Source organism: Exiguobacterium sp. B2(2022), from assembly GCF_028823655.1.
GTDB classification, from domain to species: Bacteria; Bacillota; Bacilli; order Exiguobacteriales; family Exiguobacteriaceae; genus Exiguobacterium; species Exiguobacterium aestuarii_A.
In genome coordinates this window covers 1-48,457 of sequence record NZ_JAPEHX010000013.1, presented here as the reverse complement: position 1 = coordinate 48,457, position 48,457 = coordinate 1, and the positions used below count along the sequence as shown (strand labels likewise).

The following is a 48,457-nucleotide window of genomic DNA, read 5'->3' as shown; positions in this document are numbered from 1 at the left end:
TGAAATTCCGTTAATTGAAGCTACAAGGTTACCTGATCTGTCAGCAACTTGCTCAGAGAAATTCACAACCACATAACCAGCTTGGCTAGATGAAATAGTAGAAACTGTAGGTGCAATTTCATCTACCACTTTTTTCTCAACTGTCACAGTCACAGGGTTTGGTGTGATGAGGTTTCCAGCGAAATCTTTCACTCCAGCGATTGTCAATTGGTATGCTTTGTTAGTTGCAAACGTAGAACCATTAAGATCTAACGTAAATGATTTTTTATCAGCAGCCAATGCTACTACAGGCGTGAATGTAGCACCAGAAGTATCTTTAAGCGTCAAAGCATTTGCTAATGCTGTGTTATCCGCAAGATCAACAGGCTCAGAGAAACTGATTGTAGCTACATTGTTAGTTTTATAAACCGGAGCTGAAACTGTAGGACGTACTGAATCTTCGAATGAAACTACAGATTCAAATTTAGCTACACCAGCACCAGCTACTGTTTTGATATCAGTAGTAGTAGCTACTGCATAACTTCCATCGAAAGCGCCAGCTGCAAGAATTGTTAATTCCATACCATCAGCAGAAAGTTTACCAGTTAAAGTCGATGGTGCCAAAGCTGTACCAACTTGAGTAAACGTGATGTTTTGAACTGCATCACCCGCTCCAAGGACTGTATCTTTCTTGACAGCTTTATTAAACTTAACAATAACTTCTTTAGCGTTAATTGCCTTGACTTCTTTAACCATAGGCGCTTCAATCGTGAATTCTTGAATTTCTGACTTCACTTCGCCAGAAACGAGTTGGAACGAGTGAGTTCCCGCTGGAAGTTTCTTAGAAACAGTCAATTTACCATCTTTAACTGTAGCCGTTTCAGTGATTGCTTGAGCTGACATGTCTTTACCTGGGTAAACAACAAGTTCAACTTTTTCGCCTTCTTTGAGATTCTTCACGTCAGCTGTGACAGAAAGAACTTCTGCAGCTTGATCAACTGAAGACATCACTTTATCGAACTCAACTTCTCCAGCAACAACTGTGTAAGTCAAGAATGAAGTGATACGGTTCCCGTTGTGGTTGTAAGAGATGAGAACTTTTTGCTCGCCTTCATCTTTCGTGTTGTAAGTTGAGCTCATTGTGAAGCGCTCAGGAGCTTGTGTGTAAACTTTTCCGTCACGGTACATAACGCGGATTGATGGCTTCTCGAGTTCAGAACCAGCTTCTACTTCGCCAAGATCTTGGTCGAGGATGTAGAGTGGGTAGTTACGAGCGTAAAGTTTCTTGATGTAAGTCTTTCCATCAGAACCTTGACCTTTAACTGTTTGCCATTTGTTGATTGCAGTAACGAGGTATTTACCCCATTTGATTTCAACACCAGCTGGTGTGTTGAGTGCGAGTGCTTCTTTGAACTTCCCGCCGAGTACAACCTCTGCTTTGAGTTCAACTGTTGAAGTTGATGCTTCTGCTGCCATTACTGGTGTAAGGGCTGCTGCCGTCACAGCAAGAGCTGCTGACGCTTTGACTAGCTTGAATGATTTCTTAGCCATCTTGTGTAAATCCTCCCTTTGGGTATTATACGTGTTTGTCTCTACTCGTCTACGTCGACGCTCCCCCCGCTAAAGATCCCATATGTATACGCCGCTCATACGAATGACTTATGCAACTTGATCGTTTAGGTCTTGAGCTTCACCGAAACGGGTAGGTATTCTTTCAAGAGGTGACCCTTGAACAATTTACCAAGTATGAACTTGGAAAACCTTACATCCATAATATACATAACGCTTCCAGCTAGCACAAGCGTTTTTTTTCGCAAAAATGGGAATGATTTTGAATTTCTCGTTATTGGAGATTATTCAATATTAAATTCACCTATTTTATAAATGTCGAAACACGTCGAAAAAGGGCGAATTCAAGCCATTTATCATTCATAAATTCATTTATATACATTATTTGTATATTTAAATGAATAATATGGATTTATGTATAATTTCCATGTCTATTTTTTGATTTGAGCATTTTCCGACTTTATTTAATCCTAAATTTTACATTGACCAAACTTTTAAAACCATTTAGAGGAAAACCCTGCTCACCATCCCTCCTCCATTAGTCCTATCCACGAAACCCCAAAAAAGCCGCAGGTGAATGATTCACCTACGGCTAGTAACATATTTCTTCTTATTAATATCCTGCGTATTGAAGCGACTGGATGAAGGCACGCTTCTCGCCAGCGATCAATGCCCACTCCACATCATAGTCGTATCCTTCGATTGTGATGACGATCCGGTTCTCTGGACGAACGTGTTGTTTGATGAAAGCGATCATCTTCGCGCTCGGGATAAACCAGTATGATTCTTCTACTGATCCGTCTTCGTACTCATAGTAATCGACATCCCACTCATCGATTGCTTCTGTATATGTCGCATTCCCTACACGGATGCGAAGCTTATTGAATCCAACCACATCTCCATCTTCTGTGTAGTTGCTCAGTAAGAACAACATATTCGATTTCGACGGACGGTCGATGAAGAATGGCGCAAATGTCTCGTTGTAACGTGTCGATCCGTCCCATGTGAATACTTCTTTATGGAAGACTGCGCGGAACTCTTCTTCCGTCACACGATAGAAGTTGTTGAAGAGTGCGTGTTGAACCGTCAACGTCTCAGAAGCACTATAGTTACCAGCACCATCACGTACCGCGAGGGTCATCTTCTTACCGAGTGGTTGTTTTGGAATCGGAAGAACGAACTTCCCAGTCGACATGACCGGTGCCGAGTATGCTTTTCCGTCAATTGTTACGACTACTGTCGCGAGCGGTTCTGCCGTTCCCGCGATTCCGTTCGATGTCGTCGTCACGGCTTGTGTCAAACGAGCTTTCGCAGGTGCAACCTTGTCAGCGACGACCGTTGTTTGAACGAGTTCACTGAGTGCCCCACTCTTCGCTTTCGCTTGTGCTGATAAAGGCGTTCCTACTTTTTGAAGCGCAATCACGCGACGGTATTGACCGTTCGCATCAAATGATCCGTTGAACGTGCTTCCTCCGACTGTCACCGTTACACCTACTCCAGGTGTTCCTGTGACAACGATCGCACGTGCCGAGTTATCGACCGTGTTGATGACCGGTGCTTCCGGGCGTTGTTCTGGGTCTTCTGCGACCACGACACGTGTTTCTTCACTTACATTCCCGCTCGCATCGACGAGACGGACTGTGATCACGCGACCGACAGGCTGTGGTGACATCGTGAAGATCGCTTCCCCAGTTGAACGTACGACACGCTCATATGTTTTGTTTGCGACTAGAATCTCCGCTTTCGTCCCGACTTCTCCTGTGATCTTCAATGAAGTCGACGTATGAAGCGGTGTTTCTACGACTGGTGCTTCAGGTGCCGTCGTGTCGACGACCGTTTCATTCGTCTCTGCTGCAACGAACGTTGGAGCGAAGCCGCCGAGAACGAGTGTCCCCGCTAAGAATAAAGATAAGTACTTTGGTTGTTTCATGGCGACCCCGCCGAGAACGAGTGTCCCCGCTAAGAATAAAGATAAGTACTTTGGTTGTTTCATGAAAAGATGTTCCTCCTAAATAATGTTTTCTTCAGACAACATCTTTATTTTAATGGATTATTTTAAAAATAGGTACATAATTTTCTATTTTTAATCATATTTTTTAAAAACACAAAAGGACTCCTTATAGAAAAGGAATCCCATTGTGTCGCACTGTATGCATACTCGATTACATATTAAAAAATCGCGTATGATTTTTCAGTAATTTCCTATTTTTATCGAACTGTGATCGTTGTGACCGGACTGACCTTCTTCGTCACGTCCTCAACATGAACCATCAGGCGCTCGCCTTTCTTCAACACTCGTGTCTTCACGACATATGTGCCATTCAACGTCACTTTTGACTTTCCGATGACTTGTTTCTTCTGGTCGCGAATGACGACCGTCATCCCAGCCTGAGCTTTACCTGTCACTTGTTTTGTCTTCGCACGCACAGCGTTCACCTGTGCCGTTTTCGGACGAAGTCCTTTCATGACAATGAGGCGCTCGTTCGTACTGAATTTACCATTTGTGTAGAGAGCCGTCAGTACAGCCCCTTCTTGTTGAGGTGCGATCGACATTGTGACTGTACCATTTTTTGAAACGCCAGAACCGATACGCTTCGTCCCGTTATAGAGCGTGACGCGCGTCCCAGATTTGACTTTAGCCGAGAAAACTGGCGCATTGTCATAGATCCGATTCGGTTTCGGTGCGAGTTGAAGCATGGATTCAGCGCGATAGACGTCTACTTTCCCGTATCCGCTCACGACATCATAATACGGAAGAAGTGGACGATCTAATTCATCGAGCACATACTGTAACCCATCTTCCATTCGTGGGTCCCTTGATGCGTCGCCACCCGAGAATGCGAGAGGTTGTGCCGTACGACGGAGGATCGAACGTGCCCCTTCGACCGTCATGTTCGGGTGTTGTGATTTCAAGAGAGCGACAGCAGCCGCGACGTGTGGTGTCGCCATGCTCGTCCCGTCCATATAGACAACGTTTCCATCTGGAACAAGGCTTGCTACTTTAGAACCTGGTGCGACGACATCGACATCAATCCCATAGTTCGAGTAATCCGAGACAATCCCGAACGAGTTCGTTGCTCCGACTGAAATCGTGTATTTCGAAGAAGCCGGATAAGACACACGTGACTGTCCGTCATTTCCCGTCGCCGCCACGATGATGACACCACGGTCATGTGCATATTTCAACATGTATCCGAGTGTACGGCTCTCATTTCCACCGAGGCTCATGTTGATGACTTTCGCCCCAGCGTCGACCGCATATTTGATGCCAAGTGCGATTTGATCCGTATCCCCATAACCACCCGCATCGAGAACTTTCACAGGTAAGATCGAGACGTTCGGAACAATCCCACGCATCGAGACACCGTTGTCTCGGATGGCACCGATGACACCGGCGACATGCGTACCGTGGCCATGGTCATCAATCGCGTCGCCTTCACCGTTCGGGTCGACAAAGTTCTTCGCGTTGGCGATGTCGACCTTCCCTTGTAAATCGAGCAGACGATGATCGACTCCTGTATCGAGAACGGCCACTTTCACGGTACGTACCGGTAATCGTAACGATTCATAGCGATCAAGACCAATTCCCGCATCCTGGAACGGTTTGAGAACCGACTTCGAATTGATAGCCCATTGGTAATCGAGACTCACATCCGTTGCGAACGATTTGTACGTCTGGACCGGTTCGATGTACTCCACGTTCTGGTCTGATTCGAGCGTCGACTTCGCTTGTGCCTGCATCTTCGTAGAAGCTTCCTCTACATCGACGAGCGCAAAGTAATCCGATGGCGAACCGATGGCGATTCGCTCAGCCGAAACGTTATTCATGGCATTCATCTTGCCAAGGGACTTACTCGGTGACGATTTGTATTTGACGATATAACGCGGTGCGTCCTGACCGTCTGTTTGAATCGTCATGCCGATTTTCCCAAAGAGGTCTGATACGGGTGTTCCTGCGAGCGAGTCCATTACGAGCGCTGTCGCGATTTCACCAATCTCACTTTGGAGAGCCGTCGGAACGCTTCCATCCACAAGTGCATGGAGACGTTTGATTGCCGCTGCATCTTGCGTCTTCAACGTGTAGTCCTTTTTGTCGACAAGCGCCGTCAACAGTGGACGGAGTGTCTTCAAATCTGTCAGTGCCACTTTTCGTTTTTCTCCGTCAAATGTGATCGCTTTGACGATGTAAGGCGAAGCACGGTAATAGAGGGCCGATAAGTCCCGACCTTCTTGTGATTTTCCGAGTACTTCTGACTGCACACGACGGATGAGTTTGAGCATCGAATCACGCTCCGGTGCCGGTTGTACGATTGATTCGACGGCACACATGTCACCACCGACTTCTTCGTATTTCACCGGAAGTTTAACCGGATTGACGACGAGCTTGATGTCTGAAGCGAACATTGAGAGATCAGGTGCTGGTGGCTCTTCCCCTTCCCCTGGTTCTCCTTCTGTCGGTTCTTCCCCTTCTGCCGGTTCTTCACCGACTGGCATGTCCTCTGTCGGAATATCCATCATCCCGTCACCGAGGTCCATCGGCATATACTCGACCTTGATGTAGTATGGACCTTCCCAAGCGAATGGGAACGGAATCTTGGCCGTCTGTTCTCCCTCTTCTTTCGTCGCACTCGCGCGATAGCGATCGAACGTTTCATCCTTTGCCGCCATCTCGGCGCTCGGATAGATGCTGATGTTCGCGAGTTTGGAAGATTCGAACGTGACTTCCATATGTGTCATCGCTGACGCGACACGTTCCATCTTGAACCAATACGTGTTGACCGGTTCGATTCCGGTCGTGAACTCGACCGCCTCTCCCGGATTGAGTAAGGTGGCCTCCTTCATGCCTTCCCCTTTGTCGGCTGATACCGGTGGGAGGAATGACAGGACGAGGACGAGGATCGTCATCATCGCCACGAACTGCTTGAATCTCGTTTTCATAGTTTCCCCTCTTTCATTTGATCTTGGAGTATATGCTCCAAATCGTTCTACGGAATATATCGGTTAATGTTTCAAAAATGTAACAAAAATGTTTCGACAATGTTTCGACAAGTAAATCTGCTCAAAAAAAGACACCTCTTTTTCAAGAAGTGTCTACACATTATTCGTTGATCATCGTCGCTTGACCGCCTTGCCATAGCCAGTCATCGCCTTCTTTTATATACAGGTGGAGCGCCCAAAAGCGTCCTTCGTATGCATTCGTTCCTAGAATAAACCGTTCTTCGAGCAAGACTTTCACGATTGCGAGGTCCGTCGTCACGGTTTCATCGAACGTCACCGTTTCTTGGGCAATCCATTGAATCGCAGTCGGGTCGACGTATTGGTCGAGGAACGTCTCTTTATCAAACTGACGTCCGCTCGAGTCGACATACCGAAACGAGTCATGCATCAAGTCACGCATCGCGTCGAGGTCACCCGCGACTTGTTTCGTCGCGCGGTCGTCAGAAAGTTGTTTCATGTTGAGTGTCTCCATCGGTGCACCTTCCTTTCACCATCCATCATAGCATAATTTATCTATTTTCAAATGTCTGTCGCGTTTTGAGTCTTGACAAGAAAGCTTCATCCCGTTAAAGTAACGATAACATTCATACGAACTCGCGATGAGAAAGAAGAGTAGCGCGAAGGGACGTCTACAGAAAGCCGGTGGTCGATGCGAACCGGTGTCGTGCCTTGCGTGAATGGGTTTTTGAGCGTTCAGACCGACATGTAGGCTCTGACGGGTCCTCCCGTTATCGGGGACAGCGAATGATGGTTCGCGATGAGTGGGAAGACAAGGCGTCTTTCAACGAAGGTGGCAACACGGGGAATCTCCTCGTCCTTCATGTCCGATCGGACATGTGGGACGGGGAGATTTTTTTAGTTTAAGGAGGAGATTTCGATGCAACAACTGATCATCAATGGCGACGAATTGACACCGGTGGCAATCTTCCACCGTCTGCAAGGTGAACGTAAGGTCCTGCTCGAGAGTCGGGCGGAAGGCAAGCACGGCCGCTATTCCATCATCGCGGCGGATCCGGTCGAGACGATCCGCGTCGATGGGAACGACGTGACAGATTCGACCGGCACCATCTATGCGGACGATCCGCTCCACGCCCTATCTGAACGCATCACACGTGAAGATATCACTGCACCGTATCCGTTCATCGGGGGTGCCGTCGGCTATATCGGCTACGACTTACTTCGCGTGTATGAACCGATTCCGAACACACCGACGGAGACGCGCGATTTACCGGACGCCCTCTTCCAGCGCTATGAGACGGTCGTCTTATACGACCATCTCGAAGAACAGGTCGTCTTGATCGATACGAGTGAGACGGATGCTACGATGCGACTCGAGTCCATCCGTGAACAGCTCGAGACACCGGAGACACACGCCCTCGAACCGGTCGTCCGGACGAGCGAACAGCTTTTGACGACAAAAGATGAGTTCATCGACCGTGTCCTCCAGGCGAAAGAGGCGATTCTTGCAGGTGAAGTCTTCCAACTCGTCTTGTCACAACGAATCGACGCGACATTCACCGGTGACCCGTTCCACTTTTACCGGACGCTCCGCAAACAAAACCCGAGCCCGTACTTGTTCTACATCGACCTTGGGGAAGCCATCGTCCTCGGCGCCTCACCTGAGAGTCTCGTCCGTGTCGAAGACGGCAAAGTGACGACGAACCCAATCGCCGGCACACGTCCACGTGGAAAGACGGTCGAGGAAGATATGCGTCACGCGGAGTCGCTTCTTCAGGACGAGAAGGAACTTGCCGAGCACCGGATGCTTCTCGATCTCGGACGGAACGACATCGGTCGGGTCGCCAAAATCGGTACAGTCACCATCCCGAAACACATCGAGCTCGAGCGGTTCAAAAATGTGATGCACCTCGTCTCCGAAGTCGAAGGTGAACTTCGTGACGAGGTGACGCCAATCGATGCGCTCCGCGCCTGTCTTCCGGCCGGTACCGTTTCGGGTGCCCCAAAGATTCGGGCGATGCAACTCATTGACGAGCTCGAGACGGTGAAGCGCGAAGTGTACGCCGGGGCGGTCGGTTATCTCGACGTCCGGGGTGGATTCGACTTTGCTCTCGCCATCCGGACGATGGTCATCCAAGGTGACACGGCCCACGTCCAAGCTGGTGCCGGAATCGTATATGATTCGGATCCTGTATCAGAATACGAAGAAACGTTGCATAAAGCCAAATCCCTTTTGGAGGTGTTCGCATGATTCTCCTCATCGACAACTATGATTCGTTCACGTATAACGTCTATCAGGACGTCGCCCGATTCAGTGACGTCTGCGTCATTCGGAATGATGAACATACTATAGAAGAAATCCGTCGCATGAACCCGAGTGGGATCATCCTTTCCCCGGGTCCCGGTGGTCCAAAAGATGCCGGTGTCTCGCTTGCGGTCGTTCGACAATTGTCTGGGTACGTCCCGATCCTTGGGGTCTGTCTCGGTCATCAGGTCATCGCCGAGGCGTTCGGCGGGGTCGTCGGACGAGCGAACGAGGTCATGCATGGGAAAGTGTCGCGCATCAATACGTCACCGGGCGTCTTATTCGAAGGCTTGTCGATGGACGTCATGCGCTATCACTCGCTCGTCGTACAAGAGACGGATTTGATTGTTACGGCAGAGACGACAGATGGTGTCATCATGGCAATCGAACATCCGACCCATCCGACGTATGGCGTCCAGTTCCATCCTGAGTCGATTGGTACACCAGATGGTCGCAGTATCTTTGAACGTTTCGTCCAGCTGTGCACGAAAAAACCGGGGCGCATGTCCCCGGTTTGAGTGTCAGCCTAAAAAGTCTTCACGCTGAAAATCGTGCTTGTCGATTTTGATGTTGTCACAAGCTACTCCGTTCGTCCGAAGTACCTGAATCGTCTCGCGTAACAGTTCGTCACTACCGACGACATAGAATAATCCATCTTGATCGGCAGCCAACGCTTCAATTCGTTCATAGTAGTCTTTCCGACTCGGCACGAACTCGGACGTGAAGCGTTCGTTTGATTCGAAGACATCACTGAACAGATACGCCTTCGACGAATCGACGTTCAATGAATAAAGATGCGGGACACCTTCCCCGTTCGCCAAGTACTCGAGGACGATTGGACGGAATGTCGCAAGTCCGACACCGGCCGACAACAGATAGACGTTCTTTCCACTCCGTTCGAGCGGAACGTTCGAATGTGTCTTGAACAAGGCGACCTTGTCCCCAGGTACCATGTCGCGAAGGATGGATTTGAATGGTGAACATTCGGACTTGATGCGGGTCGTGATGCCGATTGCCCCTTCGTGCGGCAATGTAGAGATGGACATATGGCGGACGAGACTTCGGTCCGGCTTGTCTTCGGCGTTGAATCCTTCGAGTGCAAGATGCGTATGCGCCCCTTCCTGCCACGTGAACTCAGGAGGTAACGCGAGATGGAACGTGTATGTATCGGGCGCTTCGTTTACGACTTTTGTGATGGGTGTCCAATCAATTTTCATGTGAATTCTCCCTTTCGTTAATACACCGCAATCGGCCCATACGGCCCTTCGATGATTTCGAGTTTTGTCTCAAAAATATCCGATAAAATCTTTGCGTCCATAATCTCATCGACCGTTCCGAATGCAACGATTTGCCCGTCCTTCATCGCACAGATGCGATCCGAATATTTCGCCGCGAAATTGATATCATGGAGCACCGTGACAATCGTCCGTCCAAACTCATCGGCGACGTGGCGCAAATATTCCATCATCTGCACTGAACGAGCGATATCTAAGTTATTGAGCGGCTCATCGAGGAGGACGTATTCCGTTTCCTGACAAAGTACCATCGCCACATATGCACGCTGACGCTGCCCACCTGACAGTTCGTCGAGATAGCGATTCTCGAGAGCGGTTAAGTCGAGGAAGTCGATATATTTCGAGATGATCGCCTCGTCCTCTTTCGTCAATCTCCCTTTTGAATACGGGAATCGACCGAATCCGGCGAGTTGTCGAACCGTGAGCCGCGTCACGAAATGGTTCTCTTGACGAAGAATCGTGATGATTTTCGCCAAGTCTTTCGACTTCGTGCTCGACACATCCATCCCAGCGACTTGAATCTGTCCCTCGTCTAAGTTGAGTAACCGTCCAATCATCATGAGCGTCGTCGACTTCCCTGCCCCGTTCGGTCCAATGAGTGAAGTGAACCCGGCTTTTGGGATGTCGAGCGTGAGCGGTCCGATGTGGACGTCATCTGTATACGATTTTTTGACTTGTTCGATTTGAATCATAGCGACCTCTTTCGTAAGATGACGGCCAAGAAGATGAGTCCTCCGAACAGTTCGATGATGACGGAGACGACACTTGGCGTCTGGAATATGTGATACATGAAGAAATACGCGCTCGTCAGGACGAAGAACCCTAAGGCGAACGCCATCGGGAAGACGTATTTATGGTCATACGTCGAGGCAATCTGGTAGCTGAGCGTTGCGACTAAAAATCCGAAGAACGTGAGCGGACCGATGAGCGCCGTCGACACCGACATGAGGAGTGAAATCAGAACCAGCGTATAGATGACGCTTCTCCGATGATTCACGCCGAACGTCGTCGCAACGTCCTTACCGAGTGCCACGATATTGAGTCGGTTCGAAAACAAGAACAACAATGTCCCGGCGATGACAACAATCGGAATGACAATGGGAAAGTAGGCCACGTCAGCATTCGTCACCGATCCAAATAATCGTGCCTGCAGAATATCGAACTCGGACGGTGCGAGCATGCGGCGCATGAACGACGACACCGAGTTCAGTCCCGTCCCGATGATAATCCCAACGAGCAACATGAGCTGAAGATTGGCGTACTTCCCCGATAAGAGCCATCCGTATAAGAGAAGACTCATCGTCACCATGAGCCCGACTTGCGTCAAGAAGGCGCCAGTTCCCGAGAATCCAATCAACGCCCCTGCCCCGAAGAAGAACACCATGCTCGTCTGGATCGTCGAATAAAGCGCATCGAATCCGAGAAGCGATGGTGTGATGATTCGGTTGTTCGTCACGGAATGAAATGCGACCGTCGCAAGACTTTGGCAAAGTGCCGCAATGAGCATCGTCACAATAGCGACGATTCGCCGTTCGACGACCGGCACAAATGACGGCGAATCGATGGAGACCGGATTGTTGTAAAGGAGAAGGCCGAGCGCGCACAAGAGTCCTCCGAGAATAAAGGCACTTAAGAAGAGCCAATAGCGTCTGCTCGCTCGTTTCGATTGAAACGCCGAAGCATGACGTTCTTCTGTCAATGCCCCAACTTTCACTTCGACGCCATCTCGTTCAATGACCGTACTCATCGAACCCCTCCTTTTTTGCGTTGCCGCAATAGAATCATAATAAAGACGAACGCACCGACCGTTCCGAGAATAAGCGAGACCGGGAGTTCGAACGGCATGATGATCGTCCGTGAAATCAAGTCACTGACGAGAATCGCACCCATCCCGACAAGACAGACCCACGGCAGATTGCTGCGTAAGTCATCCCCCCGAAACATCGAGACAAGGTTTGGGACGATAAGGCCAAGGAACGGTAAATTCCCGATGACCGTCGCCACGACCCCGACCGATAAGGCGATAAGTCCGGTCGCGATCATCATCAATTGGTTATAGTTCACGCCAAGACTCGTTGCGATGTCTTCCCCAAGCCCGGCGAGCGTCAAACGGTTCGCCAGTATAAAGATGAGCACCGTCACGATGATGATGACCCATAAATATTCGTAACGTCCGATTTGTACCGAAGCGAATGAACCGACGAACCAGCCTTCAATCGCCTGACTCGCGCGGAAGAACAGACCGAGGAACGTCGAGATGGCGGAGATGACCGCCCCTAGCATAAGTCCGATAATTGGGACGATGAGTGACGAGCGGAGTTTGACCGAACGTAAGAACCAGAAGAACACCATCGTTCCGATGAACGAGAAGACGATTGCTCCGGTCATGCGCATCATGAGGCTCGGTGCCGGAACGAGCAAGTACACAGTAAGTAAGCCTAGTCCTGCCCATTCGAGCGTCCCCGTCGTCGTCGGTTCGACGAGTCGGTTTTGTGTGATGAGCTGCATGACGAGTCCCGCCATCGCCATCGCCGCACCCGTCAGCATGAGCGCGACCGTACGAGGGACGCGGGTGATCCAAAACATATCGAAGCCGTCTGTCCGAGATAAGTCATATACGCCTGTAAAGAGTGACAGCACCGCCAAACCGAGGACAATGATAGCGGTGAATACGAACGACTTCGTCCACAATTTAGAAAAGGAGGGCTGAGACATCGTCTCAACCCTGGCTGTCAACCGTTTTTGCATAATCGAACCTTACTTCGTGAGTGCTTCCGCGACACTGTTGAAGAATTCCGAATAGGTTTGAATCGATTCGTTCAAGTACGTGTCTTTCGGCGCGTAAACGATTTGGTCTTCTGTCACAGCCGTCGTCTTTTGAAGTGCAGGTGCGTTATCGATGACGTCCTCTGCCGGTACCGCTCCTTCTGCGTCACCAAGTGGCGCGTCACGATCTAGGACGAACAACCAGTCCGGGTTGCTTTCTGCGATGGCTTCAACAGATACTTCATCGCCTTCATGGTCACCCGTCGTCTTCTCGACTTCAAGTGCTGGTACCCATCCGAAGATATCGTACATCGGTCCGAACACGCGTCCCGTCACCGGTGCTGAGAATCCGATGTCTCCTCCTGATACGATGACAGACATGATTGTGTCTTCTCCGTTATACGCTGCTTTTGCATCTTCGATTGACTTGTCGAGATCAGCGACAATTTGTGCTGCATCTTCGTTCTTGTCAAAGATTTGGCCGAGCGTGAGTGTCGTGTCTTTCAATCCTTTAACCAAGATTTCACCTGGTGTCCCTGCATCTTCTGGGATTTCAATGTTCAAGTCGATGACCGCTGCTTCTGGTACCAACTTTTTGATATCTTCGTAGTAATCCGCGAAACGTTGACCGACGATGACGACGTCCGGGTCCACTCCCGCAATCGCCTCTAAGTTCGGTTCAAAGTGCATACCGACGTCTGCGATGTCTTTGTCTGATGCGTATGGTGACTCCGCTGGAAGGAGTGGTGCCGCCACTAAATCGATGTCCCACGCTGCCAATGTTTCGAACGTACGGTTATCAAGGGCAACGACTTTCTCCGGATTGACCGGTACCTCGATTGTGCCGTGCGCGTCTGTAATCTCGACTGTCTCTGTTTTTGTTGCACCGTCGACGTTCTCTTCTTGCTTCGTCTCACTCGTTCCACCACATGCGGCGAGTACGAAGACGAGTAACGTCAACATGAGTGAAAGTTTAAATTTCCCCACTTCATCCATCTCCTCTGTATGTAAGTTTCAATGATTCTTCCACCAAAAAACGAGTCATGTTGGTTATGTATGTCTCTTTTTCTTTCTCGTTATCAGTGATAATGATTATCATTGTCGTTTTCATCAAGTAGCATATCAAACAAAAAAAGGATACGCAACGTCAAATTGTAAAGATTCGGATAGGAAAAATTTCCTTTCTATAGAGAGCACAAAAAAAAGAAAATGGAAAGATCCATTTTCTCAAACCAAATAATAGAGTAGACCATCAGTGAAATAGTCGAGAACGTCGAGTAACGTGAAGAAGAGCGCAGCAATCAAATAGATGATTCGTTTATCTCGTTCCAAACGTCTCCACATGAACAGCAGAATCACCAATCCAATTGGTCCAAAAATCAGACAACCAATCAAGAACGGGACTGCTTGAGCCACAAAAGGTAATTTTTTCTCGTTTTCAGTCATTCAACTCATGCCTCCGAAATCCCGTTCGCCAACAACAACAGGAAAGTTCAAATCGACAATGGGATCATCAATCCGGCTGTCGTTAAGAAAATGGGAATTCACTTTCAAAGTTACTCATTGTCATCACGATTTCGCTTTCGATCGAGAATGATGTATGTGACGAATAAGACGAACGTATACGTCGCTGAAAAGATCACGATACTCAACAATCCGTCCGGTATGAGTTTCTTGATGAAGAACAACGAAAACACGACCGAGAAAAACAAATACGGTCCTCGATCGTCAGTCGGCGTGTCTCGCCAGTAAATGATCAAGATGAGAAGCGCAAGCGGACCGCAAAGGGCATACAAGATGAAAAACGGCACTCGGCGCATCAAAAATGGGATTGTTTTAGGTTCGTCCATATGACTCATGCCTCCGAAATCCCGTTCGCCAACAGCAACAGGAAAATCCAAATCGACAATGGGATCATCAATCCGATTGTCACAAGAAGCGTGTAAATTTTTATGATTCGATCCTTCGTAAACAGTCCCCAAATCAACGTGGCGAACAAAGCGATGTCAATCGCGAGATATACCCAAATGACCGGCATCAACTCGAGGTTCGGAAACACCCGTCCGTTCAGCGTGAAGAATGTGATGACCGTCAAGATGAAGAGTCCGAGCGTCGCGTATAGCGGTGCAAATCGCTTGTTCATGTGAGTATCGCCTGCTTCCGTTTCACCATCTCCAAGCAACGGCGGACACACGTATCGACATAGCCATCAAACTGGTGCGGCAAGAACATGGTGTACGTCCCCTCTTCTGTCATCGCCGTGTCTCGCTCGATTTTTTCAATCAATTCATCGAAAGCCGGATCCCCTTTTAATCGTTCGAAATCGAACTCCCCTAGTCGTTTCGACAGGCGAGCATTATAGGCATCAAAATCTGCATAGTAGGCAGCCTGCTTTGACGGGTCTTGGGTGATGACCTCTTTCAACCAGCCTTTGTAAAACCCTTGTAGCCAGATCTCGTCCGCGACGAGATGCGCATAGTAACCGAGTCGAAACGAGCGGTCCTCTCCCTCGCTATCACGCCAGTACTGTTCGAGATCGAGACGACGCGACAAATCGTCGTGTCTTCCCGCATAGTAATGTGAATCTCCTTTTTCGGTCGTCGCGTCCGGCGCAAGACTTCCGAGTGTGAATGCAACCTCATCGAGTTCTGATAACCCGTTTACCATCTCGTTCGCGATGACGAGATGCATCAAATGTGAGCCCATACCGACACCCCCTTTCCCACATTATTCCATCAGTCATTTCGCTAGACAACCTGAATCATTATTTGGTAGGATGACTTTACTGAACGGTCAGTAAAGTAAAGGTGGTGTGTAAATCGATGAGTAAAAAACAATTGTTGTTGCAGACGGCCGCCCAGATGATTCGAGAGGACGGCATCAGTCAGTTGTCACTCGAACGATTGGCGACGAAAGCAGGGATCACGAAAGCAGGTGTCCTTTATCATTTTGATAGCAAGGCCAACTTATTGCGTCAGATGAACGAGATGGCCATCGAGACGTTCGAAACACGAATCACCGACCATTTGTCGGATGGTCCGTATCCATTTACTCGTGCTTATGCCCTCGCTACATTGGATGATGTCGACCATGGAGACACGGACCTCATCGCCGTCTTCATCTCGTCACAAGAAGATGCGGCGAGCGAGTCGATTTGGAGCAACGTCTCGACCGGTTGGAACGAACGGTTCGCAGCCGACGGTCCCGACCAAGATGCGATTTTAAAACTCCGTCTCCTCTGTGACGGTTTTTGGTTCGCCGTTTTGTATGGATATAGCGAATCGTTCAAGGATCGTGCGGCGACACTCATCCGAGAGGCGTGTGATGAGTTACTTGAAGGAGGTGGCTGACATGGGATTCATCTATTTGATTGGGGCCATCGTTTCTGAACTATTTGGATCGAGCATGTTGAAAGTGAACGCCACCTCGACGAATCGACTTCCGATTCTCGGGGTGGCTATCGGCTACGGGACGGCGTTTTATTTGTTATCACTAGCGCTCTTCACGATCCCTCTCAGCTTCGCCTATGCGTTTTGGAGCGGTGTCGGAACGGCGCTTACGGCTGTGATCGGCTTTGTCGTCTTCCACGAAAAAGTGAGTCGTCAAAAAGTTACCGGAATTGCGCTCGTGATCATCGGGCTCGTCTTTATGAAATTGTGAGGTGATTCAAGATGAAAGCTTATTTTTTACTGTTCTTTTCCATCGCATTCGAGGTACTCGGGACGTCGATGTTGAAGCTATCGGACGGATTCACGAACTTTGTGCCGAGTGTCATTCTCTTGGTCAGTTTCGCCGCCTCATTCACCCTCATGGGCATCGTCTTGAAGTCAATCCCGCTCAGTATCGCCTATAGCATCTGGGCCGGACTCGGTACGGTGGCGACGGGTCTAATCGGCGTGTTCGTATATGGAGAAGTCCTCTCCGCATTGAACGGGATTGGTTTGTTATTGATTGTCCTTGGGGTCATCGTGATGAATCAACGAGGGCAGAAGGCCGCAGCTTGAACCATATTCGTTGTACTTGAGAAGCAGTTGCTCACTAGAAGCAACTTGATTGCCGAACGTCCTCGCTATCCGCTACTCTGAAGTGGAATCTAAGCGTGACGAAAGGGGCAGTTTCACATGAATATTTTACTCGTTGGGGCAAGCGGCACGGTCGGTCAGGCCGTCGTAAACGAATTGGAGAAAACACATACAATCATCCGGGCTGGGCGTAACGGGGCGGACGTGCAAGTCGACCTCACCTCAGAAGACAGCATCCGTCAGATGTACGAGACAGTTGGTCGCGTCGATGCGGTCATCAGTACGGCGGGCAGCACACATTTCGGACCACTTTCCGAGATGACGCCGGCGGATAATCAGAAGAGTATCGACAGCAAGATCAAAGGACAGGTCAACCTCGTCCTTCTCGGACTTGATTATGTGAACGATGGTGGCAGTTTCACACTGACGAGCGGGATTTTGATGGACGATCCCATCAAAGAAGGCGCATCGGCTGCACTCGCGAACGGTGCCATCAAAGGATTTGTCACCGGTGCGGCAATCGAGATGCCACGGGGCATTCGCATCAACAACGTTAGCCCGAACGTTCTCGTCGAAGCGCTCGATGCGTATGGTCCTTATTTCCGTGGTTACGAAGCGGTGCCGGGTGAACGGGTCGCCCTCGCCTATGTGAAGAGCGTTGAAGGCGCGCAGACGGGACAAACGTATGAAGTATATTAACTGCAAAGCATCTCGTTGAGAGGTGCTTTTTTCGTACCTTGAACGTTATTTTACCTACTCATCCATATGAACTCCGCTATACTCAGGACAACTTATATGCGAGAAAGGTTGAATGTTCATGAATCACAAAACACTGCGCGATCTTTTTGACATTCCTCCACCATTCGTCCGCCACCCGTTCCCAAGTCGACTACTTCGCTTCACCAGTCGATTGAAGCGTCCGGAACAATCGTCCATTGAGGCCGTTTTTCGTGTCGGTGGCTTTGGTGTGTTTGATGTGAGTACCCTGACCTTTTTTGAAAATGGTACCGTCCTTCGTCACGTCGATCAATCCGCCCTTTCGATATCCGAGGAATTCGAAGGTGAAGAAGCAGAACAAATTCGTATGAAGTTTGAATCACTCGGAACGCATCGCTGGCCAATCGTTTTCGAAGAACCCGAAGGCGTCATCACTGTAGATGGTACGCAGTGGAACCTCAGCGTATACGCTAACGGTAAACTTGTTCACGAGCACAGCGGAAGCAACGCCTATCCAGCCCAATGGAGACAATTGACTCAGTTATTCGGTATTTCTTGAAGAACGACAAAGGGAGCATCCGCGATGGATGCTCCCTTTTGTTATAATGCTTGAATCATTTCGACTCGATTGCCGAACGGGTCCCGAAACTCGAATCGATCGAACCCAGGAATCGGGATGCCTTCGGAGTATACAATCTCGTTTTCTGTGAGGGCCGCCTTCCAATGACCTAAATCCGTCACAGCATACGCGATGTGCGCTTTCGTCTTGTTCCGCTCCACGCCGTTCTCAGTCCCGACATGAACGGATTGGTCGCCGACCTGAAGCCAAAATCCACCGCGCTCTTTCAGTGAGTCCGGCTTCTCGATTTCACTTAGACCGAGAAAATCGCAGTAGAATGCCTTCGCTTCTCGTTCCGCTCCAGTTGGAATCGTGAGCTGTACGTGATGAATCCCTGTGATCATGCTTCATTTCCCCTTCCGATAGGTCAATCCGATATACTGCATCTTCTCGTTAAACAGGCGTGGATACGCCAAGTAACCAACGAGTGTCGCCGAAATGGAGGCAGTCGTCAAAATCAAGAACAGAATCAAAAGTTGGTATAGTACCGCTTCCATCGGATCTGCCCCACCGATGATGAGACCGCTCATCATACCCGGTAGTTGGACGAGCCCCATCGTCTTTTGCGCCTCGACGGTCGGGATCATGCTCGTGCGAATCGCATTCTTCAAGCTGCGGTCGATGGCCACTTTCGGTGTCCCGCCTAGCGAGAGGATGAGTTCGATGACGTCATCACTCCGCTCGACCTCGTCTTTAAACTTGTTTAAGAAGAGGAGCGACAACACCATACTGTTCCCGATGACCATCCCACTGATTGGAATGACCTTTTCCGGTTCAAACGGGATGATGCCGAGCCCGAGCATGAGCCCCATCGTCAGCGCTTCGATCGTCACGAGCGTCAAGACGATGATCCACATGATACCCGGAATCCCGTCCCCTTTCCGTCGGATATTCTGTGTCGCGGCGACAATCATGAGTAAGATCATCAACAGCATGAAAATCGGACTGTCGCTCTCAAAGACGAACGTCAAAATATAGCCGATGATCAGCAGTTGAATGATGGAACGGACGGTCGCAATGATAATATCTCGCTCGAGCCCGAGTCGTAGGACGAGCGTCAAGGCAAGCGGGATGACGACGAAGATGAGCGCTGTCGCGAGTTCAATGTATGACATCAATCTTCCCCCCTGACGAATTGTTGGATGACAGGATCGTCCGATTCATCAATGAACGATGCGTCCCCATACGCAAGCAGTTCCCCGTCTTTCAAGAACCACATGTCGTCACTCACCCGTCGCGCCTGATCTAAGTCATGGGTGATCCAGATGACGGTCACGCCATACGATTGTTGCAGTTTTCGGATGAGTCGCTCGATTTCTTTCACCGTCCGATAATCGAGACTCGCCGTGATTTCATCGAGCAAGAGCACATCCGGTTTATTGACGAGCGTACGGGCGATGGCGACCCGACTTCGTTCCCCGCCCGACAATGATTTGACGGGTTGGTCGAGGAGCGCCTCACTCAAATCGACGCGATGAAGCAACTCGGCAGCCCGGTCGCGGTCGAGTGTCTCGTCGAAGATGGCTTTCGGAAGATTCAAGTTGTCGTATACCGTTCCTTGAATCATTGGGGCGCTTTGAAATGCCATCCCGATTTTTTTTCGTAGCTCGAGGATGTCCATCTCCGCAATATCTTCCCCTTTGAATAAAATCGTGCCTGTGTCTGGTGACAGCAATCCGTTGATATGCTTCAGACACGTCGTCTTGCCGGCGCCGCTCGGTCCGACGAACGTCGTGATTCGCCCTTCCCGAAACGTCCCGGACACATGGTGCAGGATGTCTTGATGACTCACATCTTTGAATTCAATAATTGACATGCTTCTCTCGCCTCCTGATTCTAGTGTACATAAAGTCAGGAATCGACTGTATCCAATATGTATGGGGAAAGTTTATGCAACATGTATGTTAAGTAAGATTACATTCCGATCAAAAAAAGAAACGCAAGTTGTCCCACAGCAATCGCTATTGGAACCATCGAGAGTATGGATAACCAGCGTTTCTTCATCACAACACCGATTCCCAACAGCACTAGTCCGAAGACCAGGACCCCGAAAATTGTAAACATCGTCATATTGCTCACTCCCACTATTCAATTTGATCGTATGTATCTTCGTTTTTCTCTTCCTCATATCCTTTTTGAATCACTTCATAAAAAAGCGCCCGAACGTTTCTATACGAAACAGTCGAGCGCTTTTATTAGTTATAATTCCGTTCGATAACGAAGCTCGTCTTGTCCCCACGGAAGTACGAGCGTGAATATTCAATCGCTCGTCCCGACTCATCCTCTGTCACGGTTTCGATATGGAAACATGGTGACCCGAGTGGACAGTTGAGGAGCGTACTCACTTTCTCGTCGGCAAGGGCAATCTCCAATGCCTCTGTCGTCTTCGCGACATGGACGTCGTGGACTTCAGCCAGTGTTCGGAAGAGTGAATGCTCTGCCTGTTCTTTCGTGATCCCCGGTGCAATCTTCCACGGAATGAAAGAGACTTCATACTGTGTCGGTTCCCCGTCCGCATGACGAATCCGTTCAATCTTTTGAATCGGCGCATTGTCCTCTGCTTCAAACACCGAAGCGATTTGACCGGATGCCGAGATGACGGAGATGTCGATCAACGCGACTTGACCACGCTTTCCTTGAACAGCGAGCTGGGCCGCATAGTTGTTCGGTGTATACGATAGCGTCTGTTGGACTTTCTTTCCGGCGACGAACGTACCGCGACCTTGTTGGCGGACCAAATACCCTTCCGTCGTCAACTGATTGAGGGCGCCACGTACCGTCGTTCGGCTCACATCGAACTCCTCGCAAAGCGCGTACTCGGTCGGAAATTTCTCCCCTTCTTTATAATGCCCACTTTTGATGCGGGACAACAATTCATCCTTGATTGCGGTTTGGAGCGTCGATTGCGACATACCTCCATCTCCTTTACGTTAGGTTGGTTCCTTTATTGTGATACAGCAAGCATACAATTGCAAATACAAAAAACTAATTGTATTATTTGTATTTTTTATATTGCCGAAAGTTGTACTATTTGTTATATTTGTTACGACAAAAAGAAATCGCTTTCAAAAGGAGGAGTTGACACCATGGCAGTCAAGGTCGTCATCATCGGCGGTGGGTCTAGTTACACCCCGGAAATCATCGAAGGATTGATTGATCGGCAAGCCTCGTTCCCCGTTCGGGAAATCGTGCTCGTCGATATCGAAGAAGGGAGGGAGAAACTAGAGATTGTCGGTCGTCTCGCTCAGCGGATGATCGAGAAGGCTAACGCCGAGATCACACTCAGTTGGACGCTCGACCGAAGAGCCGCACTCGTCGGCGCAGATTTTGTTTCGACACAGATTCGGGTCGGTGGACTGAAGGCACGTGCGCTCGATGAACGCATCCCGCTCAAGCATGGCTTCATCGGACAAGAGACGAACGGCGCAGGTGGATTATTCAAAGCGTTCCGTACCATCCCCGTTTTAATCGACTTGGCCAATGAAATCGCCGAGATTTGTCCGGACGCCTGGCTCGTCAACTTCACCAATCCGGCGGGCATTGTCACTGAGGCCGTACTCAAGCACTCATCTCATAAGAAGGTCATCGGTGTCTGCAACATCCCATTCAACATGCGAAACTCGGTCGCAGAGATTCTCGAGACGCCGGTCGAACGAGTCGCGATTGAATTTATCGGATTAAATCATTTCGTCTTCGGTCGTCACGTCTGGGTCGACGGCGTGGATCGGACAGGTGACGTCCTTGCTTCGCTCAACGCAGGCAACGACTACTCGCCAGCGAACATCGTCGGTCTCGGATGGAGCGAATCGTTCCTGTCGTCACTCAGTATGTTACCGAACCCGTATCACCAGTACTATTTCCAGACGAAAGACGTGTTGAAAAAAGATCTTGAGGCGTACGAACAAAATGGCACACGTGCCGAAGTCGTCCAACAAGTCGAGGCGCAGTTGTTCGAGAAATATAAAGACGTCGATCTCGCCGTCAAACCGGAAGAGCTTGAAAAACGTGGAGGTGCCTACTATTCAGACGCCGCCTGCAATTTGATGGACTCGATTCACAATGACCGTGGCGACATCCAAACCGTCAACACGCTCAACAACGGCACGATTCGGGACTTACCAGACGACGCGGTCATCGAAGTGAACGCCGTCATCACGAAGTCTGGTCCTCGTCCAATCTCAATTGGGTCATTACCGCTCCCGATTCGTGGACTCATCACGAACTTAAAAACGTTTGAACAGCTCGCCATTCAGGCGGCTGTATCCGGTTCTTACGAGGACGCCTACCTTGCTTGCCTCATGAATCCGCTCATCCAAGACGAGAAACGGATTGACCCGCTTCTCAAGGAGCTGTTCACAGCGCACGAGGCGTACCTACCCCAATTTCAGAAGGAGGTCTATTCATGAACAAGTTTATTGAAATCGCGGGACGTATCGGGTCCCAAAGGCACTTAGTCGCCATCCGTGACGGGTTCGTCTCCGTCATGCCACTCATCATCGTCGGGTCGCTCGCCGTCCTCATTAACAACTTCCCTGCTGTCAACATCGGTAGTCTCTCGCTCGATTTCGTCGGCTCGATGAACAGTCTATTCGGCGAAGGAAATTGGCAAGGACTCGGCGGAAGTATTTGGAACGCGTCTTTCGCCATACTCGGACTGCTGATTGCTTTCTCCATTGGGTATAACTTGGCCCGCTCATACGGGATTGACGGACTTGCGGCAGGGATCTTGTCGCTCGCCTCATACATCATGCTCGTACCGGTCACTGCTGACTGGGGTCTCAACTTCGCATGGCTCGGTGCCCAAGGGCTCTTCGTCGCCATCATCGTGTCGATTGCCGTCACGGAAATGTTCCGCTATCTCATCAATACGAAACTGACAATCAAGATGCCAGAAGGAGTACCGGGTGGGGTCACACGTTCGTTCCAGGCACTCATCCCATCGATGATCATCTTGACAGTCGTCGCAGGATTCCAGCTTTTCATGACGCTCGTCGTCGAGCTCAGTGTGTTTGAAGTCATCTTCAAGGCGATTCAACAACCGCTCCAAGGATTCGGAGATTCACTCCCAGCTGCCCTTGTCATCGCGTTCTTGAATCACATCCTTTGGTTCTTCGGACTTCACGGGACGAACATCATCGGCTCTGTTATTGAGCCGGTCTATCTCCCGCTCATCGAACAGAACTTGGCTGCTTTCCAAGCGGGAACGTCAGCGTTTGATGTGCCGTATACGGTCACAAAACCGTTCTTGGATGCGTTCGTCTTCATGGGTGGATCGGGTACGACGTTCGCGCTCTTACTCGCGATTTTCATCGTCGTTCGGAAACAACGAAATCACCCGTATCACCAAGTGGCAAAACTCTCGACACCAGCCAGTCTCTTTAACATTAACGAACCGGTCATCTTCGGTCTTCCAATCGTATTGAACCCGATCATGCTCGTACCGTTCATTTTAGTACCGGTCACGCTCACGATTATCTCGTATGTCGCCCTCTCGACAGGGATGGTTCCGAAGACGGTCGCCATCGTTCCTTGGACGACGCCACCAATCATCAGCGGATATTTGGTCACTGGCGGCAGCGTACGTGGTGTCTTGCTTCAAATCGTCAACTTGTCGATTGCGACTGCGATGTATATCCCGTTTGTCATGGCAGGAGCAAGAGCGATGACAGCCGAAATCAACAAAAACAAAGCTGCAACTGAGGAAGGAGAAAAGATTTCGTGAAAACCGAAACGATTCAAGAACTCTCATTTATGATTATTCTGCATGCCGGCAATGCCCGCTCGTCGGCATTCGAAGCCATCGCTGCGGCAAAACGCGGTGAAGCGGACGAGGCGACAGCCAAATTAAAAGAAGCTGATGCGGCTTTTCTAGAAGCACACAAATTACAGACAGAACTCTTACAAGAAGAAGCGCGAGGGGCAACGAGCGATATGAGCGTCCTCCTCGTCCACGCCCAAGACCACCTCATGACGGCGATGACGGTGAAAGAACTCGCCGTCGAAATGATTGATATGATCACCCGTTTGAATCGATTGGAGGAAACAACATGAACATCTTACTCGTCTGCTCGGCAGGTATGTCGACATCGATCTTAGTGGAAAAAATGCGAAAAGAAGCTGCGAACCGCGGAATCGACGCGTCCATTGACGCCATCCCCGAGTCTCGTTTGAAAGAACAGACGAACGTCGACGTCATCTTGATTGGACCACAAGTTCGTTACCTTGAAGGGAAAATCAAATCGTCCGTCGACGTACCGGTCGCGGTCATCGATAATATGGCGTACGGGATGATGAAAGGTGACCTCGTCCTTGACCAGGCACTCGGTCTCGTCAATGCCTAAGACGTTCGTCTTGGTCAACGCCGATGATTTCGGATTGACGACAGGTGTGAACGCCGGCACCTTGGAGAGTCATCTGAATGGAATCGTGAATTCGGCGACGATGATCATGAACGGGTATGCCGTCGAGGAAGCGGTCCTTCTCGCGAAACAACATCCATCGCTTCGCGTCGGTGTCCATCTCGTCTTGTCCTGGGGCAAACCGCTCGCCGACACGAGTGCGCCCCTTACAAAAAAAGACGGCACGTTCCGCTACACGAGCCGTTTCTTGACTGAAGACTTGCCTGACCCAGAGCTCGTCTATCTCGAGTGGAAAGCCCAAATCGAGGCGTTTCTCGCGACAGGTCTCCCGCTCGACCATCTCGACAGTCATCACCATGTTCACGGCTGGCCGGTCCTACATGACGTCATCATTCGTCTCGCCGAAGAATATGACACGACGTTTCGGGCCTTAACGACGCTCGGGTCGCGCCGAGACTTGTGGGTGACCGAACGGTTCAGTGATCAATTTTACGCGGACGGTGTCTCCCATGCGACGCTCGATGCCATCGAACCGGGAGGGTCCATCGAAGTGATGGTCCATCCGGCCGACCTCGACGATGATCTTCCGAGCATCACCTCTTACCTTGTGCCACGCCTCCTCGAAAAACAGGTATTGGTCGACTATCAACGCCCTGATTGGTGGGCATGACAAAAGCGGGTTCCCTTTCACGGGGACCCCTTAGGTCAGACGCTCGTTGTATCTGTGCAGCCGTCTCTTCCGGACTTAGATTCGTGTTATCGATACGGAGATAATGCTCGACATCCAATTCCCCCGGACGTGAGTTCAAGCGATACATCGTCGCCGTCTGTTTCAGTTCCGCCTCGGACCAAGCAATGTCACGCTTCGACGGTTTATGCGTGAGGCGGTTCTCCGTCGTATTGCGCACGAGCCGCTCCTCCATCTCTGCCTCGAGCTCGACGTAGTAAATGGCCGCCCCATGTGATTCGAACAAATCCGTCACTTTTTTCACGTAGTCCCAGTCTTCCTGCATATCGAACGCCCAGACGAACGTGAAGATCATGCCGGGTAGATCACTCTTGGCGACCGCTTCGAACAGTTCTTGGCGAAAGTGTTGGACGAGTCGCTTCCCTTCTGCCGTCCCGTAATTGAAGAACGGTCCGACGAGATCGATTGTCATATGGTTATGGAATAACTTGAGCCCGGTTCGGTCGGCGAGTGCCTGTCCGACGGTCATTTTACCGACGGCTTGCGGACCGAATAAGATGATGAACTTCATTAAATCTCCCCCTGCGCTGAATCATTTTGTTCATCATACTAAAGTGGATATAGAAAATCATACGATTGACCAAATTTCCAAAGTCATCGTGCGAAAAACTTCCCTTCTACACATATGTATTAGATTTCAATTGAACGGGAAAATACAGACCATCGATGGTCCGTCTTGTTCAAAGGGGGCACTCTCATGCCAAAAGATTCTCAGCTCGAACGTTTTGTATTACGTGTCTCGGTGTTCGCTTCTCTATTCTTCGCTATTTCTGGCATCATTGTCGGTTATTACCTCTCCTCGGCCTTTATCCTGTTTGACGGGATCTACTCGTTCTTAAGCGTCATCATGAGTTGGATTTCTCTTCGTGCAGGGGTCTTTATGTTGACGGCGGACAAACGATTCCCGTTCGGTAAAAGTACAATCGAACCGTTCATCATCTTGTTTCAGTACGGGGTGCTGCTCTATGTCATCGTCACCGCCTTCCTCGGGGCGATTGAAGACATTCGCGGTGGAGGAAATGAGCTCGTCCTTGGAGGGGCACTCGTCTATTTGGCCATCAGCGCCGCATTGACATATGGAATCTTTCGGTATTTACGAACATTTCAGTTGAAGGCGAGCTCTGGTCTCGTGAGTGCCGAGATTGTGCAGTGGCGACTCAGCTTTATCTTGACGGGTGGGGCACTCGTCGGTTACTTGATTGCCCAAGTGCTCATTTGGTTGTCCTTTGCGGCAATCTCTCCCTATGTGGACCCGGCCATGTTGCTACTCATCACGATATGGCTAGTCAAGACACCGCTCGTTGAGATGTGGACAGCCATCAAAGAGTTAATTGGAATGAACACGGAAACTCCCTATAGTAAACAGATCATGCTGACCATCCTACAAGTCGCTCATCAATACGACGTCATCAAGACATACGTCCGTACGACGAAGTCTGGGAATGTATTATTTATCGAAATCGACCTCGTCGTCCCGACCACTTATCGATACGACAAGATTGCCGACCAGGACATGATTCGTCAAAAAATCGAGGACGCTCTGGCTTTCTTACCTTATGAGAAATGGTTAACGATTTCGTTCACGCACGACAACCGATGGGCAGAATAAAGGCGGATGACAACTGTCACCCGCCTGTTTCTCATCCTTCAAATGCCCGACGCAACACTTCTTCTTCCTCCGCATTTCCGAGGTTCCGATGCACTACGCGTTCCACCTCGATGTTGAGCTCGTCTTTCAAGAGGCTGGCGCTCCGTTCTTGCCCGATGATGACCATTTCGTTCCAACCATGCCTCTTCCGGAGCGAATGAATCTCTCCAGCGATCTCACGATAGAATCGTTGGATCTGTTTCTCTTTCCGACTGTCATATTGATCGACTTGACTACTCGAAGCTGCATTTCCTCTCGATCCACGTCCCTGATATCTGCGCCACTCATCCGAATTCAGATCGAGTTCGTAGACGGTGACGTCTTCGACCTCACCGAGCCTCGTGTCATAGACGGTGATCGCGTCCATCTGCGGAAGTAGAATGCCGGTATTCGGGAACTCGGCGTCGAGCTTCTCGATTTGTTCTAAGTTCGGCTTATCGCCGTAATGACTTTCATTGTCGACATCAAGTTGCAAGAAATGGAGTTCGAACAAGCCGTTGTTCGCTTCCGCGAATAAGACGATGCTTCGCAAGAGCTTGTGTTCATTCTGTTTGATTTCTCGCTCGGCCCGTTCCCTCACTTCTTTGAACCCTTTTACCTTCGCATCATCCCCGCTCGCTTCGACTTCTTGTTCGAGCCGGCGCAACTCATTCTTCAAATGGATCTCCCACTTATTCCGCTCACTCGGTTTCGTACTCAAGTAAAGACTGAGCACCCCTGCTTCCTCGTTGTGAAGTTTTTTAATCTTTCCAAGTTCAGTTGATAATGCCATCGTAATTCCTCCTTAATAGATAAACGCAGCGAGTATCCCTGTGATAAAGACGGATGTGATGGTGACCGTTGAAAACCCGGCAACAATCATTTTCGGTAAAATCTCATCTTCAATAATATGCACCTCCTCTTCCGTTTCCCCGATATTTTTCGCCGCCTCCTCACTTAAAATCAGTGTTCCCGGGAAACCGTATAATGCCGTCAACCCGATTGCCATCGACATCTCTTTTGAGTATCCGAGGAACCGTCCGGCGAGGAACGCGAATAAGAGAAGCCCGGTCACCCCGAATGCAAATGCAATCGTAATCGGGACAATCAAATCGAACAAATCGCTCGGAGACAACGTGGCGAGCGGCCCGAAGATGATCAGCAAAATCGCAATCATGATGAGCCCGTACGCATCAATCCCATTCAACGCGTTCGCCTTCAACACTTTGAAGCGACGCAAGATGATCCCGAGGATCAAGGCGATGACGAACGTATTCAAGTATCCGTTCGTCCAACCACTGATCACAGTCGCAATCAACACGACGACACCCATGACGAATAGCGTTCCTGCCGTCGTGTGGAAAGGTGCCGGCAAAATCGAGTCATCCGTTTCGTCATGGACGACCGCATGCTCTTTCGGTGTGACGAGCGTCCCATTCCGATGTGCGGTTTGAATACGACGCGCTTCCTTCCTTAAAATGATGGATGTGAGCGGAAAACCAATCAGCCCTTGAGTCGCCGCGATCAGGACCGGGAACACGGCGACCGACACGAGTCCCGCATTGATGGCCGCATCTTGAACGAGAATGATCGAGATCGTCCCTCCACTGATGGCCGCAATACCACTCAAAATATAGTTCGTATCGAGAAAAATTTGCCCAAATGCGTACATGAAGACGGCAATACCAAGTACGGCGGAAACTCCGATGACGAACGTTTTCCATTGACGTTTGAATTCATCGAGACTGATGAGCGTCCCTAGATGAACGATGACGAGTCCGACGACCGTCTGACCCAGTGCCAGTAGTGAAGACGATGGTAATAAATCTTCCGGGAAGAGCCCGGATTTAAACCCGATGAGAAAAATGATGGAAGCCACAAATAATGAAGATAAGAGAGCTTTCGTTTTTTTGGCGACGTAATCACTAACTGTCCAAATCAGCATGACGATTGTAAACGCGAGCAAGGAGTTCATACACCAAATCCCCTTTCTAGTTTTAGACGCGTGGTTGATAACTAAAGCCTAATCCGTGTACGTCAGCGACATTATAGACGATCATAAACGATTGTTTGTCGATGGCATTGATGGCTTTGAGTGCCGTCTGATACTCACCCCGCGTCAACACAATCATCAACATCTCTCGATTCTCTCCTTGAAATCCTCCCCTGACGTCGAACACCGTAATGCCCCGGTCTACTTCTCGATAGAGTGCCTGTTTGATGTCATCGAGATGGGACTCACTCATAATAAAGATGGCCTTCTTCCGATCGAGTCCGAGTTCGATATACGCCATGACGGCCGACGTCAAAATAATCGAGGAAATGGCGAATAAGAACGACTCGACCCCAAACACGAACACACTCGACACAACGATGAGGGCGTCCGTCAAAAAGAATCCGATTGCCGTATTCAAACCCGTATATTTGTGCAAAATCAAGGGCGGGATTGTGGTTCCCCCACTCGAGGCGCCAATCCGATAGAGCATTGCGACGGCTACGGCGAACAAGATGCTACCGAAGACGACCGAGAAGAAGCGGTCTGACGTGACCATATATTTTGGAATGAGCGCGAGCGCGATCGGTAAAAACAGACTACCTAGTAACGTGTTATAAAACACTTTCTTTCCAAGGAAGACGAACGTCAGGATGAGCAAGAGTCCATTTAAAACCGAGACGACAATCGAACGATCGATATCGAGAACTTCCTCTAACAGAATACCAATCCCGGTCACGCCACCTGCGGCGATGTCATGAGGACCTAAAAATAGATTGATGGCTAAACCGATGACAAGGATGGCAGCGAGAATCACAGCGACATCACTTATTCTTTTTCGCATCACAATCCCTTCCTCTCACGAGCGGAACGTCTGCATCGTCTCAATGACCCGTAAGACAAACGAGACACTATCTTCTAATTCTTTGATTGGAATCGATTCCTCGACGGTATGAATGGCTTCATATCCAATCGAGACATTCAGCGCCACTTTCCCGGACTCATTGAACACGTTCGCATCACTCCCTCCTCCGCTATGCTCGTAACGGACTGAAAAAAATCGATCCGTCAATGCTTCCGCCACATGTCGAACGAACGGTTCGTCTTCTGTAAACCGATAGCTTCGAATCATCTGCTCTTTTTTGATGTCGACCGACCCACCATGATGCGAAGCTGCTTGTTCAAACGCATCAATCATATGCTCGACCTGTTCCACACATGCCTCATGATCAAGGGATCTCGCCTCGCCCACTAACGTTGCCTGTTCCATGACGACATTGCTCCCCGTTCCCCCGGTGATTTTACCGATATTGGCGGTCGTCTGTTCCGTAATCCTACCGAGTTTCATATGTTGGATGGCTTCCGAGGCAATCAGGAGCGCAGAGATTCCTTTCTCCGGCTCAAGTCCCGCATGGGCAGCTTTTCCGTGAATGTCGATTTGAAGACTAAACATGCTTGGAGAACTCAAGATGATTCCGCCGACCGGTCCCCCGTTGTCAAGAATCAGTCCATATGTCGCTTGAATGGTCGACATATCTAGTGCTTTTGCGCCGAGCAATCCCACCTCTTCACCAGGGGTAAAGACGAGCTCGATTGGTCCGTGACGGATACCTTCACGTTGCAAGCGCTCCACGACTTCGAGCATGATGGCAATTCCCGCTTTATCATCGGCCGCCAAAATCGTCTCCCCTTCAGAAAAAACGATATCCTCCCGGATGATTGGAACAATCCCTTTTCCAGGTGACACCGTATCGATATGAGCCGATAAAAATAACGGTTCAATCGAAGAATCTCCTGTTAGACGTGCAATCAGATTGTTTGATCCAAGACCGGTCCGATCTTTCGAATCATCTTCATCGATTTCAAGACCCATGCGGGCACATCGTTTTTTCAATTCATCTAAAAATGGACCTTCTGCAAAAGATTCCGAATCGATTCGCACGAGTTCCATAAACGTCTCGGTCACTCGGGATGACATCTTAATCATTCCTTTCAATGGGTGGTTTCGATGATTTACGCAACTGATACAGTTTTTGAAGGTTAAGGAATGTGACTTTCAACACGGCGTAGAAAGGAACAGCAAGCAACATACCGACAATACCGGCTAATCGACCTGCGACGAGTAAGACCAAGGTGATTGTGATGGGATGGACCCGTAGCGACTTCCCTTGTACAAGAGGAGAGATGACATTGGCATCGAGCTGCTGGATGATGGTAATCGCGATGATGACGTAAATCGCTTTGATCGGTTCATCGATGAACGCAATCAAGACAGCTGGAGCGGCCCCGAGAAAAGGACCGAAATAAGGAATGATATTCGTAGCAAAAATAAAGATACCGAGTGGCAAGAAAAATGGGACATCTAACAACCAAAGTGCAATCGTCGCAAAGAAGCCGACGAACGTACAAACAATCAACTGGGCCCGAACGTAACGCTTGATCGTTTGGTGCATATCCCGAAGAATTTGACGAGCGTCCTGTTCATAGGTCTCTGGTATCCAACGAACAATCGCACTCGCCAATTTCCCACCGTCAATCAGCATAAATACATATAAGAACAAAGCGATAAACAGCGTGAATAATCCCGAAATGATAAACGCAAGGACACGACCGAGTGAACCGGCGACATTCCCGATGACCATTCCCACCGTATCCGTCAATTGACGAATCCACGTATCAATCGAGGTCTCGTTTTGATTGATATATTCCTGGAACCAGGCATACTCTTCTAAATTTCTATAGAGACTGACCAGTTGTCGATAACTCGCTTCTGCGACTCGCGGAAAAGCATCGAGTAATGCGAAGAGTTGTCGGGTAATGATGGGACCGAGCGTAATGACAAATAAGACCATGATGAGCAAGAGCAACAGGAGAATGATAAGAATCGCAAACGACCGACGTTTCAACTTCACCTCTAACCAATCGACGAAACCGACAGTGAGGTAGAACAGAACGCCCGCAATGAGAAATGGGGTCAATACCGTGGCGAAGAAAATACCGAGTGGATAGAAGATAAATTCGACTTGCTTCAACATAAAAATAATCGTGAGAACGAGCAACACCCAAATCCCGTTACGAAAGGCTGGGGTGAGCCAGAAGGGTTGCATGGCATGTCTCCTTTCATGGAATCATACCTACTTTTTTCCCCGATTCCTAAAAATCATTCTTTCACAGGAAAAACAACACAATTCATCAGAACACCTTCCAAAATATTTGTTTACCTCTTTCCAATTGAAGGAATAAGCATAACATCGAACTCTATAGAAAGAAGGTGCCCCCGTGACTTGTCCCCACTGCGGAAAGAAGACACGATCGAAAACGGTCTGTCCGACGTGTGGTCGCCGCTCACGTCGCACAATTTGGTTACTCGTCACCCCGCTCGCCATTGCACTCATTGCTTTTGCCGCCTTTATTGGAAACGCCTATTTCACGGATATGTTGCGTTCGACCGACTCGCTCGCCGACCAGGTCGACTTACCGATTGGTGAGGATACCGTTTCTGCTGACGAAGCAACGACCGTAGACTTCGATACGTTACAAGACAGCCTCTTTACCGTCAGTTATGGGACCGGCTTTTTGGTCAGTTCCCAGGACGTCGTCACTGCGGCCTCGAACGTAGCCGGCTTGACGAACATCATCATGTACCATGACGGGCAGGCCGTCTCCGGAACAGTCGTCGGTCGTACAAGTTTGATTGCCGTCATTCGCATCGAAGAAACCGACAAAACGCCGTTCTTGCTGACGCAAGCCATCGCCGCAGAAGATGAAAACCTTATCACATTGACCATGAAGGAACGCATGAATGGTACGGTCACTTTCGCAGAGAACGGCTACATCCGAAACTTTGAATTGCCACGTCATGCGTATGGCAGTCCGCTCCTTTCAGCATCCGGTCGGGTCGTCGCGATTCATTTACGAGGGATTGCCTTACCGACCGCCTTGTTCGAACGAGATCTCCGTACGTTGATCGATTCAGACGTAGCCGCGCCACCACCGGTCGAACTCGCACCGGTCGAGCCAATCCGACCTGATTTGACAGAAGAACCGGTCGTCATTCCGGAAACTCCAAGCGTTCCAGAGACAGAGCCCGAACTACCGCCAGCGACTGAACCGGAAGCACCTGCTGAAGAGAACGTCGAGGAAGAGGTGGTAGAAGAAGAGACCGAACCGGCTACGCCTGAGGTGACACCTGAAGAACCAACCGAACCACCTACAGAGCCAGCAGAACCAATTGATCCACCGGAAACGGAAGAGCCGATCGAGGATGACCCTCCGGTGACAGAACCAGAAGTGCCTACTGAACCAGAAGTGCCTACTGAACCCGAGGAACCTGTCGAGCCTGAGGAGCCAGTTGAACCGGAGGAAAAACGACTCCATTGTCGAGGACGATCCGGTCACGGAAGAAGATGTGGTGGAAGAAGAAAATGTTGAAGAAAACGACACAAGCACACCATCCGAATGATGGTGTGCTTGTCATTTGTCTTGCGTGAATCGTCGTTGCAAATTACCGAGCACGGCCCCGAGTCCGAGGAGCAAAATGGATAATGCCCAAAACGGCAGCGCGTCTTGCAATAACCAGACGACGAGGGCACTGAATCCAATCACGGCTCCGAGCCACAAAAAGTTACGTTGTCCCATAGGGTTCACCTCGTTCTCATCATAACACATCGATGCGATGCGCCGTCGTCTGCGGCGGCAAGGAACGCGTCATCCGTTCATCGTGCTCGACTCTTACATATTGACCGACGAGAAGCGGTGTTTCTTCAGGAAATGGTTCCTCTAGGTGAAACACGATGCCGTCGAACGGTTCTGCCTCCGGTGACGGAGCGACCCGAATCTTCCTTTCCATCACTTCTGCGATATAACCTGTGAACGTCGCCATGTCCTCCCCTCCTTTTCACGCCTTACTTTCCATTTCCCGTTTTTCAAAAAGATGCTACTCCCACGTTTCGAGAACAAGTATAATAAAGCCACACCTATATTCGTGAGGAGGAGATCACATGACACACACCATCGATTTATACAGCCCAGACTTCCAACGCACGTTTCTTGAGATGATGCTCCTCGCAGAATTAACAGACGCGTATAACACAGAAGCGATTACGGCACTTGCGACACGTGGCGAGACGGCTTTCCCAGAAGATCCATTCTTTCCCGCGATGCGCGCCTACCCGTATATTCGTGAAGGGAACACCGCAAAGGCAAAGGAGTGGCTCGATCGAGCAAGTGAACGAGGTGACCATTTCATCCTTCACATGCTGAACGGGATCGTCAGCGAAGATACGGGCTTCACGTTCGAGGCAGAGCAGCACTTCCTTCGCGGCGTCGAACGCTATCCTGACGTTCCGCTCATGCACCGTGCCATCGCCATTCATTACTTCGAGCGGAAGTTCTACGGAGAGGCCGGCCTTCACGTCATGCATTACGTCCGCCTTGCCGGACTCGGACCGGATACCGTCCCAATGCTTCTCGAGTTTTTCCAAGTATACGATGACATCCCGATTGAGATGGTGGACGAACTGATGAAAACGGCGAGCGGCTATTTGACGGCCAATCCGCATGACTCACATGCCCATTCCTTATACGCTGCCATCTGCAGTCAACGTTTCGCTTCCCTCTCCGCCGGACTTGAAGACGAGGACCCGCTCACCGAAGAGATGATTTGGATGCTCCTCGAAGTCGAGAACCACGGGATGTGGAGTGCGACTTACGATCGCAGTGAAGACCGGACGTTCCGCCACATGTTCGCCGAATATGTGAACAACGTCATTCTCCCGAACACGTCACAGTTTTATGTATTGCGCCTTCGGATGCGCTATTGGACACGCCGTCTGACACACCGCTTCACAGGTGGCTACACCGTCAATTTTTAGGTTATCCAGCGTACGGTTTAATCGGTCCACGTAAACTGAACGAATAGTCCTCTGGATCGACAATCCCGACGACTTCATCCCCTTCGAGAAGGTCATACAAGAACTCAGCCATTTCGCGTGCCGTATGATACTTCGCCACGTTCTCACTATAGTCGAATCCTTCCGTATCGCGCGCCCGGTCGGCAAAGCTCGTCTCGGTCGCGGCCGGTGCGAGCACTTTCGCCCGAAGCTTCGCGCCACTATTCATCAATTCTTGTGCGAGCCCTTCCGTATAAGCACTCACGTAAAACTTCGTCGCACAATACGTGACCGAGTTTGGCACGATGCGATAGCCACCGACAGACGACACGTTCAAGAGCTGTGCCCCTTCAACATCGTGGTAGTCGCGGACGTACAGGCTCGACAAGACCGTGAGAGCCTCAATGTTCAGGCGAATCATATTCTCAATCTTGCCTAAATCGACGTCTTTGATGAGGTCTGCGTCTCCGAACCCAGCATTGTTGATCCACGTCTCGATATCGAGGTCGGCGAGTGATTCATATAGACCATATACGTTCTCACTGTATGAGAGGTCCGTCGATTTGATGATGACGTCACTTTCTGACGAGATCGACTTGATTTCGTCTCGCAGCGATTCGAGCTCATCTTTTCGTCTCGCGACGAGGACGAGTGATTTCCCTTTTTCAGCGAGCAGCTTCGCTGTCTCATAGCCAATTCCTGAACTTGCTCCTGTAATGACGGTATATTTCATGTGATCCACTCCCTTTTTTTCGTTTACCCTGTTCTCATTTCCCTACTTTTTGCTTCATGAATCGTCTCGATGTGAATGAAAAAATCCTGACTCCGAAGAGACAGGATTTCCCTCACATCATGTCGTGAACCTTCCGATCAATGTCTGTAAGTCGCTCGTCATATTTCCGAGTGACTCGGCGACGCCGTTCAATTCTTGAATCATCGCAAGCTGTGCGTCAGAAGTTTCTCCGACCGAACGCATCGTTTCAGCCATCGCTTCACTGTCTTGTGACATTTGAAGAGAAGATGTCGCGACTTGCTTCGTCGTCTCTGCAATCTCGTTTGACGCGATACGGATGTGTGACGTGTTATCGACCGACGTCTCGAGTTGACGGACAATCTGTTCGAACGCACGTGTCGCTTGTTCGAGTAACTGTGAGTTCGTTTCGACGCGCTTCGCACTGACGACGTGTTGGTCAAGGACGGCATTCGACTGCGCCTGAATCGACTCAATCAGCCCAGCGATTTGTGTCGCCGACTGTTTCGATTGCTCTGCGAGTTTACGCACTTCTTCTGCGACGACCGCGAATCCTTTTCCTTGTTCGCCGGCACGTGCCGCTTCGATGGCCGCGTTCAGCGCCAACAAGTTCGTCTGATCGGTGATCGATTGGATGACTTCTGTGATGAGGGCGATCTCATCCGACTGTTGTTTCAATGCCGAAATCGATTCCCCGGTGAGACGTGTCTCTCGCTCAAGTGCACGCACCTCGTCTTTCGCCTGCGTCATCGTCGCCCCGCCTTCTTCAGCGAGTTTCAAACTTTGTGACACATCATCATCAATCGAACCGATTGAACCGGCGATTTGACCGATGCCTTCGTCCGCAGCTGCCACGGACCGCGCTGAATCACTCGCTTCTTTCGCCTGGGCGACCGTTTCTTCCACGACCCGGTCGATGAGGCGAGTCGTCGCTTCTTTCGCCTGGGCGACCGTTTCTTCCACGACCCGGTCGATGAGGCGAGTCGTCTCTTCTGTTTGTGACGCCATCTCTTCTGTGCTCGCATAGAGCTCTTCAGATTGTGCTGTGATTTCTTGTGCGTTTTGTGTGACACGGTCAATCAATTCGCGCAAGTTTCCTTTCATTCGGTTGAAGCCGGTCATCAACTGTCCGATTTCATCTTGTGTGAGTGCCTCTAGGTCTGCACGTGTCAGATCACCTTCTGCGACCACAGCCACTTCTTTCGCTAAAAAGCGTAGCGGAGCCGTCACCATTCGACTGATGGCGTATCCTGCCCCCACCATCAACACAACACTCACAATGGCGATGACAATTGAATACAAGAAAGCACGCTCGCCCGCCTGTTGGAGTTTGGTTTGCATCGCCAACATGTCTCTCTCCGTTTCGGCTTGAAGTGCCTCCCCTGTCGATGAGATCGACTTCGTGACGTCCGGCATGAGACGGAGCGTCAAGCGGTCGATTGCCTCTTGGTCATTCTCATCGATGGCGGTGATTGCTTGTGTCGCGAGCGCATCGTATCCGGTCGCATATTCCAGCAATGCGTCAAACTCGTTTCGTTCCGCTTCATTGTCTGTCAGTTCAATCAATGATTCGATGGCCGCTTTCTTTTCTTCTCCACCTTGGATGATTTGTTGTTTGCGTTCATCATCCTGAACCAAGACATAGCCACGGACCCCATATGCTTGGCGCACCATTCCGAGCGCCAAATCGTCCGCCGCTTTCATTTTCATGACATCGTTTGAGATCATCTGCTCATACTGACTCGTCATGCGTTCAAGCGTCCAAAGGTTGTATCCCATCCCGACGAACGTCAAGATGAGGAGCAATCCGATGCTCGCCATAATTTTTTTGGACAACGTCCATTTGTTGAATACTGTTTTCACGACTTACGAGGAGTCTTCTCCTCTTCCACCTCTTTTTCTCTTTTTGTTTATGTACTGCCTTTTCTATATCGGACATCACACCCTAATTTGTACCAACAATTTGAAATTCATAAATGCATTGACCTACCTTTCGAAAAGACAGCAAAAAAAGAACCAGACGTATGCCTGGTTCTGAGAACGACTTATAGTTTAAATTGAGCGACACGATTCGATAGTTCGCTCGCACGTTTTTCCGTCTCACTCATCTTCGCCTGGACATCATTGAAGCGTTCGACCGAAAGTTGAACTTTCTCTGAGATCGACTGCGTTCCGTCCGCGCCTTCTGTCACGGTCGTCGCCACTTCTTGGATGACGCCGAGAATGTTGTCCGTCATATGTCGGAGTTGAAGCGCATTGCCTTCGAACGTTTTCGCCGTCTCGCCGAACACCGTTGCGTCTTGTTCATACTGCGTCGCAGCCTCTTCGAGACGATCGTAATCGGCCATGACTTTCGTGTTCAAGAACGTCAGCATGTCAGCCGAACTCGTGTTGAGGCGCTCGACCGAATCGATGACCGTATTCGATACGTCACGAATCTCGTTGACCGTCTGACGTGAGTTTTCCGCAAGTTTACGGATTTCAGAAGCGACGACCGCAAACCCACGACCCGCTTCACCCGCTCGTGCCGCTTCAATCGATGCGTTCAATGCGAGCAAGTTCGTCTGGTCGGCGATGGCGAGAATGGCCGTCGTCAAGACGCGAATCTCTTCGACAGACTGTGCTCCCTTGATCGCTTCCGCGAGTTCAACTTGTTTCTTCTCGATAATCGTCACGGCCTCCGTCTTCGAGACGACAGCCTGTTCACGCATTTCGTGAGCACGTGTCTCGACACGTGTCGCTGTTTCAGCACTATCGTTGGATAAGTCGACGATGGAATCAATCGAGCTTCCCATCTCGGTCGTCGAGGCGCTCATCTCTTGCGAAGATGCTGCCGTTTCTTCCATCCCAGCCGTCAATTCTTCGACCGTTCCAGATGTTTCTTCCATATAGTGACTGAGTCGCGTCACTTCAGCAGATACGTCTTTTGAAGAGGACAGGACGACTTTCGCCGTCTCATCGACATCAATCATAATTTCGCGGAGTGTTGCGAGGAACGTGTTGAACGAGCGACTGACTTGGGCAATCTCATCGTTCGACGTAACCGGGATTGTCATCGTCAAATCGCCGCCCTGCGTTGCAAGCTCATCGAAGCGAGTCTGCAGCGTCTGCATCGGTCGGATAATCGAGCGTAACAAGCTGAGTCCGAGGAATAATAGAATGACCACGGCTCCGACCGTCACGGCGACGAGTGCCATGAGTGACTGCATGAACTCACGCTCCATGTCCTGCCCGACACGTTGCGACCCTTCTGAGTTATATGCAACCAGATCACTCAGTTTTTGAGTGAAGTTATCATACGTCGCTTGCGACTGGGCATCATAATATGATCGTGCCATGCCCGTGTTCCCAGTCGTACTGAACGTCAACATATTGTCTGAGACACGTTGATACATCTCCCATTGACGTGAGAAGTTATGGAAGAGTTCTTTATCGATTTCGCCTGTCGCTGTTTTTTCGTATTTCGGCGCAATCGTATTGATTTCATCCCGAATCTCTTTCATCTGCGTCATCAATTCTTCTTTTTGCGTCGCATCCTCTGTCACGATGTGATCGAGTTCGAGCGTGCGATAGTTCGCTGCGAGCGTGTTCAGTTCATGGGCATAATCGAGCCCTTTGTTCCAGTTGTTGACGATATCGTCCGCTTGACGGTTCGCGTCGTTCATCGAAAATAGTGCATACCCACCGACGCCAATGACCATGACGAGTGAGATGATGACGAGTCCCCACAATTTTTGACGAATCGTCAAGTTCTTGCCGACGTTCGCCCCGAAAGATGTCGTGCGTTCACGCTTCTCTCCACGTTTTCGTTTGAGCGTCGGTTTCCACGTCCATGTCGGTTTTCGTTTGATCCGACTGAGTGTCTTAGACCAGATTGATTTCCATGCCATCTATGTATTCCCCTCTCAATCATGCAGTGTTTCCTATACTATCGACAATTTTCTGAAAATAGTGAAGGGGATTGACCAAACTTAAAAAAGGCGACTCCAATTGCAAGAGTCGCCAGCCAAAAGATTATTTCGCACTCAATACTGTCTGCGTGCCTTCAATCATTTTGATTTCCGTCCACTCCATCACGTTTTTCGCGAGTGGATCGTTGGCGACCATGAAGTCCGCCAATGCTTCGATTTTTTGTGAGTCGACGGGTTGCTTCACGTTGTTGAGACGGAAACGAACGACCTTATGGAATACGTCTAAAAATGAGATTTCAAGTTTTGTGTCAGTCATGGGTTATGTCCTCCTTAGGGTATGGGTTAGACTAAATCGTATTCGCGGATGATGCCGAGGTCTGCGTCTTCATGAATCACCAAGTCAATCAAGAGACGACCGAACGCATTGACCGTATCGGCTGTGAGGTCGGCACGGACTGGACCGAACCGTTGTGCTTTTTTCGTTGGTTTTGCCGTTTCAATGTCGTGGTGCGTCGTCAAGACGAGTGTCGCTTTCTTTTCCGTTAAGACAGCCATAGGGGGATGGCTCCTTTCAATGGGGGATTAGGTTTCTGATAAGGTCGAATCATCCATGCGCTCGAGGAGCTGGATCATCCGATCGAGTTTCGTCTCGATTCGATGAAGCAAATAGAGCGAAACGACAATCGGGAACCCGAGATTCGAGATGAGTTCGGGCCAACTCATGTGACCACCTGCTCATCATGTCGAATGTCGGTGCCGGTACGAGTGAGGTTTTGCATAAGTCCTCCGTGTTAATACACGATCGATTCTTTAGCGACGACGTAATTGACGGATTCGACATCGATGAGTGCCGTCAGTAAATCTCCGAACTGCCGCATCAACGCCTCATCCATTTGACCGCCAAGCGGTCCGTAGCGGATAAGCTGCTTCTTCTCTTTCCCATCCACGAGTCGACGGGTGTCCAAATAAAACATCGTCGCCACTTCTTCGTAAGTTGCCATCTGTCTCACCTCCTTCGCCCTTATTAACCGCTTACAAGAAAAATGTGCTCAAACTATTTTCAAGTTGATTTCAAGACAAAAGTCCCATATTGTCTGAATTTTTATTCATTTTTCAAATATTTACTGCGAAGCTTGAGTTTTGATACCAATTAGGGTATCTTAATGTTCGACAGACATCGTTCAAAATTACGCCAAAAGTCCCATGAATCATTTCCCCACTTTGAAAAAACTGTAAGTTAAAATCTTGTAAATGGGGTACGATACGTAAGAAGACATTTTGAAATGACCAGTCAGTCTTGAAGAAGGAGATCCATCATATGAACAGCTTAGACCTCGCACGTACTACTTCTATTCCTTCCGCTCAACACGACTTCGACCAGGCCGACCTGACGTTTTCAGCGACCGAATGGGATACATACCGACCGGAACAAGGAAAACCAATCTCGTATAAAGAGCAACATTTGATTGTCTATCCGCTCAAAGAATTAAGCCGTGCCTTTAGTGTGGCCGGCATCCCGCGCAGCCAACAACAGTTGATCAAATGGGAGACAGATGGCGTATTGCCACCTACCCCGTTCACATTTGGCCGGAAACGATTCTATACGGAAAATCAGATTCGTACCATTGTCGACATCGCATTAGAATGCGGATTGCGTCCACGGACACATGTCAAAAAGACAAACTTCTCGGAATTGGCGCATCATGAATTGACGTACATATTACAACTCGAACTGAACGCCTATGAAGCGCCTGTCATCTGAGCAGGCAAAAGCCATCCGCCATGATGCTCATGACGAATGGCTTTTTTGTTACCGATTTTGAATGACCGGATCCGGTACGTCCTCGCGTGAGACTTCGTCATACGACGTGACGGTGTCCCCGTCCTTAACGTATAAGCGCAAATACGCCCCTTCTCGAAGTTCTTTTCCTGAGGTAAACGTGACTTCTTTCGACTCCCCTTCTGACGTATAAGCGGGTTGCGTGTACACGTATCGTTTCATCACATCCCCATTTTCAAGTGTCGTCTCTTCCACGTCACTCGGTGTTTGAACTTCCACAAACAAGGTGTCTTTTCCAAATCGATTCCAATCCACTTGCAATAAACCTGCGAGAAGTAGGATGGCAACTACTCCCATTCCAATCCATTTCTTCATCTTTCTTCTCTCCTTATCGAATGGCCGTCATGAACCGACGAACCGTGATTCCGTAATAGACCGCATAGATGGCCGTATAGACACCCATCCATGCGAGAACAGGCACCGTAAAATTCATACTTAACAAGTTTGAAAAGGCAATGAGCGCGACCGTCGCATGCAAAATCCCGAGTACGAACGGTGAGAGGAAGACGACGATGATCTGTTGACGCACCGTCCGTCGTACGTCCCGGTCGGATATCCCGATTTTTTGCAAGATGGCGTACTTCGCACGGTCATCCTCAGCTTCCGTCATCGTCTTGAAGTAGATGACGCTGCCTGTCGCGACGAGGAAGACGAGTCCGAGGAACGTTCCGACGAAGAGGAGGGCCCCGTTCATCGCCATCGTTTCCGCGTATACGTCCGGTGCGCTCGAGAACGATTCGAGCCCGAGATTCGCCAAACGTTCAGATTGTACTTGCTGATCTTTGAACGACTCCGTGAGGGCGACGTGATACGTCTCGCCCGGCTCCGTCATCGCTTGGAACACATCGTCTGAGACGACGAGGAACGTGCCACCGAACGTCATGACGTTGAGTGGTGAAGTTTCGGCACGTGTCGCGACGTCAAACGTCCCTGCTGATAGTTCGACCGATTCGATCTCCTCCGAGTAACGCTCGTCATAGAACGGGTCGACCGACAACACCTCATCCTCTGGGAACGATGCAGGCTCTTCCTGTCCAAGCCCTTCGAGAAGGTGACGATAGGTCGACGCATCGATGACGCCAAGCTCTCGTTCTCCGTATTGCGCTTCCATCCGGATCGTCTTTTGTTCCACGCTTGATTCGAACATCGCCCCTTTCACATCGACCGCTTCCCCTTTCCAGGCGTACGTGTACGGTGTATAGGATGCGACATTCTCTTCTGCGTAATAGTAGACACTGAAGATGGCACCGCCGGCCGTGATGGCCGTCGCACTGATGATGCTAATCAACGTGAGTGTCTTGGCGTTCCCACGGATTCGGTAGAGAAGTTGTGATGTCGTCAACAGATTGAGACGCTTCCACGACCAACGCTCATTCTTTTTCAGCCACGTCAGCGCAAAAATCAACACACTATGGAAGAGGAGCGCCGAACCGATGACGCTCAATCCGATGATGAGAAGCGGCATCGCGAGGCCGAGCGTTCTCCAAAGCGAGGACGTCATCAAGTCTTGAAGCGCGAGCCAATAGGCAACGCCAACCGTGAGGACACCCATCAAAGCGACCCATCCTCTCGCCGTCGGCACACCTTCCCCGCTCTTGTCTGCATGGAACAGCTCGATCAACTTGAAGCGATAGATGACCCGATACCCTTGGAACGAAGTAAAGAGGAAAATGGCAAGAAACACGAGGAACGTCTCCACGAGTGCCGACGCCGAGAAGGCAAACCCGATGTCGAGGTCGCTCTTCATGAGACGCATCAATAGTTGGAGAAGCGCGTTTGACCCGAAGAGCCCGAGAACGATTCCGACAATCAATGACACCGCTCCGATGACGATATTCTCAAACAAGAGCAACAGCCCGATTTGTTTCTTTCGGACCCCAAGTAGCGAATAGAGCCCGACTTCTCGCTTCCGACCTCTCAAGAAGAAGGCGTTCGAATAGGCGATGAAGAGCGCGACGAACAACATGAGGATGAACGTCGACGTGCTCATCAATCCACTGATTTTCTTCGACGTTTCTGCGAGCGCACTGATCTCATGGCTATGTTTGAGCGTCGCGAACGTGAAGTAAATGACGATGGAGAAGATCGTCGTCCCGACGTAGAGCGCGTATCGCGACAAATTACGTGCGACGTTCTTTTTCGCGAGCTCAAATAGCGTCATCGACGGCACCGCCTTTCGCCAGCTCTTCGAGGATGGACTGATAGAACGCATCCCGCGAGGCGTTGCCACGAATCAGTTCCTTGTTCAAACGTCCATCCTGGATGTAAAGGACACGGCGACAGAAACTTGCCGCGAAGGCGTCGTGCGTCACCATCATGATGGTCGTTTCGGCCTCGTTCAATCGCGCGAGCGTATCCAATAAATCCGTCGCTGACTTCGAGTCGAGCGCGCCGGTCGGTTCATCGGCGAAGATGAGTTTCGGGTCCGAGATCAAGGCACGACAGACGGCCGTCCGTTGCTTCTGCCCACCTGAGATTTGATACGGGTACTGCTCGAGGATCCCTTCAAGCCCAAACCGCTTCGCCAATCGTTCAACTTTCTCTCGTGTCTCGTGAACAGGCGTCTTCGAGACGGCGAGTGGGAGCAACATGTTTTCCCGTACCGTCAACGAGTCGAGCAGGTTGTAGTCTTGGAAGATGAAGCCGAGATGGTCGCGCCGGAAATCAGCGAGCGCCTCCTCGTCCATCGACGCGATGTCATCCCCTTCTACTAAAATCTCACCAGACGTCGGCGTATCAATCGTCGCGAGGACGTTCAATAACGTCGACTTCCCTGCCCCGGACGGTCCCATGATTCCGACGAACTCACCATGTTCGATCGTGAACGAGACGTCATCGAGCGCCTGAAACGTCGTATTTCCTTTTCCATATGTCTTTTGAATCGATTTCACTTGTAATAATGTTTCCATGTTCAGCACCTCTTTCTGTTCCTTACATTACGCCCCCTGTCTTAACTTCAACTCACGCGTACCTTACAAAATCCTTACATGATATGCTTGAATAGAGGTGATGACGATGGAACAACCACGGATTCTCATCGTGGATGATGAACAAGATTTATGTACGTTGATGCAACGCGCACTCGAAAAGGAAGGAATCACGCAAATCCGGACCGCCCACACATTGAAGGACGGGTATGACGTCTTCGAGACGTTCCATCCGCATTTGGCGATTTTGGACGTCATGTTACCGGACGGGGAAGGTTATCAACTTTGCCAACAGATTCGGGCACACTCGAACATCCCCATCCTCTTCCTATCCGCTAAATCGGAAGAAGTCGATAAACTGCTCGGCCTCGCCATCGGGGGTGACGATTACATCACGAAGCCGTTCAGTCCGAAAGAAGTGGCCTTCCGCGTAAAAGCACAGTTAAGACGGCTGTCGATGATGGAAGCACCGATGGAAGAGACGACCGTCGGACCGTTCCTCATGAATGAAGATGAGACGGAAGTGTATATGAACGGCGAACGATTGGAATTGACGGCGAAAGAAGTCGGTCTCCTCGCCTGCTTTTTACGAAACCCGAATCGAATTCTCAGCAAAGAGACACTGTTCACACAAGTCTGGGGCGAATCGTTTTTCGGTTCGGATAACACGGTCATGGTCCACATCCGACGTTTACGTGAAAAAATCGAGCCGAACCCGTCTGCCCCGACCTACATCAAGACGGTCAAAGGTCTCGGCTATCGGTTGACGGTGTAAGGAGCCATCATGATGAAATGGAAACTGACCGGTCGCTATTTACTGTCGATTGTATTGATTGTCGCCATCGTCGTCTTTCTGAACATCGTCATCTTATTTGTGCTACTCAACGAGCGAACGGGTATCGATGATGTCGAAAGCAACTCAGGGGAGACGTTCACCCGCAACTTCAGCACGTACCTGTCACTCGAGGACGGAGAACCCGTCGTCTCAACTGAAGGTCAGGAGGCGCTCGAGCAGTATGGGGCCTTTATCCGCTTTTTAGATGAGACGGGACGAGTCGTCAGTGAGATTGACGCACCGAGTGGGTTGCCAGACGCCTATTCGCCGATCGAGCTGATTCAAATTTATAAATACATGGATGATGAGCTTCGTCTCTACTTCATCGGAGAGTTTGACGATTATAGCTACCTCATCGGTGTCCCGGACGCTAGTGAACGCCGGGCACTCTTTATGCTAGATGAACAAGCGGTCCTCTCCTATATCGCAAAGGCGTTCCTTTGGATTCTTGTCGTCGATTTACTCGTGGCTGCCTTGATTGGTCTTTTGTTTAGCTCTAGATTGACCCGCCCCGTCTATCGACTGACCGAACGCATCCAACAACTGAAACGTCGGGATTTCTCGACATCCGAACCGAAGCGTGTAGGCATTTATCGTCCTGTCTTCCATGACTTGAATGCCGTCTCTGAGACATTGACGACGTACGAACGACAGCGCGAGGAACTCGATGAACGACGGAAAGAATGGATGAGTAACGTGTCGCATGATTTGAAGACTCCACTCGCCTCGATTCAAGGATACGCTGAACTATTGGATGATGAATCGCTAGATGTAACTGAGCGCAGCCAATACGTACACGTGATTGAACGTCAGGCGAAATATATGAAAGAATTGCTCGATGATTTCAATTTGACGATGCGTCTGCAGCATGGCGACTTCCCGCTCGCGTTGGAAGAGACACGCCTCGAGCCGTTCGTTCGCGAACTCGTCATCGACGTGTTGAACGACCCCCGTTTCGGTGAGCGTCAGATTGAATTCGAGGCGACCACGGCAGCGACCGTTTCGATTGACCGCCACTTTATGAAACGTGCCCTGCTCAACTTCCTGTATAACGCCCTTCTTCATAATGATGAATCGGTCATCGTGACGGTTCAGGTCCGTGATGATGTCGTGACGATCCAGGATGATGGGAATGGGATTGCCGAAGCCGAGTTGCCTTATATATTCGAACGCTATTACCGTGGTACGAACACGGATGATGCCCGTGGGAGCGGTCTCGGGATGGCCATCTCGCGCGACATCATCGAAGCGCACGGTGGGAAGGTCGAGGTCGAAAGCCGTCCTGGACAAGGTACGACCATCCGAATTCTCTTCACCCCATAGCAAAAGGGACGCCCTCAGGCGTCCCTTTGCTTTGTTGTACAGTGATCAATCCATGTCTCTAGTTCTTCGAGCGGCAACGGCTTAGAGAAGTAATACCCTTGCATCTCATCACAGCCGAGTTCGCGTAACGCATGCCACTGCTCAATCGTCTCGATTCCTTCACAGACGGTCTTCAAGTTCAGTCCTCGCGCGAGGTCGACGATCGACTCGACGATGACGTTCCCGGTCGGATCGTTCTCCGTCACTTGGATGAACTGACGATCGATTTTAATCTCGTGAATCGGATAGTGCTTCAAGTAGACGAACGCCGAGAAGCCGGTCCCGAAGTCATCAATTGAAATCGAAAACCCTTCTTCTCGGAACGCGACAAATCGGTCAATGACATGCTGTTGGTTTTCCATGCCGACACTCTCGGTAATCTCGAGCGTCAAATAGCTCGTACAGACACCCTCTTCACGGGCAATTTGGGCGAACTTCTCGACGACTCCTTCAGACAGGAAGTGACGTGCCGATAAGTTGAGGGCAAGTGAATACCGGTCTCCCCGATCATGCCATCGCTTGAGCTGGCGACAGGCCGTGACGAATGCCCATTCTTCTAAGTCAATGATGACCCCCGTCGATTCGGCGAGCGGGATGAAATCGAGCGGAGGGACGAGACCACGCTCTGGATGATTCCAGCGCATCAAACCTTCGAATCCTCTGAGCGCTCCGGTCGTCGCATCAATTTTCGGTTGATAATACAGCATGAACTCATTCCCGGCGAGCCCACTTCGTAAATTCATCTCTAAAATCAGTCGGTTCGCCGCTTTCGTCCCCATTTCTTCTTCATAGAAGACAATCGCAGCCCGTTGAAACGCTCGTTCACTCGCAGCGATGCGTGTTCGGTGAACCATCTCGAGCGTCGTGATATCCTTTTGCTCGACGGCGATAAACGCGCTCATCGTCAAGATGACTTCTAACTCATCAACAAGGAACGGGTCGCGTACGAGAACTTCACACAACTCATCCGCGACGGCATTTAGTTTGATTCGATCCCCGTACGGTAACCAAATCGCAAAACCAGACTGCGACATGCGACTCAGGTTCGACTCGTCCACATAACGACGTAGGCGATTGGCCACTTCTCGAACAATCTCATCCGATTTTTCGATTCCGATCGCATCTTCGATTGACCGAAAATCGTCGACCTTCAAATAAACTAAAGCGCCAAGTTGTTGCGGCTGTTGCTGACGTTCCTCGTCCATCTTCTCGATGAAGCCCGTATCTTTTAAAAGACCCGTCAATTCATCCATATAGGCTAGACGACGAATGTGTGTATCGACCGCCTGTCGATCGAGTCGGAAGTAAAGAATCGAGATAAAGTCCGTCAATGTACTGACAATTAACTCTTCCAGATAGGTCCACTCCCGAGGCAGGAACGTCTCACAACAAATCACACCTTTGACACGATTATTCGCATAAATTGGGGCATCGAGCATCGATCGGATTCGCTTTCCTTCTACAAAATAGTCGGTGTATAGTTCCTTCACCGTCGAATGATTCCGAACATCTTCAATCGCGAGCACCCGGTCTTTTTGAAGTGCATCAAAGTAGTCTGGTGCGAGGTTACGATGAATGGTTAACTTTGGATAATGCGTCCCTGATTCATGAGAATAGGCGACTTGGCATGAAATCGACCGATAGAATGAATCAAAATGCCAAATCGACACCGTATCAACTGCTAACATGTCGGCGACAATCTCACACATATATCGCGTTGCCTCTTGTACCGTGTCTTCCGTCACGATTGGCATGCGTACGAGCTCGAACAGTTTCTCTTGATGTTTACGATATGTTTGGTTTGAAAAGTTCTTCTCGACCATCAGTCATTTACCTCACCACATTTGATTTGACATTATGATAGCATGAAACCTTTCGTCTCACGTTTTCCAAAATTCAACAGAAAGTCAATGCTTCCTACTTTTTCGAATGATGGTTTGTCAAATTAAGCGCAACACTTCCTCGGTGAATGCCTCGTGTGCGGT

Annotated in this window: 53 protein-coding genes, 1 pseudogene and 1 other annotated feature; of the genes and pseudogenes, 18 read left to right on the top strand and 36 right to left on the bottom strand. The window is 49.9% G+C overall.

The window, feature by feature from the left end:
* The 4 genes from ON063_RS04120 to ON063_RS04105 all read right to left on the bottom strand — a co-directional run.
* A partial coding sequence (locus ON063_RS04120) for an Ig-like domain-containing protein (RefSeq protein WP_274664330.1) occupies nucleotides 1–1,530 on the bottom strand: 1,530 nt, incomplete at its 3' end.
* Nucleotides 1,531–2,161: 631 nt separating this feature from the next.
* Nucleotides 2,162–3,541 (bottom strand): Ig-like domain-containing protein, encoded by a 1,380-nt coding sequence (locus tag ON063_RS04115; RefSeq protein WP_274664329.1) that lies wholly within the window; start codon nucleotides 3,539–3,541, stop codon nucleotides 2,162–2,164.
* Nucleotides 3,542–3,756: 215 nt separating this feature from the next.
* Nucleotides 3,757–6,486 (bottom strand): S8 family peptidase, encoded by a 2,730-nt coding sequence (locus ON063_RS04110; protein WP_274664328.1) that lies wholly within the window; start codon nucleotides 6,484–6,486, stop codon nucleotides 3,757–3,759.
* A 160-nt stretch (nucleotides 6,487–6,646) separates the two neighbouring features.
* Nucleotides 6,647–7,018, bottom strand: coding sequence for a nuclear transport factor 2 family protein (locus ON063_RS04105; RefSeq protein ID WP_251126070.1), 372 nt, complete (start codon nucleotides 7,016–7,018; stop codon nucleotides 6,647–6,649).
* Nucleotides 7,019–7,136: 118 nt separating this feature from the next.
* Nucleotides 7,137–7,368: a binding site (T-box leader), on the top strand.
* Nucleotides 7,369–7,423: 55 nt separating this feature from the next.
* On the opposite strand from ON063_RS04105, the gene trpE reads away from it, so the two are divergent.
* Nucleotides 7,424–8,755: an anthranilate synthase component I gene (gene trpE / locus ON063_RS04100; protein WP_274664327.1), complete on the top strand. Its 1,332-nt coding sequence runs from the start codon at nucleotides 7,424–7,426 to the stop codon at nucleotides 8,753–8,755.
* Complete coding sequence (locus tag ON063_RS04095) at nucleotides 8,752–9,327, top strand: anthranilate synthase component II (RefSeq protein ID WP_274664326.1); 576 nt, start codon at nucleotides 8,752–8,754, stop codon at nucleotides 9,325–9,327. Before trpE ends, ON063_RS04095 begins: the two co-directional genes overlap by 4 nt.
* Before the next feature lie 3 nt (nucleotides 9,328–9,330).
* Here ON063_RS04095 and ON063_RS04090 read toward each other — a convergent pair whose 3' ends face one another.
* The 9 genes from ON063_RS04090 to ON063_RS04050 form a co-directional block, all read right to left on the bottom strand.
* Nucleotides 9,331–10,026: a ferredoxin--NADP reductase gene (locus tag ON063_RS04090; RefSeq protein WP_274664325.1), complete on the bottom strand. Its 696-nt coding sequence runs from the start codon at nucleotides 10,024–10,026 to the stop codon at nucleotides 9,331–9,333.
* 17 nt (nucleotides 10,027–10,043) lie between these two features.
* On the bottom strand, nucleotides 10,044–10,796 hold the full coding sequence (locus ON063_RS04085) for an iron ABC transporter ATP-binding protein (RefSeq protein WP_274664324.1): 753 nt from the start codon (nucleotides 10,794–10,796) through the stop codon (nucleotides 10,044–10,046).
* Nucleotides 10,793–11,851, bottom strand: a complete 1,059-nt coding sequence (locus ON063_RS04080) for an iron chelate uptake ABC transporter family permease subunit (protein ID WP_274664323.1) — start codon at nucleotides 11,849–11,851, stop codon at nucleotides 10,793–10,795. Before ON063_RS04080 ends, ON063_RS04085 begins: the two co-directional genes overlap by 4 nt.
* Nucleotides 11,848–12,852 (bottom strand): ABC transporter permease, encoded by a 1,005-nt coding sequence (locus ON063_RS04075; RefSeq protein WP_274664322.1) that lies wholly within the window; start codon nucleotides 12,850–12,852, stop codon nucleotides 11,848–11,850. The genes ON063_RS04080 and ON063_RS04075 overlap by 4 nt, the downstream gene beginning before the upstream one ends.
* A 9-nt stretch (nucleotides 12,853–12,861) precedes the next feature.
* Nucleotides 12,862–13,866, bottom strand: a complete 1,005-nt coding sequence (locus ON063_RS04070; protein ID WP_274664321.1) for a siderophore ABC transporter substrate-binding protein — start codon at nucleotides 13,864–13,866, stop codon at nucleotides 12,862–12,864.
* A gap of 231 nt (nucleotides 13,867–14,097) precedes the next feature.
* Entirely contained in the window at nucleotides 14,098–14,316 is a 219-nt protein-coding gene (locus ON063_RS04065; protein WP_274664320.1) for a hypothetical protein, read from the bottom strand.
* A gap of 110 nt (nucleotides 14,317–14,426) precedes the next feature.
* Complete coding sequence (locus tag ON063_RS04060) at nucleotides 14,427–14,720, bottom strand: hypothetical protein (RefSeq protein WP_274664319.1); 294 nt, start codon at nucleotides 14,718–14,720, stop codon at nucleotides 14,427–14,429.
* Between the two features lie 5 nt (nucleotides 14,721–14,725).
* Complete coding sequence (locus tag ON063_RS04055) at nucleotides 14,726–15,013, bottom strand: hypothetical protein (protein WP_274664318.1); 288 nt, start codon at nucleotides 15,011–15,013, stop codon at nucleotides 14,726–14,728.
* Entirely contained in the window at nucleotides 15,010–15,576 is a 567-nt protein-coding gene (locus ON063_RS04050; protein WP_274664317.1) for a zinc dependent phospholipase C family protein, read from the bottom strand. The genes ON063_RS04055 and ON063_RS04050 overlap by 4 nt, the downstream gene beginning before the upstream one ends.
* Before the next feature lie 116 nt (nucleotides 15,577–15,692).
* Here ON063_RS04050 and ON063_RS04045 point away from each other — a divergent pair, with 116 nt between their 5' ends.
* The 5 genes from ON063_RS04045 to ON063_RS04025 all read left to right on the top strand — a co-directional run bounded on the left by ON063_RS04045 (nucleotide 15,693) and on the right by ON063_RS04025 (nucleotide 18,168).
* On the top strand, nucleotides 15,693–16,220 hold the full coding sequence (locus tag ON063_RS04045; RefSeq protein ID WP_214784249.1) for a TetR/AcrR family transcriptional regulator: 528 nt from the start codon (nucleotides 15,693–15,695) through the stop codon (nucleotides 16,218–16,220).
* 1 nt (nucleotide 16,221) lies between these two features.
* On the top strand, nucleotides 16,222–16,530 hold the full coding sequence (locus ON063_RS04040; RefSeq protein ID WP_214744256.1) for a DMT family transporter: 309 nt from the start codon (nucleotides 16,222–16,224) through the stop codon (nucleotides 16,528–16,530).
* Between the two features lie 11 nt (nucleotides 16,531–16,541).
* Nucleotides 16,542–16,874 (top strand): DMT family transporter, encoded by a 333-nt coding sequence (locus ON063_RS04035; protein WP_274664316.1) that lies wholly within the window; start codon nucleotides 16,542–16,544, stop codon nucleotides 16,872–16,874.
* A gap of 117 nt (nucleotides 16,875–16,991) precedes the next feature.
* Nucleotides 16,992–17,591: a short chain dehydrogenase gene (locus ON063_RS04030; RefSeq protein ID WP_274664315.1), complete on the top strand. Its 600-nt coding sequence runs from the start codon at nucleotides 16,992–16,994 to the stop codon at nucleotides 17,589–17,591.
* Nucleotides 17,592–17,709: 118 nt separating this feature from the next.
* Nucleotides 17,710–18,168 carry a hypothetical protein gene (locus ON063_RS04025; protein WP_274664314.1) on the top strand — a complete coding sequence of 153 codons (459 nt, stop codon included), beginning with the start codon at nucleotides 17,710–17,712 and terminating at the stop codon, nucleotides 18,166–18,168.
* Between the two features lie 41 nt (nucleotides 18,169–18,209).
* On the opposite strand, the gene ON063_RS04020 is transcribed toward ON063_RS04025, so the two are convergent.
* The 4 genes from ON063_RS04020 to ON063_RS04005 all read right to left on the bottom strand — a co-directional run bounded on the left by ON063_RS04020 (nucleotide 18,210) and on the right by ON063_RS04005 (nucleotide 21,140).
* Nucleotides 18,210–18,572, bottom strand: coding sequence for a VOC family protein (locus tag ON063_RS04020; RefSeq protein WP_274664313.1), 363 nt, complete (start codon nucleotides 18,570–18,572; stop codon nucleotides 18,210–18,212).
* Between the two features lie 3 nt (nucleotides 18,573–18,575).
* Nucleotides 18,576–19,343 (bottom strand): ABC transporter permease, encoded by a 768-nt coding sequence (locus ON063_RS04015; RefSeq protein WP_074035973.1) that lies wholly within the window; start codon nucleotides 19,341–19,343, stop codon nucleotides 18,576–18,578.
* On the bottom strand, nucleotides 19,343–20,044 hold the full coding sequence (locus tag ON063_RS04010; RefSeq protein WP_214694101.1) for an ABC transporter ATP-binding protein: 702 nt from the start codon (nucleotides 20,042–20,044) through the stop codon (nucleotides 19,343–19,345). Before ON063_RS04010 ends, ON063_RS04015 begins: the two co-directional genes overlap by 1 nt.
* Before the next feature lie 379 nt (nucleotides 20,045–20,423).
* Nucleotides 20,424–21,140: a GntR family transcriptional regulator gene (locus ON063_RS04005; protein WP_214694104.1), complete on the bottom strand. Its 717-nt coding sequence runs from the start codon at nucleotides 21,138–21,140 to the stop codon at nucleotides 20,424–20,426.
* Between the two features lie 174 nt (nucleotides 21,141–21,314).
* On the opposite strand from ON063_RS04005, the gene ON063_RS04000 reads away from it, so the two are divergent.
* From ON063_RS04000 to ON063_RS03980, 5 genes are read left to right on the top strand one after another with little or no spacing between them, the layout of a single operon-like run.
* Nucleotides 21,315–22,634, top strand: coding sequence for a 6-phospho-beta-glucosidase (locus ON063_RS04000; protein ID WP_274664312.1), 1,320 nt, complete (start codon nucleotides 21,315–21,317; stop codon nucleotides 22,632–22,634).
* Nucleotides 22,631–23,950, top strand: coding sequence for a PTS sugar transporter subunit IIC (locus tag ON063_RS03995; RefSeq protein WP_224861971.1), 1,320 nt, complete (start codon nucleotides 22,631–22,633; stop codon nucleotides 23,948–23,950). Before ON063_RS04000 ends, ON063_RS03995 begins: the two co-directional genes overlap by 4 nt.
* Before the next feature lie 29 nt (nucleotides 23,951–23,979).
* A complete protein-coding gene (locus tag ON063_RS03990; protein WP_224862777.1) occupies nucleotides 23,980–24,279 on the top strand; it encodes a PTS lactose/cellobiose transporter subunit IIA in 300 nt (99 codons plus the stop codon).
* Nucleotides 24,276–24,569 carry a PTS sugar transporter subunit IIB gene (locus ON063_RS03985; RefSeq protein WP_214694114.1) on the top strand — a complete coding sequence of 98 codons (294 nt, stop codon included), beginning with the start codon at nucleotides 24,276–24,278 and terminating at the stop codon, nucleotides 24,567–24,569. Before ON063_RS03990 ends, ON063_RS03985 begins: the two co-directional genes overlap by 4 nt.
* Nucleotides 24,538–25,257: a carbohydrate deacetylase gene (locus ON063_RS03980; protein ID WP_274664310.1), complete on the top strand. Its 720-nt coding sequence runs from the start codon at nucleotides 24,538–24,540 to the stop codon at nucleotides 25,255–25,257. Before ON063_RS03985 ends, ON063_RS03980 begins: the two co-directional genes overlap by 32 nt.
* A gap of 31 nt (nucleotides 25,258–25,288) precedes the next feature.
* Here the strand turns inward: ON063_RS03980 and ON063_RS03975 are convergent.
* Nucleotides 25,289–25,846 (bottom strand): annotated as a pseudogene (locus tag ON063_RS03975) (AAA family ATPase); the annotation flags it as partial.
* A gap of 186 nt (nucleotides 25,847–26,032) precedes the next feature.
* On the opposite strand from ON063_RS03975, the gene ON063_RS03970 reads away from it, so the two are divergent.
* Nucleotides 26,033–26,944, top strand: a complete 912-nt coding sequence (locus tag ON063_RS03970) for a cation diffusion facilitator family transporter (RefSeq protein WP_274664309.1) — start codon at nucleotides 26,033–26,035, stop codon at nucleotides 26,942–26,944.
* Between the two features lie 31 nt (nucleotides 26,945–26,975).
* Here ON063_RS03970 and ON063_RS03965 read toward each other — a convergent pair whose 3' ends face one another.
* From ON063_RS03965 to ON063_RS03945, 5 genes are read right to left on the bottom strand one after another with little or no spacing between them, the layout of a single operon-like run.
* Nucleotides 26,976–27,755 carry a VLRF1 family aeRF1-type release factor gene (locus ON063_RS03965; RefSeq protein ID WP_274664308.1) on the bottom strand — a complete coding sequence of 260 codons (780 nt, stop codon included), beginning with the start codon at nucleotides 27,753–27,755 and terminating at the stop codon, nucleotides 26,976–26,978.
* Between the two features lie 12 nt (nucleotides 27,756–27,767).
* Nucleotides 27,768–28,937, bottom strand: a complete 1,170-nt coding sequence (locus tag ON063_RS03960) for a hypothetical protein (protein ID WP_274664307.1) — start codon at nucleotides 28,935–28,937, stop codon at nucleotides 27,768–27,770.
* 22 nt (nucleotides 28,938–28,959) lie between these two features.
* A complete protein-coding gene (locus ON063_RS03955) occupies nucleotides 28,960–29,799 on the bottom strand; it encodes a YitT family protein (protein WP_274664306.1) in 840 nt (279 codons plus the stop codon).
* Between the two features lie 15 nt (nucleotides 29,800–29,814).
* On the bottom strand, nucleotides 29,815–30,933 hold the full coding sequence (locus tag ON063_RS03950) for a M20/M25/M40 family metallo-hydrolase (RefSeq protein WP_274664305.1): 1,119 nt from the start codon (nucleotides 30,931–30,933) through the stop codon (nucleotides 29,815–29,817).
* 1 nt (nucleotide 30,934) lies between these two features.
* The gene (locus ON063_RS03945; protein WP_274664304.1) at nucleotides 30,935–32,062 is read right to left on the bottom strand and encodes an AI-2E family transporter; all 1,128 of its coding nucleotides are present in this window, start codon (nucleotides 32,060–32,062) and stop codon (nucleotides 30,935–30,937) included.
* A gap of 172 nt (nucleotides 32,063–32,234) precedes the next feature.
* On the opposite strand from ON063_RS03945, the gene ON063_RS03940 reads away from it, so the two are divergent.
* Nucleotides 32,235–33,386, top strand: a complete 1,152-nt coding sequence (locus ON063_RS03940; protein WP_274664303.1) for a hypothetical protein — start codon at nucleotides 32,235–32,237, stop codon at nucleotides 33,384–33,386.
* Between the two features lie 42 nt (nucleotides 33,387–33,428).
* Here ON063_RS03940 and ON063_RS03935 read toward each other — a convergent pair whose 3' ends face one another.
* Both ON063_RS03935 and ON063_RS03930 read right to left on the bottom strand, forming a co-directional pair.
* Nucleotides 33,429–33,593: a hypothetical protein gene (locus ON063_RS03935; RefSeq protein ID WP_214694121.1), complete on the bottom strand. Its 165-nt coding sequence runs from the start codon at nucleotides 33,591–33,593 to the stop codon at nucleotides 33,429–33,431.
* Between the two features lie 19 nt (nucleotides 33,594–33,612).
* The gene (locus tag ON063_RS03930) at nucleotides 33,613–33,837 is read right to left on the bottom strand and encodes a hypothetical protein (RefSeq protein WP_274664302.1); all 225 of its coding nucleotides are present in this window, start codon (nucleotides 33,835–33,837) and stop codon (nucleotides 33,613–33,615) included.
* 118 nt (nucleotides 33,838–33,955) lie between these two features.
* Here ON063_RS03930 and ON063_RS03925 point away from each other — a divergent pair, with 118 nt between their 5' ends.
* On the top strand, nucleotides 33,956–34,828 hold the full coding sequence (locus ON063_RS03925; protein ID WP_274664301.1) for a tetratricopeptide repeat protein: 873 nt from the start codon (nucleotides 33,956–33,958) through the stop codon (nucleotides 34,826–34,828).
* A gap of 1 nt (nucleotide 34,829) precedes the next feature.
* Here ON063_RS03925 and ON063_RS03920 read toward each other — a convergent pair whose 3' ends face one another.
* From ON063_RS03920 to ON063_RS03890, 7 genes are all read right to left on the bottom strand, one after another.
* A complete protein-coding gene (locus tag ON063_RS03920) occupies nucleotides 34,830–35,579 on the bottom strand; it encodes an SDR family NAD(P)-dependent oxidoreductase (protein ID WP_074036282.1) in 750 nt (249 codons plus the stop codon).
* 117 nt (nucleotides 35,580–35,696) lie between these two features.
* Nucleotides 35,697–37,460 (bottom strand): methyl-accepting chemotaxis protein, encoded by a 1,764-nt coding sequence (locus tag ON063_RS03915; protein WP_274664300.1) that lies wholly within the window; start codon nucleotides 37,458–37,460, stop codon nucleotides 35,697–35,699.
* A gap of 182 nt (nucleotides 37,461–37,642) precedes the next feature.
* Nucleotides 37,643–39,487 (bottom strand): methyl-accepting chemotaxis protein, encoded by a 1,845-nt coding sequence (locus ON063_RS03910; protein ID WP_274664299.1) that lies wholly within the window; start codon nucleotides 39,485–39,487, stop codon nucleotides 37,643–37,645.
* 124 nt (nucleotides 39,488–39,611) lie between these two features.
* The gene (locus tag ON063_RS03905) at nucleotides 39,612–39,824 is read right to left on the bottom strand and encodes a DUF2922 family protein (RefSeq protein ID WP_274664298.1); all 213 of its coding nucleotides are present in this window, start codon (nucleotides 39,822–39,824) and stop codon (nucleotides 39,612–39,614) included.
* Nucleotides 39,825–39,850: 26 nt separating this feature from the next.
* Entirely contained in the window at nucleotides 39,851–40,063 is a 213-nt protein-coding gene (locus tag ON063_RS03900) for a hypothetical protein (protein WP_214784306.1), read from the bottom strand.
* A 27-nt stretch (nucleotides 40,064–40,090) separates the two neighbouring features.
* Complete coding sequence (locus ON063_RS03895) at nucleotides 40,091–40,231, bottom strand: YvrJ family protein (protein ID WP_214694127.1); 141 nt, start codon at nucleotides 40,229–40,231, stop codon at nucleotides 40,091–40,093.
* Between the two features lie 68 nt (nucleotides 40,232–40,299).
* Nucleotides 40,300–40,509 carry a hypothetical protein gene (locus ON063_RS03890; protein ID WP_274664297.1) on the bottom strand — a complete coding sequence of 70 codons (210 nt, stop codon included), beginning with the start codon at nucleotides 40,507–40,509 and terminating at the stop codon, nucleotides 40,300–40,302.
* A 317-nt stretch (nucleotides 40,510–40,826) separates the two neighbouring features.
* On the opposite strand from ON063_RS03890, the gene ON063_RS03885 reads away from it, so the two are divergent.
* Nucleotides 40,827–41,270: a MerR family transcriptional regulator gene (locus ON063_RS03885; protein WP_274664296.1), complete on the top strand. Its 444-nt coding sequence runs from the start codon at nucleotides 40,827–40,829 to the stop codon at nucleotides 41,268–41,270.
* Nucleotides 41,271–41,318: 48 nt separating this feature from the next.
* Here ON063_RS03885 and ON063_RS03880 read toward each other — a convergent pair whose 3' ends face one another.
* From ON063_RS03880 to ON063_RS03870, 3 genes are read right to left on the bottom strand one after another with little or no spacing between them, the layout of a single operon-like run.
* Entirely contained in the window at nucleotides 41,319–41,663 is a 345-nt protein-coding gene (locus tag ON063_RS03880; RefSeq protein WP_274664295.1) for a YxeA family protein, read from the bottom strand.
* A gap of 13 nt (nucleotides 41,664–41,676) precedes the next feature.
* Nucleotides 41,677–43,509, bottom strand: a complete 1,833-nt coding sequence (locus ON063_RS03875; protein WP_274664294.1) for an ABC transporter permease — start codon at nucleotides 43,507–43,509, stop codon at nucleotides 41,677–41,679.
* Complete coding sequence (locus ON063_RS03870) at nucleotides 43,496–44,257, bottom strand: ABC transporter ATP-binding protein (protein ID WP_274664293.1); 762 nt, start codon at nucleotides 44,255–44,257, stop codon at nucleotides 43,496–43,498. The genes ON063_RS03875 and ON063_RS03870 overlap by 14 nt, the downstream gene beginning before the upstream one ends.
* A gap of 106 nt (nucleotides 44,258–44,363) precedes the next feature.
* Here ON063_RS03870 and ON063_RS03865 point away from each other — a divergent pair, with 106 nt between their 5' ends.
* Nucleotides 44,364–45,050 (top strand): response regulator transcription factor, encoded by a 687-nt coding sequence (locus tag ON063_RS03865; RefSeq protein WP_214784321.1) that lies wholly within the window; start codon nucleotides 44,364–44,366, stop codon nucleotides 45,048–45,050.
* Between the two features lie 12 nt (nucleotides 45,051–45,062).
* Nucleotides 45,063–46,433 (top strand): sensor histidine kinase, encoded by a 1,371-nt coding sequence (locus tag ON063_RS03860; RefSeq protein WP_342455011.1) that lies wholly within the window; start codon nucleotides 45,063–45,065, stop codon nucleotides 46,431–46,433.
* Between the two features lie 14 nt (nucleotides 46,434–46,447).
* Here ON063_RS03860 and ON063_RS03855 read toward each other — a convergent pair whose 3' ends face one another.
* The gene (locus ON063_RS03855) at nucleotides 46,448–48,295 is read right to left on the bottom strand and encodes a sensor domain-containing phosphodiesterase (protein ID WP_274664291.1); all 1,848 of its coding nucleotides are present in this window, start codon (nucleotides 48,293–48,295) and stop codon (nucleotides 46,448–46,450) included.
* Between the last annotated feature and the right edge of the window lie 162 nt (nucleotides 48,296–48,457).

Excerpts from the sequence above, each read along its gene's own strand:
- ON063_RS04115 (WP_274664329.1), bottom strand. The coding sequence starts at position 3,541 with ATGAAACAACCAAAGTACTTATCTTTATTCTTAGCGGGGACACTCGTT.
- ON063_RS04110 (WP_274664328.1), bottom strand. The coding sequence starts at position 6,486 with ATGAAAACGAGATTCAAGCAGTTCGTGGCGATGATGACGATCCTCGTC.
- ON063_RS04105 (WP_251126070.1), bottom strand. The coding sequence starts at position 7,018 with ATGGAGACACTCAACATGAAACAACTTTCTGACGACCGCGCGACGAAA.
- trpE (WP_274664327.1), top strand. The coding sequence starts at position 7,424 with ATGCAACAACTGATCATCAATGGCGACGAATTGACACCGGTGGCAATC.
- ON063_RS04095 (WP_274664326.1), top strand. The coding sequence starts at position 8,752 with ATGATTCTCCTCATCGACAACTATGATTCGTTCACGTATAACGTCTAT.
- ON063_RS04090 (WP_274664325.1), bottom strand. The coding sequence starts at position 10,026 with ATGAAAATTGATTGGACACCCATCACAAAAGTCGTAAACGAAGCGCCC.
- ON063_RS04085 (WP_274664324.1), bottom strand. The coding sequence starts at position 10,796 with ATGATTCAAATCGAACAAGTCAAAAAATCGTATACAGATGACGTCCAC.
- ON063_RS04080 (WP_274664323.1), bottom strand. The coding sequence starts at position 11,851 with ATGAGTACGGTCATTGAACGAGATGGCGTCGAAGTGAAAGTTGGGGCA.
- ON063_RS04075 (WP_274664322.1), bottom strand. The coding sequence starts at position 12,852 with ATGCAAAAACGGTTGACAGCCAGGGTTGAGACGATGTCTCAGCCCTCC.
- ON063_RS04070 (WP_274664321.1), bottom strand. The coding sequence starts at position 13,866 with ATGGATGAAGTGGGGAAATTTAAACTTTCACTCATGTTGACGTTACTC.
- ON063_RS04065 (WP_274664320.1), bottom strand. The coding sequence starts at position 14,316 with ATGACTGAAAACGAGAAAAAATTACCTTTTGTGGCTCAAGCAGTCCCG.
- ON063_RS04060 (WP_274664319.1), bottom strand. The coding sequence starts at position 14,720 with ATGGACGAACCTAAAACAATCCCATTTTTGATGCGCCGAGTGCCGTTT.
- ON063_RS04055 (WP_274664318.1), bottom strand. The coding sequence starts at position 15,013 with ATGAACAAGCGATTTGCACCGCTATACGCGACGCTCGGACTCTTCATC.
- ON063_RS04050 (WP_274664317.1), bottom strand. The coding sequence starts at position 15,576 with ATGGGCTCACATTTGATGCATCTCGTCATCGCGAACGAGATGGTAAAC.
- ON063_RS04045 (WP_214784249.1), top strand. The coding sequence starts at position 15,693 with ATGAGTAAAAAACAATTGTTGTTGCAGACGGCCGCCCAGATGATTCGA.
- ON063_RS04040 (WP_214744256.1), top strand. The coding sequence starts at position 16,222 with ATGGGATTCATCTATTTGATTGGGGCCATCGTTTCTGAACTATTTGGA.
- ON063_RS04035 (WP_274664316.1), top strand. The coding sequence starts at position 16,542 with ATGAAAGCTTATTTTTTACTGTTCTTTTCCATCGCATTCGAGGTACTC.
- ON063_RS04030 (WP_274664315.1), top strand. The coding sequence starts at position 16,992 with ATGAATATTTTACTCGTTGGGGCAAGCGGCACGGTCGGTCAGGCCGTC.
- ON063_RS04025 (WP_274664314.1), top strand. The coding sequence starts at position 17,710 with ATGAATCACAAAACACTGCGCGATCTTTTTGACATTCCTCCACCATTC.
- ON063_RS04020 (WP_274664313.1), bottom strand. The coding sequence starts at position 18,572 with ATGATCACAGGGATTCATCACGTACAGCTCACGATTCCAACTGGAGCG.
- ON063_RS04015 (WP_074035973.1), bottom strand. The coding sequence starts at position 19,343 with ATGTCATACATTGAACTCGCGACAGCGCTCATCTTCGTCGTCATCCCG.
- ON063_RS04010 (WP_214694101.1), bottom strand. The coding sequence starts at position 20,044 with ATGTCAATTATTGAATTCAAAGATGTGAGTCATCAAGACATCCTGCAC.
- ON063_RS04005 (WP_214694104.1), bottom strand. The coding sequence starts at position 21,140 with ATGTCGCAATCGACGCTCCAAACCGCAATCAAGGATGAATTGTTGTCC.
- ON063_RS04000 (WP_274664312.1), top strand. The coding sequence starts at position 21,315 with ATGGCAGTCAAGGTCGTCATCATCGGCGGTGGGTCTAGTTACACCCCG.
- ON063_RS03995 (WP_224861971.1), top strand. The coding sequence starts at position 22,631 with ATGAACAAGTTTATTGAAATCGCGGGACGTATCGGGTCCCAAAGGCAC.
- ON063_RS03990 (WP_224862777.1), top strand. The coding sequence starts at position 23,980 with ATGATTATTCTGCATGCCGGCAATGCCCGCTCGTCGGCATTCGAAGCC.
- ON063_RS03985 (WP_214694114.1), top strand. The coding sequence starts at position 24,276 with ATGAACATCTTACTCGTCTGCTCGGCAGGTATGTCGACATCGATCTTA.
- ON063_RS03970 (WP_274664309.1), top strand. The coding sequence starts at position 26,033 with ATGCCAAAAGATTCTCAGCTCGAACGTTTTGTATTACGTGTCTCGGTG.
- ON063_RS03965 (WP_274664308.1), bottom strand. The coding sequence starts at position 27,755 with ATGGCATTATCAACTGAACTTGGAAAGATTAAAAAACTTCACAACGAG.
- ON063_RS03960 (WP_274664307.1), bottom strand. The coding sequence starts at position 28,937 with ATGAACTCCTTGCTCGCGTTTACAATCGTCATGCTGATTTGGACAGTT.
- ON063_RS03955 (WP_274664306.1), bottom strand. The coding sequence starts at position 29,799 with ATGCGAAAAAGAATAAGTGATGTCGCTGTGATTCTCGCTGCCATCCTT.
- ON063_RS03950 (WP_274664305.1), bottom strand. The coding sequence starts at position 30,933 with ATGTCATCCCGAGTGACCGAGACGTTTATGGAACTCGTGCGAATCGAT.
- ON063_RS03945 (WP_274664304.1), bottom strand. The coding sequence starts at position 32,062 with ATGCAACCCTTCTGGCTCACCCCAGCCTTTCGTAACGGGATTTGGGTG.
- ON063_RS03935 (WP_214694121.1), bottom strand. The coding sequence starts at position 33,593 with ATGGGACAACGTAACTTTTTGTGGCTCGGAGCCGTGATTGGATTCAGT.
- ON063_RS03930 (WP_274664302.1), bottom strand. The coding sequence starts at position 33,837 with ATGGCGACGTTCACAGGTTATATCGCAGAAGTGATGGAAAGGAAGATT.
- ON063_RS03925 (WP_274664301.1), top strand. The coding sequence starts at position 33,956 with ATGACACACACCATCGATTTATACAGCCCAGACTTCCAACGCACGTTT.
- ON063_RS03920 (WP_074036282.1), bottom strand. The coding sequence starts at position 35,579 with ATGAAATATACCGTCATTACAGGAGCAAGTTCAGGAATTGGCTATGAG.
- ON063_RS03910 (WP_274664299.1), bottom strand. The coding sequence starts at position 39,487 with ATGGCATGGAAATCAATCTGGTCTAAGACACTCAGTCGGATCAAACGA.
- ON063_RS03905 (WP_274664298.1), bottom strand. The coding sequence starts at position 39,824 with ATGACTGACACAAAACTTGAAATCTCATTTTTAGACGTATTCCATAAG.
- ON063_RS03900 (WP_214784306.1), bottom strand. The coding sequence starts at position 40,063 with ATGGCTGTCTTAACGGAAAAGAAAGCGACACTCGTCTTGACGACGCAC.
- ON063_RS03895 (WP_214694127.1), bottom strand. The coding sequence starts at position 40,231 with ATGAGTTGGCCCGAACTCATCTCGAATCTCGGGTTCCCGATTGTCGTT.
- ON063_RS03890 (WP_274664297.1), bottom strand. The coding sequence starts at position 40,509 with ATGGCAACTTACGAAGAAGTGGCGACGATGTTTTATTTGGACACCCGT.
- ON063_RS03885 (WP_274664296.1), top strand. The coding sequence starts at position 40,827 with ATGAACAGCTTAGACCTCGCACGTACTACTTCTATTCCTTCCGCTCAA.
- ON063_RS03880 (WP_274664295.1), bottom strand. The coding sequence starts at position 41,663 with ATGAAGAAATGGATTGGAATGGGAGTAGTTGCCATCCTACTTCTCGCA.
- ON063_RS03875 (WP_274664294.1), bottom strand. The coding sequence starts at position 43,509 with ATGACGCTATTTGAGCTCGCGAAAAAGAACGTCGCACGTAATTTGTCG.
- ON063_RS03870 (WP_274664293.1), bottom strand. The coding sequence starts at position 44,257 with ATGGAAACATTATTACAAGTGAAATCGATTCAAAAGACATATGGAAAA.
- ON063_RS03865 (WP_214784321.1), top strand. The coding sequence starts at position 44,364 with ATGGAACAACCACGGATTCTCATCGTGGATGATGAACAAGATTTATGT.
- ON063_RS03860 (WP_342455011.1), top strand. The coding sequence starts at position 45,063 with ATGAAATGGAAACTGACCGGTCGCTATTTACTGTCGATTGTATTGATT.
- ON063_RS03855 (WP_274664291.1), bottom strand. The coding sequence starts at position 48,295 with ATGGTCGAGAAGAACTTTTCAAACCAAACATATCGTAAACATCAAGAG.